At 65.1% G+C, this 57,671-nt stretch carries 49 protein-coding genes, 1 tRNA gene and 1 pseudogene (2 of these 51 cut by a window edge); 36 read left to right on the top strand and 15 right to left on the bottom strand.

Annotated features, from left to right (window positions below):
• Positions 1 to 407, bottom strand: the start of a protein-coding gene (locus MJ601_RS00520; RefSeq protein ID WP_242122631.1) for a ligase-associated DNA damage response exonuclease. It extends 586 nt beyond the left edge of the window; the window shows 407 of its 993 coding nt (coding positions 1-407); its start codon is at positions 405 to 407; its stop codon lies beyond the left edge, outside the window.
• Positions 408 to 555: 148 nt separating this feature from the next.
• Between MJ601_RS00520 and MJ601_RS00515 the strand changes: the two genes are divergently transcribed.
• Together MJ601_RS00515 and MJ601_RS00510 are read left to right on the top strand one after the other, a co-directional pair.
• A complete protein-coding gene (locus MJ601_RS00515) occupies positions 556 to 1,773 on the top strand; it encodes a BtaA family protein (protein WP_242122630.1) in 1,218 nt (405 codons plus the stop codon).
• Positions 1,773 to 2,420: a class I SAM-dependent methyltransferase gene (locus tag MJ601_RS00510; RefSeq protein ID WP_242122629.1), complete on the top strand. Its 648-nt coding sequence runs from the start codon at positions 1,773 to 1,775 to the stop codon at positions 2,418 to 2,420. Before MJ601_RS00515 ends, MJ601_RS00510 begins: the two co-directional genes overlap by 1 nt.
• Positions 2,421 to 2,481: 61 nt before the next feature.
• On the opposite strand, the gene hemA is transcribed toward MJ601_RS00510, so the two are convergent.
• Positions 2,482 to 3,702 carry a 5-aminolevulinate synthase gene (gene hemA / locus MJ601_RS00505; protein ID WP_348635541.1) on the bottom strand — a complete coding sequence of 407 codons (1,221 nt, stop codon included), beginning with the start codon at positions 3,700 to 3,702 and terminating at the stop codon, positions 2,482 to 2,484.
• 153 nt (positions 3,703 to 3,855) lie between these two features.
• Entirely contained in the window at positions 3,856 to 4,659 is an 804-nt protein-coding gene (gene murI, locus MJ601_RS00500; protein ID WP_242122627.1) for a glutamate racemase, read from the bottom strand.
• Between the two features lie 256 nt (positions 4,660 to 4,915).
• Between murI and plsY the strand changes: the two genes are divergently transcribed.
• From plsY to MJ601_RS00475, 5 genes are all read left to right on the top strand, one after another.
• Positions 4,916 to 5,530: a glycerol-3-phosphate 1-O-acyltransferase PlsY gene (gene plsY, locus MJ601_RS00495; RefSeq protein WP_242122912.1), complete on the top strand. Its 615-nt coding sequence runs from the start codon at positions 4,916 to 4,918 to the stop codon at positions 5,528 to 5,530.
• Positions 5,527 to 6,609 (top strand): DNA-processing protein DprA, encoded by a 1,083-nt coding sequence (dprA, locus tag MJ601_RS00490; RefSeq protein WP_242122626.1) that lies wholly within the window; start codon positions 5,527 to 5,529, stop codon positions 6,607 to 6,609. Before plsY ends, dprA begins: the two co-directional genes overlap by 4 nt.
• Positions 6,606 to 7,259, top strand: coding sequence for a glycerophosphoryl diester phosphodiesterase membrane domain-containing protein (locus tag MJ601_RS00485; RefSeq protein ID WP_242122625.1), 654 nt, complete (start codon positions 6,606 to 6,608; stop codon positions 7,257 to 7,259). The genes dprA and MJ601_RS00485 overlap by 4 nt, the downstream gene beginning before the upstream one ends.
• 64 nt (positions 7,260 to 7,323) lie before the next feature.
• Complete coding sequence (gene topA, locus MJ601_RS00480; RefSeq protein ID WP_242122624.1) at positions 7,324 to 9,909, top strand: type I DNA topoisomerase; 2,586 nt, start codon at positions 7,324 to 7,326, stop codon at positions 9,907 to 9,909.
• A gap of 65 nt (positions 9,910 to 9,974) precedes the next feature.
• Complete coding sequence (locus tag MJ601_RS00475; protein WP_245405592.1) at positions 9,975 to 10,139, top strand: Flp family type IVb pilin; 165 nt, start codon at positions 9,975 to 9,977, stop codon at positions 10,137 to 10,139.
• A gap of 62 nt (positions 10,140 to 10,201) precedes the next feature.
• Here the strand turns inward: MJ601_RS00475 and era are convergent, their stop codons facing one another.
• From era to lepB, 3 genes are all read right to left on the bottom strand, one after another.
• The gene (era, locus tag MJ601_RS00470; RefSeq protein ID WP_242122623.1) at positions 10,202 to 11,110 is read right to left on the bottom strand and encodes a GTPase Era; all 909 of its coding nucleotides are present in this window, start codon (positions 11,108 to 11,110) and stop codon (positions 10,202 to 10,204) included.
• Positions 11,111 to 11,184: 74 nt separating this feature from the next.
• Entirely contained in the window at positions 11,185 to 11,868 is a 684-nt protein-coding gene (gene rnc / locus MJ601_RS00465; protein WP_242122622.1) for a ribonuclease III, read from the bottom strand.
• Positions 11,865 to 12,689, bottom strand: a complete 825-nt coding sequence (gene lepB, locus MJ601_RS00460; RefSeq protein WP_242122621.1) for a signal peptidase I — start codon at positions 12,687 to 12,689, stop codon at positions 11,865 to 11,867. The genes rnc and lepB overlap by 4 nt, the downstream gene beginning before the upstream one ends.
• A gap of 225 nt (positions 12,690 to 12,914) precedes the next feature.
• On the opposite strand from lepB, the gene pgi reads away from it, so the two are divergent.
• Positions 12,915 to 14,420: a glucose-6-phosphate isomerase gene (gene pgi / locus MJ601_RS00455; protein WP_242122620.1), complete on the top strand. Its 1,506-nt coding sequence runs from the start codon at positions 12,915 to 12,917 to the stop codon at positions 14,418 to 14,420.
• Between the two features lie 67 nt (positions 14,421 to 14,487).
• The gene (gor, locus tag MJ601_RS00450; protein WP_242122619.1) at positions 14,488 to 15,834 is read left to right on the top strand and encodes a glutathione-disulfide reductase; all 1,347 of its coding nucleotides are present in this window, start codon (positions 14,488 to 14,490) and stop codon (positions 15,832 to 15,834) included.
• 3 nt (positions 15,835 to 15,837) lie between these two features.
• Here the strand turns inward: gor and MJ601_RS00445 are convergent, their stop codons facing one another.
• Both MJ601_RS00445 and MJ601_RS00440 read right to left on the bottom strand, forming a co-directional pair.
• Complete coding sequence (locus MJ601_RS00445; RefSeq protein WP_242122618.1) at positions 15,838 to 16,557, bottom strand: 2OG-Fe dioxygenase family protein; 720 nt, start codon at positions 16,555 to 16,557, stop codon at positions 15,838 to 15,840.
• A 68-nt stretch (positions 16,558 to 16,625) separates the two neighbouring features.
• On the bottom strand, positions 16,626 to 18,041 hold the full coding sequence (locus MJ601_RS00440) for a helix-turn-helix domain-containing protein (protein ID WP_242122617.1): 1,416 nt from the start codon (positions 18,039 to 18,041) through the stop codon (positions 16,626 to 16,628).
• Positions 18,042 to 18,162: 121 nt separating this feature from the next.
• Here MJ601_RS00440 and MJ601_RS00435 point away from each other — a divergent pair, with 121 nt between their 5' ends.
• From MJ601_RS00435 to alr, 8 genes and pseudogenes are all read left to right on the top strand, one after another.
• A complete protein-coding gene (locus MJ601_RS00435; RefSeq protein ID WP_242122616.1) occupies positions 18,163 to 19,695 on the top strand; it encodes an acyl-CoA carboxylase subunit beta in 1,533 nt (510 codons plus the stop codon).
• 110 nt (positions 19,696 to 19,805) lie between these two features.
• Entirely contained in the window at positions 19,806 to 20,249 is a 444-nt protein-coding gene (mce, locus tag MJ601_RS00430; protein WP_242122615.1) for a methylmalonyl-CoA epimerase, read from the top strand.
• A gap of 106 nt (positions 20,250 to 20,355) precedes the next feature.
• Positions 20,356 to 22,509: a methylmalonyl-CoA mutase gene (gene scpA, locus MJ601_RS00425; RefSeq protein WP_242122614.1), complete on the top strand. Its 2,154-nt coding sequence runs from the start codon at positions 20,356 to 20,358 to the stop codon at positions 22,507 to 22,509.
• Positions 22,506 to 23,507: a biotin synthase BioB gene (gene bioB, locus MJ601_RS00420; RefSeq protein ID WP_242122613.1), complete on the top strand. Its 1,002-nt coding sequence runs from the start codon at positions 22,506 to 22,508 to the stop codon at positions 23,505 to 23,507. Before scpA ends, bioB begins: the two co-directional genes overlap by 4 nt.
• Positions 23,508 to 23,670: 163 nt before the next feature.
• Positions 23,671 to 25,671 carry an acetyl-CoA carboxylase biotin carboxylase subunit gene (locus tag MJ601_RS00415; RefSeq protein ID WP_242122612.1) on the top strand — a complete coding sequence of 667 codons (2,001 nt, stop codon included), beginning with the start codon at positions 23,671 to 23,673 and terminating at the stop codon, positions 25,669 to 25,671.
• 72 nt (positions 25,672 to 25,743) lie between these two features.
• Positions 25,744 to 26,115 (top strand): tRNA-binding protein, encoded by a 372-nt coding sequence (locus MJ601_RS00410; RefSeq protein WP_242122611.1) that lies wholly within the window; start codon positions 25,744 to 25,746, stop codon positions 26,113 to 26,115.
• A 151-nt stretch (positions 26,116 to 26,266) separates the two neighbouring features.
• Positions 26,267 to 27,844: pseudogene (locus tag MJ601_RS00405) on the top strand (MFS transporter); the annotation flags it as partial.
• Between the two features lie 54 nt (positions 27,845 to 27,898).
• Entirely contained in the window at positions 27,899 to 28,945 is a 1,047-nt protein-coding gene (gene alr, locus MJ601_RS00400) for an alanine racemase (protein WP_242122910.1), read from the top strand.
• Positions 28,946 to 29,008: 63 nt separating this feature from the next.
• Here the strand turns inward: alr and MJ601_RS00395 are convergent, their stop codons facing one another.
• Positions 29,009 to 30,181 (bottom strand): acetyl-CoA C-acetyltransferase, encoded by a 1,173-nt coding sequence (locus MJ601_RS00395; protein ID WP_242122610.1) that lies wholly within the window; start codon positions 30,179 to 30,181, stop codon positions 29,009 to 29,011.
• Between the two features lie 51 nt (positions 30,182 to 30,232).
• Positions 30,233 to 31,321, bottom strand: coding sequence for an alpha/beta hydrolase (locus tag MJ601_RS00390; RefSeq protein WP_242122609.1), 1,089 nt, complete (start codon positions 31,319 to 31,321; stop codon positions 30,233 to 30,235).
• Between MJ601_RS00390 and phaR the strand changes: the two genes are divergently transcribed.
• Positions 31,320 to 31,904 carry a polyhydroxyalkanoate synthesis repressor PhaR gene (gene phaR / locus MJ601_RS00385; protein ID WP_242122608.1) on the top strand — a complete coding sequence of 195 codons (585 nt, stop codon included), beginning with the start codon at positions 31,320 to 31,322 and terminating at the stop codon, positions 31,902 to 31,904. The genes MJ601_RS00390 and phaR overlap by 2 nt on opposite strands.
• Before the next feature lie 72 nt (positions 31,905 to 31,976).
• Positions 31,977 to 33,503 carry an aminoacyl--tRNA ligase-related protein gene (locus MJ601_RS00380; protein WP_242122607.1) on the top strand — a complete coding sequence of 509 codons (1,527 nt, stop codon included), beginning with the start codon at positions 31,977 to 31,979 and terminating at the stop codon, positions 33,501 to 33,503.
• Between the two features lie 94 nt (positions 33,504 to 33,597).
• Here MJ601_RS00380 and hslU read toward each other — a convergent pair whose 3' ends face one another.
• A complete protein-coding gene (gene hslU, locus MJ601_RS00375; protein WP_242122606.1) occupies positions 33,598 to 34,899 on the bottom strand; it encodes an ATP-dependent protease ATPase subunit HslU in 1,302 nt (433 codons plus the stop codon).
• Between the two features lie 28 nt (positions 34,900 to 34,927).
• Positions 34,928 to 35,494: an ATP-dependent protease subunit HslV gene (hslV, locus tag MJ601_RS00370; protein WP_281061183.1), complete on the bottom strand. Its 567-nt coding sequence runs from the start codon at positions 35,492 to 35,494 to the stop codon at positions 34,928 to 34,930.
• A gap of 172 nt (positions 35,495 to 35,666) precedes the next feature.
• On the opposite strand from hslV, the gene MJ601_RS00365 reads away from it, so the two are divergent.
• Entirely contained in the window at positions 35,667 to 35,870 is a 204-nt protein-coding gene (locus tag MJ601_RS00365) for a hypothetical protein (protein WP_242122908.1), read from the top strand.
• 13 nt (positions 35,871 to 35,883) lie between these two features.
• On the opposite strand, the gene MJ601_RS00360 is transcribed toward MJ601_RS00365, so the two are convergent.
• The gene (locus MJ601_RS00360) at positions 35,884 to 36,012 is read right to left on the bottom strand and encodes an entericidin A/B family lipoprotein (RefSeq protein WP_242122605.1); all 129 of its coding nucleotides are present in this window, start codon (positions 36,010 to 36,012) and stop codon (positions 35,884 to 35,886) included.
• 134 nt (positions 36,013 to 36,146) lie between these two features.
• Between MJ601_RS00360 and MJ601_RS00355 the strand changes: the two genes are divergently transcribed.
• From MJ601_RS00355 to MJ601_RS00330, 6 genes are all read left to right on the top strand, one after another.
• Positions 36,147 to 36,221: transfer RNA gene (locus tag MJ601_RS00355), tRNA-Val, on the top strand.
• A gap of 126 nt (positions 36,222 to 36,347) precedes the next feature.
• Complete coding sequence (locus MJ601_RS00350) at positions 36,348 to 38,570, top strand: S9 family peptidase (protein ID WP_242122604.1); 2,223 nt, start codon at positions 36,348 to 36,350, stop codon at positions 38,568 to 38,570.
• A gap of 153 nt (positions 38,571 to 38,723) precedes the next feature.
• Positions 38,724 to 39,749 (top strand): aspartate-semialdehyde dehydrogenase, encoded by a 1,026-nt coding sequence (locus MJ601_RS00345; RefSeq protein WP_242122603.1) that lies wholly within the window; start codon positions 38,724 to 38,726, stop codon positions 39,747 to 39,749.
• Positions 39,750 to 39,751: 2 nt separating this feature from the next.
• Positions 39,752 to 40,177, top strand: coding sequence for a GFA family protein (locus MJ601_RS00340; RefSeq protein ID WP_281061182.1), 426 nt, complete (start codon positions 39,752 to 39,754; stop codon positions 40,175 to 40,177).
• 44 nt (positions 40,178 to 40,221) lie between these two features.
• Positions 40,222 to 40,815 carry a DUF2238 domain-containing protein gene (locus MJ601_RS00335; protein ID WP_242122907.1) on the top strand — a complete coding sequence of 198 codons (594 nt, stop codon included), beginning with the start codon at positions 40,222 to 40,224 and terminating at the stop codon, positions 40,813 to 40,815.
• Between the two features lie 40 nt (positions 40,816 to 40,855).
• Positions 40,856 to 41,617 (top strand): alpha/beta fold hydrolase, encoded by a 762-nt coding sequence (locus MJ601_RS00330; protein ID WP_242122601.1) that lies wholly within the window; start codon positions 40,856 to 40,858, stop codon positions 41,615 to 41,617.
• A 9-nt stretch (positions 41,618 to 41,626) separates the two neighbouring features.
• Here MJ601_RS00330 and MJ601_RS00325 read toward each other — a convergent pair whose 3' ends face one another.
• Together MJ601_RS00325 and MJ601_RS00320 are read right to left on the bottom strand one after the other, a co-directional pair.
• On the bottom strand, positions 41,627 to 43,081 hold the full coding sequence (locus MJ601_RS00325) for an AMP nucleosidase (RefSeq protein ID WP_242122600.1): 1,455 nt from the start codon (positions 43,079 to 43,081) through the stop codon (positions 41,627 to 41,629).
• A 75-nt stretch (positions 43,082 to 43,156) separates the two neighbouring features.
• Positions 43,157 to 43,639 (bottom strand): peroxiredoxin, encoded by a 483-nt coding sequence (locus MJ601_RS00320; protein WP_242122599.1) that lies wholly within the window; start codon positions 43,637 to 43,639, stop codon positions 43,157 to 43,159.
• Between the two features lie 144 nt (positions 43,640 to 43,783).
• On the opposite strand from MJ601_RS00320, the gene MJ601_RS00315 reads away from it, so the two are divergent.
• The 10 genes from MJ601_RS00315 to trxA form a co-directional block, all read left to right on the top strand.
• Positions 43,784 to 44,344, top strand: coding sequence for a YqgE/AlgH family protein (locus MJ601_RS00315; RefSeq protein ID WP_242122598.1), 561 nt, complete (start codon positions 43,784 to 43,786; stop codon positions 44,342 to 44,344).
• A 142-nt stretch (positions 44,345 to 44,486) separates the two neighbouring features.
• Positions 44,487 to 45,029: a hypothetical protein gene (locus MJ601_RS00310; protein WP_242122597.1), complete on the top strand. Its 543-nt coding sequence runs from the start codon at positions 44,487 to 44,489 to the stop codon at positions 45,027 to 45,029.
• 124 nt (positions 45,030 to 45,153) lie between these two features.
• The gene (ahcY, locus tag MJ601_RS00305; RefSeq protein WP_242122596.1) at positions 45,154 to 46,563 is read left to right on the top strand and encodes an adenosylhomocysteinase; all 1,410 of its coding nucleotides are present in this window, start codon (positions 45,154 to 45,156) and stop codon (positions 46,561 to 46,563) included.
• Between the two features lie 176 nt (positions 46,564 to 46,739).
• A complete protein-coding gene (locus tag MJ601_RS00300) occupies positions 46,740 to 49,088 on the top strand; it encodes a sensor histidine kinase (RefSeq protein WP_242122595.1) in 2,349 nt (782 codons plus the stop codon).
• Positions 49,081 to 49,539 carry a tRNA (adenosine(37)-N6)-threonylcarbamoyltransferase complex ATPase subunit type 1 TsaE gene (gene tsaE / locus MJ601_RS00295; protein WP_242122594.1) on the top strand — a complete coding sequence of 153 codons (459 nt, stop codon included), beginning with the start codon at positions 49,081 to 49,083 and terminating at the stop codon, positions 49,537 to 49,539. Before MJ601_RS00300 ends, tsaE begins: the two co-directional genes overlap by 8 nt.
• Positions 49,536 to 50,522 (top strand): aminoglycoside phosphotransferase family protein, encoded by a 987-nt coding sequence (locus MJ601_RS00290; RefSeq protein WP_242122906.1) that lies wholly within the window; start codon positions 49,536 to 49,538, stop codon positions 50,520 to 50,522. Before tsaE ends, MJ601_RS00290 begins: the two co-directional genes overlap by 4 nt.
• Positions 50,519 to 51,232, top strand: a complete 714-nt coding sequence (locus tag MJ601_RS00285; RefSeq protein ID WP_242122593.1) for a nucleotidyltransferase family protein — start codon at positions 50,519 to 50,521, stop codon at positions 51,230 to 51,232. Before MJ601_RS00290 ends, MJ601_RS00285 begins: the two co-directional genes overlap by 4 nt.
• Positions 51,225 to 54,200 (top strand): double-strand break repair protein AddB, encoded by a 2,976-nt coding sequence (gene addB / locus MJ601_RS00280; RefSeq protein ID WP_242122592.1) that lies wholly within the window; start codon positions 51,225 to 51,227, stop codon positions 54,198 to 54,200. The genes MJ601_RS00285 and addB overlap by 8 nt, the downstream gene beginning before the upstream one ends.
• The gene (addA, locus tag MJ601_RS00275) at positions 54,181 to 57,624 is read left to right on the top strand and encodes a double-strand break repair helicase AddA (protein ID WP_242122591.1); all 3,444 of its coding nucleotides are present in this window, start codon (positions 54,181 to 54,183) and stop codon (positions 57,622 to 57,624) included. The genes addB and addA overlap by 20 nt, the downstream gene beginning before the upstream one ends.
• A gap of 28 nt (positions 57,625 to 57,652) precedes the next feature.
• Positions 57,653 to 57,671 carry the start of a thioredoxin TrxA gene (trxA, locus tag MJ601_RS00270; protein WP_242122590.1) on the top strand. It continues 302 nt past the right edge of the window, so only the first 19 of its 321 coding nucleotides appear in the window; it begins with the start codon at positions 57,653 to 57,655; its stop codon lies off the right edge, out of view.

The following is a 57,671-nucleotide window of genomic DNA, read 5'->3' as shown; positions in this document are numbered from 1 at the left end:
AAGGTCGCTTCGGTGACGAAGATGTCGCAGGGGACGGGTTCGAAGGGCTTGCAGGTCGGGTCGGGGCGGCGCTTGTAATCGCCGGTGACGACGACGCGCTCGCCGGCGTGGGACAGGACGATCTGGGCGGAACCCAGGACATGGCCGGCGGGCACGTAGCGGATCGTGACGCCGCCCATGCGGATGTCCTCGCCATAGGGGACGGCCGTGCCCGACGCGGTGCCGTAGCGCAGGGCCATGATGGCGAGCGTTTCCTGCGTCGCCCAGACATGGCCGTGGCCGCCCCGCGCATGGTCGGCATGGCCGTGGGTGACGAGCGCGCGCTGCCGGGGGACGGAAGGGTCGATCCACGCATCGGCAGGGCGGACATAGATGCCGGTCGGGTGGGGTTCGATCCAGTGGGGCATGGCTCTCTCGGGAAAAGGTGGATCGGGCGGGTTGGTTCCATAGCATGGTGGAGGGCGCCTTCACATTGCCGTAACCGGAGAGTCACGCGGACGACACGCCTTTGCCCTAAGCGCGGCCGGACGACCCGGCAGCGAGGAGGCGCGGCACATGGCATCTACGGCTCATCAGAATGTTACCCGCGCGGTGCATCGGCATCGCCATCTTTCCCGGCAGGGATTGCTGGAGCGGGCCTTTACCTTCGCCTTCCGGGGGCTGGTCTATGCCCAGATCTGGGAGGATCCGGAAGTGGACATGGAGGCGCTGGCGATCACGCCCGATTGCCATGTCGTGACCATCGCCTCGGGCGGATGCAATGTGTTGAGCTATCTGACCGCCGATCCCGCCAGGATCACGGCGGTGGACCTGAATACGGCGCATATCGCGCTCAACCGGCTGAAGTTGGCGGCGGCGCGGGCGCTGCCGGATCATGAGGCGTTCCATCGCTTCTTCGCGAAGGCGGATTGCAGGGAGAATGTGGCGGCCTACCGGACCCATGTGGCGCCCGCGCTGGACGATGCGACGCGGCGCTACTGGGAGGGGCGCGACTTTATCGGACGGCGGCGCATCGGGGCCTTTGCGCGCGGGATATACAAGCATGGACTGCTGGGGCGCTTCATCGGGGCGGCGCATCTGCTGGCGCGGCTGCATGGCGCCAACCCCCGGCGGATGCTGGACGCGAGGAGCCAGGCGGAGCAGCGGGCGATCTTCGAGGCGGAACTGGCGCCGGTGTTCGACAGCGCCTTCATGAAATGGCTGACGAGCCAGCCGGCATCGCTGTTCGGGCTGGGCATTCCCCCGGCGCAATATGAGGCGCTGGCGGGGGACGAGCGGATGGACAGCGTGCTGAAGGCGCGGCTGGAGAAGCTGGCCTGCGGCTTCGACCTCAAGGACAATTATTTCGCGGTGCAGGCCTTCGGGCGCGGTTATGCGGGGGGCGAGGGCCCCTTGCCGCCCTATCTGCAGGCGGCGAACCATCCGGCGGTGGTCGAGCGGGCCGGGCGCGTGGATGTGCGGCATGTGAATTTCGTCGAGTTTCTGGGCGCGCAGGAGGCGGGATCGGCGGATCGCTTCATACTGCTCGATGCGCAGGACTGGATGGACGATGCGCAGTTGAACGCGCTCTGGGCGCAGATCACGCGGACGGCGCGGCCCGGCGCGCGGGTGCTGTTCCGGACGGCGGGAGAGCCGAGCATCCTGCCCGGGCGGGTCGACGAGGCGGTGCTGGCGCGATGGGACTACCGGGCGGAGGAGTCGCTGGATTATACCGCGCGGGACCGGTCGGCCATTTATGGCGGCGTGCATCTCTATGTGTTGAAGGACGCGTGATGAGCGGGGGCCATGGCGGGTTGATGGACAGCGTCTACCGGCATCAGCGGCATATCTACGACCTGTCGCGGAAATATTATCTGCTGGGGCGGGATGGGCTGATCGCCGATCTGGCGCCGCCGCGGGGGGGCGCCGTGCTGGAGATCGGGTGCGGAACCGGGCGGAACCTGATCGCGGTGGGCAGGGCCTGGCCCGAGGCGCGGCTCTATGGCGTCGACATCAGCGAGGCGATGCTGGAAACGGCGCGCAAGGCGGTGGCGCGGGCGGGCATGGCCGATCGGGTGGTGCTGGCGCAGGGGGATGCCTGCGCCTTCGATGCCGCGGCCTTGTTCGGGCGGGCGGCGTTCGAGCGGGTGTTCATCAGCTATGCGCTGTCGATGATCCCGGACTGGGAGCGGGCGTTGCGGCAGGCGGGGGGATGCGTCGCCGACGGAGGCAGGCTGGAGATCGTCGATTTCGGCCAGCAGGACGCCCTGCCCGCGATCTGGAGGCGGGCGCTGTTCGACTGGCTGGCGCGCTTCCATGTGTCGCCGCGCGCCGATCTCAAGCAGGCGATCGATGGGCTGGCGGCGGAAATGGGCGGCTTTCCGCATAACCGGAGCCTGTATCGGGGATATGCCGTCAGGGGCGGCCTGATCCGGGTCTAGCGACTGTTCCAGCCGTTGGGGCCGTGCTCCTGGCTTTGCGGGAGCACGGGTTTCTCAGGGGTCAGGCGGCTTTCTTCAGTTCCAGTTCCAGCCGGTCCCAGATTTCCACCAGCGCCGAGACCAGATCCCGCATCATCTCTTCGCTATGGGCGGGGCCGGGGGTGAAGCGCAGCCTTTCCGTGCCGCGCGGGACGGTGGGATAGTTGATCGGCTGCACATAGGCGCCATATTCGGCCAGCAAGATATCGCTGATCCGCTTGGCCTTGACCGGATCGCCCACCATCAGCGGGACGATGTGCGTGACCGACGGCATCACCGGCAGTCCCGCTTCGGCCATCAGCCGCTTGAGCGTGGCGGCGGAGGCCTGCTGCCCCTCGCGCTCCTCGCTGGACTGCTTGAGGTGACGGACGCTGGCGAGGACGCCCGCGACCAGCACCGGCGACAGCGAGGTGGTGAAGATGAAGCCGGGCGCATAGCTGCGGATCACGTCGACGATCATCTGGTCGGCCGCGATATAGCCGCCCATGACGCCGAAGGCCTTGCCCAGCGTGCCTTCGATGATGGTCAGGCGATGGGCGACCTCGTCCCGTTCGGAAATGCCGCCGCCATGGGCGCCGTACATGCCGACGGCATGGACCTCGTCCAGATAGGTCAGCGCATTATATTCGTCCGCCAGATCGCAGATCGCGGCGATGGGGGCGATGTCGCCGTCCATCGAATAGACGCTTTCGAAGGCGATCAGCTTGGGTGCATCGGGGTCTTCGGCGGTGAGCAGTTCGCGCAGATGATCGACGTCATTGTGACGGAATACCCGCTTTTCGCAGCCCGAATTGCGGATGCCCGCGATCATCGAGGCGTGGTTCAGCTCGTCCGAGAAGATGATGCATCCGGGCAGAATCTTCGCCAGGGTGGAGAGCGTCGCTTCGTTCGAGACATAGCCCGAGGTGAACAGCAGCGCCCCTTCCTTGCCGTGCAGGTCGGCAAGCTCCGCCTCCAGATCGACATGATAATGGGTGTTGCCGCCGATATTGCGGGTGCCGCCGGAGCCGGCGCCGACATCGTGCAGCGCCTCTTCCATCGCGGCGACGACCTTGGGATGCTGGCCCATGGCGAGATAGTCGTTGGAGCACCAGACGGTGATCGGCTTGGGCCCGTTATGCCCATGGAAGCAGCGGGCGTTGGGAAAGGCGCCCTTGTTGCGCAATATGTCGATGAACACCCGGTAGCGGCCCTCGCTGTGGAGCCGGTCGATCGCCTGCGTGAAGATGTGCTTGTAGTTCACGTAACGCCCTAGTCCCTGATCCCGCATCCCCTCTTTGAGGGGGCATTTACCTGCTGTGGCCGCCTATTACCAGTGATAAACGCTCGCAGCGCTAGGGAGAAATACCTATCATAGTGATAGAAAGAATAGGGATTGGACCAAAGGTCCACCCGGTCACAGCGCCTCCACCCGTTCCAGCCCGTAGCTGGCGAGTGCGGGTCGCAGCGGCTCCACCGCGTCGTCGAGCCGGGTGAAGACGGCGGCGCCGGTGGAGGGAGCCGTGGGCCAGGGCTGGCCCTGGGTCAGATAGGCGATGCGCCGGGCGATCCCCTCGCCGCCATGGACGAAGCTCAGCGGGCGGGGCGAGGCGGCCGCCAGTTCCGCCTCCACCAGCGGAAAATGGGTGCAGGCCAGCACCACTATGTCCATGCGGTCGCCGCCGGGCTGGTCGAACAGGCCCGCCAGCGCGTCGCGGGCGATGGCGGGGTCGAGCGGCTGGCCGCGCAGCTTGGCTTCGGCAAGCTGCACCAGTGCCGCCGAACCGTGGCGCAGCACCGTGCAGTCGGCGCCGAATTCCGCCGTCAGCCGGTCGACATAGGGCTGGCGGACCGTGGCGTCGGTGCCGAGCACGCCGAAGACGCGGCTTTGCGAGAGCAGCGCGGCGGGCTTGATCGCGGGGACGGTGCCGACGACCGGAATGTCGAGCGCGGCGCGAACCGCCGACAGCGCGATGGTCGAGGCGGTGTTGCAGGCGATAACCGCCAGCCGGGGGCGATAGCGTTCCACCAGCCGCCCCAGCAGGGCGGGCACGCGGGCGGCGATCTCGGCTTCGCTCTTCGTGCCATAGGGGAAGCCCGCGCTGTCGGCGGCATAGACGATGGGGGCATGGGGCAGCGCCCTGCGCGCCGGGGCCAGGATGGAAAGCCCGCCGACGCCGGAATCGAAGAACAGCAGGGGGGCGGTGGGTGCGACTGTCATTGTTGCGCACATGTCGCGGGATGGGGCGGGGCTGTCAACATGGGGGTGAGGATTGGGGCGGGCGCGAGCGAAGCGGGTGTCGGCGCATATCATTGGGACATGCCGCTTGCGCGGCATGCCCTCCCCCAACCCCTCCCGCCTGCGGGAGGGAAGAAGCGAGGCGGACCTTCCGGCCAAATCGCTGTCTCGTTCATCTTCGGCGTTGCCCGCCGTACCGGGGACGCTATGGTCGCGCCGCAACCATTTCGGCGAGATCATGACTCCTCCCTGGCTCATTCCTGCATTCGTCCTGCTGTTCGGCTATCTGCTGGGCTCGATCCCCTTCGGCCTGCTGCTGACGCGCTTCACCGGGGCTGGCGACCTGCGCAAGATCGGATCGGGCAATATCGGCGCGACCAACGTGCTGCGCACCGGGCGCAAGGGGCTGGCGGCGGCGACGCTGCTGCTGGACCTGCTGAAGGGGGCGGCGGCGGTGCTGATCGGCGCGGCGCTGGTCGATGGCGGCGGGCCGATGGCGGGGGCGATGGCCTTTATCGGCCATTGCTATCCGGTCTGGCTGCGCTTTGCGGGGGGCAAGGGCGTGGCGACGATGATGGGGGTCGTCACCGCGCTTTACTGGCCCGCGGGCATCGTCTTCGCCATCGTGTGGCTGGCGGCGCTGTTCGGGACGAAATGGTCGTCCGTCGGCGGCATGTCGGCGGCGGTGAGCGCGCCGGTCGCCATGTGGTGCTTCGGGCGGCTGGATCTCTTTCCGGCGACGCTGGCCCTGGCCCTGATCGTGCTGTGGCGGCATCGCGAGAATATCGCGCGGCTGGTGAGGGGCACCGAGCCGAAGGTCGGCGCGTCGAAGAAAGCAGCAGCCGGGGAATGAGCGAGCAGGAGCGGTTCAACCGCCTGCGCCTGATCCGGTCGCCGCGCATCGGGCCGGTGACGTTCCGGCAGCTGATGGCGCGCTTCGGATCGGCGGGAGAGGCGCTGGCGGCCGTGCCCGATCTGGCGGCACGGGGCGGCGGCCGGGCCAGCGTGATCGAGGGCGCGCTGGTGGAGCAGGAGATTGCGCGCAGCCGCGCTGCGGGTGCCCGCTACCTGCTGATGGGGGACAGGGACTATCCCTTCCTGCTGGACCAGATGGAGGGCGCGCCGCCCGCGCTGATCGTGCGGGGGGACGTTGCGCTGGCGGCGCGGGATTGCGTGGCCCTGGTGGGGGCGCGCAACGCGTCGGCGGCGGCCTGTCGCTTTGCCCGCACCCTGGCGCAGGATCTGGGGCAGCGGGGCGTGGTGGTCGTGTCCGGGCTGGCGCGCGGCATCGATACGGCGGCGCATCAGGGATCGGTCGGCAGCGGGACGATCGCGGTCATCGCCTGCGGCATCGACATCGCCTTTCCGCCGGAAAATGAGGATCTGCAGGAGCAGGTCGCCAGCGAGGGCCTGCTGGTGACGGAGCATCCGCCCGGCGTGCAGCCGCTGGCGCGGCAGTTTCCGGCGCGCAACCGGATCATCGCCGGGCTGTCGCGCGGCACGGTGGTGGTGGAGGCGGCGCCCAGATCCGGGTCGCTGATCACGGCGCGGCTGGCCGGCGAGGCGGGTCGGGAGGTGATGGCGGTGCCGGGGTCGCCGCTCGACCCGCGCGCGCAGGGTTGCAACCAGCTCATCCGGGAGGGGGCAACGCTGATCCAGAATGCCGCCGATGTGATCGAGGCGATCGGGTCCATCGACGCGCGCATGGTGCGGCAGGGCGGGCTGGATTTTGCGGGCGAGCCGGTTTCTTCCGATGTGTCGGGGCGGGAGCGGGAGGCGGTGGTCGCGTTGCTGGGCGCTGCGCCGGTGCCGGTGGATGAAGTCATCCGGCTTTCGGGGCTGGGACCGGCGGTGGTGCATACGGTCCTGCTGGAGCTGGAGCTGGCGGCGCGGCTGGAGCGGCATGCAGGGGGAAGGGTCAGCTTGTCATGAACGGGACAATAGCTTCACGGACCAGGAAAATAGTCAGGGAAAGCGCAGAGCTGACAAAAATCCTCGCTTTGCCATTTGCCATTCTGGTGATTGGCTTAAGTGTCGTTGGAGGGGCATTGCAGATATTCTCTTCAGAGTCGGCTGCCCAAATATTCAGCAACATAGGTATTTTTCTTGCTGGCGGTATAATAAACTATAGATCCCTTCAAATCTGCCGACCGCACCAATATTTCACGCCGCGCCTGAAAGGGCTTTTTGGCCTTAGTCTGCTGTCGGGTGCTGGAATAATGCTTGGCGGTTTACTATTTATTTTACCGGGAATTTTTCTGTATCTCCGATGGTTTATCGCTTGGCCAATCCTGGTGGGCGAACAATCTTCCATCTTTGAAGCAATGAAAATGAGTTGGCACAGGACAAGGCGATGGGAATGGGCAATCTGTGTGCCCGTCGCCATTCTGGCGCTTCTGTTCTTGATCGCGATTGTCGGCTTGGTGTTTTCCGGAGTGAGCATCGAGAAACCCGACGGCCTCCTCGATGCGTTCATAGCGAACGCCGTTCTGAACGGCATCGTGTTGTTGACCAACATTATCGCGGTGGCGGCCTATGCCTGCATCAACCGCGATATGGACAGCGTGCTGACAAGCGCTTGACGTCCGCCGAAAACACCTTCCAGACTCGCGCGTGTACGTGAGGGTAATCTAAACCGGGGCTTGAATGCAGCTTGTCATCGTAGAATCGCCGGCCAAGGCGAAGACCATCGAGAAATATCTGGGCGGCGATTTCCATGTGCTGGCCAGCTATGGCCATATTCGCGACCTGCCCGCCAAGGACGGGTCCGTCGATCCCGACAACGGCTTTGCCATGAGCTGGGAAAATTATGGCGACAAGGGCAAGCAGCTGAAAGCCATTGCCGACGAGGCCAAGAAGGCCAGCCGCCTGATCCTGGCGACCGACCCCGACCGCGAGGGGGAAGCGATCAGCTGGCATGTGCAGGAGGTGCTGCGGGCGAAGAAGGCGCTGCCGCAGAAGGTGGACCGCGTGACCTTCAACGCGATCACCAAGCAGGCGGTGACCGAGGCGATGGCCCAGCCGCGCGCGCTGGACGAGGATCTGATCGACGCCTATCGGGCGCGGCGCGCGCTCGACTATCTGGTGGGCTTCACCCTGTCTCCAGTACTGTGGCGCAAGCTGCCGGGCGCCAAGTCGGCGGGGCGCGTGCAGTCGGTGGCGCTGCGGCTGGTCGTCGACCGGGAGCGCGAGATCGAAAGCTTCGTGCCGCAGGAATATTGGTCGGTCGCGGCCGAGATGGAGCAGGGCGGGCAGGGCTTTACCGCGCGGCTGGTGCGCTGGCGCGGGGAGAAGATCGAGCGGCTGACCATCGGCAGGGAAGGCGACGCCATGGCCGCGAAGGCGGACGTGGAGGCCGGGCGCTTCACCGTCGAAAAGGTCGAGACCAAGCCGGTTTCGCGCAATCCTCCGCCGCCCTTCACGACCTCCACGCTGCAGCAGGAGGCGGCGCGCAAGCTGGGTTTTTCGGCCAGCCATACGATGCGGATCGCGCAGCAGCTCTATGAGGATGGCGCGATCACCTATATGCGTACCGACGGCGTGCAGATGGACGGCAGCGCCGTTTCCGCGGCGCGCAAGGCGATCGCGGAGCGCTATGATGGCGGCTATCTGCCGGAAAAGCCGCGCCAGTATCAGACCAAGGCGAAGAATGCGCAGGAGGCGCACGAGGCCATCCGTCCGACCGAATTTTCGCGGGACAAGGTGGGTTCGGGCGATCATGCGCGGCTCTATGACCTGATCTTCAAGCGCGCGCTGGCGAGCCAGATGGCTTCGGCGCGGCTGGAGCGGACGGTCATCGATCTGGTCGACGGGACTGGGCAGCACGGGCTGCGCGCGACCGGGCAGGTGGTGATCTTCCCGGGCTTCCTGGCGCTTTATGAAGAGGGCCGGGATGACGTTAATCCGAACGACCCCGGCAAACATGCCGGGTCTGGGGAAGACGACGACAGCAAGCTGCTGCCGCGCTTGGGCGCGGGGGATGCTCCGGCGAAGAAGAAGGTGACGGCGGAGCAGCATTTCACCCAGCCGCCGCCGCGCTATTCCGAGGCTTCGCTGGTCAAGAAGCTGGAGGAACTGGGGATCGGGCGGCCTTCCACCTATGCCTCGACGCTTCAGGTGCTGAAGGACCGCGACTATGTGCGGATCGAGAAGAACCGCTTCTTCGCCGAGGAGAGCGGGCGGCTGGTGACGGCCTTCCTGGAGCGTTTCTTCGAACGGTACGTGTCCTACGACTTCACGGCGGGGCTGGAGGAGGAACTGGACGATATTTCCGGCGGCCGTGCGCAGTGGCAGGCGGTGCTGGAAGCCTTCTGGCGCGACTTCAAGCCCAAGACCGCCGAGGTGATGGAGCAGAAGCCGTCGGATATCACGGCCGAGCTGGACAAGTTCCTGGAGCCGATGCTCTTCCCTCCACGGGCGGACGGCAGCAATCCGCGCGCCTGCCCGATGTGCGGCGATGGGCAATTGTCGCTGCGGGGCGGGCGGTTCGGGGCGTTCATCGCCTGCTCCAACTATCCGGAGTGCAAATATACGCGCAAGTTCGGGCAGCCGGGCGGCAAGGACGGGGCCGAGGATACGGGGCCGGAGGTGCTGGGGCAGCATCCCGAAACCGGGCAGGATATCGTGAAGAAATCCGGCCGCTTCGGACCCTATATCGAGATGGGCGAGGGCAAGGAGGCGAAGCGCGGCTCCATTCCCAGGGACCTGCCCGATGGCGAGCTGACGCTCGATTGGGCGGTGAAGCTGCTCAGCCTGCCGCGCGAGGTCGGGCTGCATCCGGAGACGGGGAAGCCGATCGTCGCCAATATCGGGCGGTTCGGTCCCTATCTGCTGCATGACGGCAAATATGGGCGCCTGTCCTCCACCGCCGAGATTTTCGAGGTGGGCATGAACAGCGCCGTGGCCAAGCTGGCCGATGCGGCGAACCGGGGCGGGCGCGGGTCTTCCTCGCGCGAGCCGCTCAAGGTGCTGGGCAAGCATCCGCGGACGGAGGCCGAGATCAGGCTGATGGCCGGGCGCTATGGCCCTTATGTCACCGATGGGACGACCAATGCGACGCTGCCCAAGACGATCGAGCAGGATGCGCTGACGCTGGAGGAAGCGGCGCAACTGATCGACGCGCGGGCTGCGGCCGCTCCGGCGAAGAAGGGGAAGAAGGCGCCCGCGAAAAAGGCGGCGGCGAAGAAGCCCGCCAGGAAAGTTCCAGCTAGGAAAAAGGCTGCGGCAGAATAGGGAAGGCTAGTAAACCTCCTGTTTAGATATTCTGCTTATATCGAGAGTTATAGGCAGGAGATAATATGATCGAGTTTCTTAGACGCCCATGGAATGACAGCAAGGGCGCCACGGCCATCGAATACGGGCTGATCGCGGCTTTGATCGCCGTAGCTGCGATCGCATCCATGACCAGCGTGGGTGGCAAGCTGGGCAACACCTTCAACAATGTGAAGGGTAACCTGAAATAATCATGGCTACCCTTCACTCTATTGGATAGCGGCGTAAGCGTTACGGCGCTTCACGCAGTGCGCTACTCCACCCAATCGAGCCCTATGTCGCGGTAGATGAAGCGGTCATCCTCCCAATCTTCCTTCACCTTGACGTGAAGGTAGAGATGGACCTTGACGCCAAGCAGGCTGGCCAGTTCGGCGCGGGCCTTCGAGCCGATTTCCTTGAGCCGCTGGCCGCCCTTGCCCAGCACGATGGCGCGCTGGCTGGCGCGGCCCACGAGTATCTGCTGGTGGATTTCGACCGAGCCGTCCTCGCGCTCGCTATATTTTTCCGTGTCCACCGCGGCCGCATAGGGCAGTTCGGCATGGAGCTGGTGGTAAAGCTGCTCGCGGGTGATTTCGGCCGCCAGCATGCGGTCGGTGGCGTCGGACACCTGGTCTTCGGGGAAGTGCCAAGGGCCTAGGGGCATGGCTCTTGCGAAGGCGCTCTTGAGTTCGGGGAGGCCGTCGCCGGTGGCGGCGCTGACGAAGAAGGTTTCCTCGATGTCGAGCTGTTCATAGAGGCGCTGGGTGTGGACCAGCAGCTTTTCCTTGATGGCGATGTCGACCTTGTTGAGGACCAGCCACTTCCTTTCCGGACGAGCGGCGAGCGCGCTGATGATCGGTTCCATCTTGAGGCCGAGGCCCGCCTTGCCATCGACGATCAGCGCGATCAGGTCCGCGCCCTGCGCCCCGCCCCAGGCGGCCTGCACCATCGCGCGGTCGAGGCGGCGCTTCGGCGCGAAGATGCCGGGGGTGTCGACCAGCACCATCTGCGCATCGCCTTCGATCGCGACGCCCATGACGCGGGTGCGGGTGGTCTGCGCCTTGGGGCTGGTGATTGCCACCTTCTGGCCGACCAGCGCGTTCACCAGCGTCGATTTGCCGGCATTGGGGGCGCCCACGACGGCGATGACGCCGCAGCGCTGAGTGTCGAGATCAATCGTCAAACAAAACTCCGTTCACCCATGTGCCTTTGGCCTGGGCTTTCCTTCCTAATGCAAAATGGGAATGGGGGACAGGTTCAGCCGCCCAGCTTTTCCAACAAGGCCCTGGCGGCCGCCGTTTCCGCTTCCTGCTTCGATCCACCCGTCGCGCTTGCCTCGCCTGCCCCCTTGATGCTGACCGTCACGGTGAAGCGCAGCGCATGGTGGGGGCCGGAGCGGTCGGTGAGCGCATATTCGGGGGGCTTGCGCTTGTTGGCGGCGGCCCATTCCTGAAGTTCGGACTTGGGATGTTTGGGCGCGCTGGCCTGGGTATCGACGCGATTGCCCCAGAGACGGCGGACAAGGGCGCGGGCTTCGTCGAGGCCGCCTTCCAGATAGAGCGCGCCGATAAGCGCCTCCATGACGTCGCCCAGCACATTGTCGCTGTCGGCGGCGCCGTCGTCGCGGGCCTGCTTGCCGAGGATCAGATGCGCGGGAACGCCAGCGGCGCGGGCGACTTCGGCACAGGTTTCGCCCGATACCAGCGCGTTGAAGCGGCGGGACAGCTTGCCTTCCGGTTCGGCGGGAAAGCGGTCGAAAAGCCATTCGCCGATCAGCAGGCCGAGGATGCGGTCGCCCAGAAACTCCAGCCGTTCATAATTGACCGCATTGGCGCTGCCGTGGGTCAGCGCCTGGGCGAAAGTGGCGCCATCCCTGGGCGCACGGCCGATCAGGGATGTCAGCCAGCCTTCGGTATCCGGCCCAGGCGCTTTCAAATTCAAAAGCCTTCCCCGATACGGCTCCAGCGCGCGGCGGTGAACCAGGTCCAGGGGAGCAGCCAGTTGGCGCTGCCGTCGGTGGAGAAGACCGAGATCATCGCCTTGCCGACCAGATTTTCCTCCGGCACCAGGCCGATGCCGCCGCCGTCGACCGCCGGGAAGCGGCTGTCGGCGCTGCGGTCGCGATTGTCGCCCATCATGAAGAGATGGCCTTCGGGCACGACCACCGTGTCGCGGTCGTCCGCCGCGCCATCGGGCACGAGGTCGAGGACATTATAGCTTTTCCCGCCGGGCAGCGTTTCGCGATATTGGGGGTAGCGGCACTGGCGGCCGCCGCCGGGCGCGGCTTCCTCGAACTTCGGGCGGTAGCAGGGGGAGGGGCTGCCTTCCTTGGCGGCTGCATCCTCCATGTTCGGCGTGACCGGGATGACGAGGTCAGCGACCTTCTGCTTGGGGATCGCCTGGCCGTTCAGATAGACGGTGCCGTGGCGCACCGAGATCATGTCGCCGGGCAGGCCGATGACGCGCTTGATATAATCATTCTTCTGGTTCGGCGGCGCCTTGAACACCACCACGTCGCCGCGCTGCGGCGTCGAGGCGAGGATGCGGCCGGGGATCAGCGGGATGCCGAAGGGCAGCGAATAGCGCGAATAGCCATAGGGCCATTTCGCCACCAGCAGATAGTCGCCGATCAGAAGGCGCGGCTGCATCGATTCCGACGGGATGTTGAAGGGCGAAACGATGAAGCTTCGCAGGATGAAGACGAACACCGCCAGCTTTGCGAGAAACCAGAGGAAATCCCGCGTTTCGGATTTTGCGCTCATGCCTTGATCGTCTTTTCCTTCAATTCGCCCTGAAAACAGGCCGTCGCGGCTTTTGCGGGTTCCTAAAGCCGCCGTCAAGCGCGCTAGGGTCCAACTTGTCATCACTTCATGCTGCCCTTTTTCCGATCCGGCGGTGCATTAGCGGAACGAACTGGCTAAAAGAGGCGAGAATCGACAGGTGCAGCGTCGGTATCGATCAACGGTAAAACAAAAGGATATTCCCCAATGTCCAGCCCTGCACTGGCAGCGCTAGCGGCTTTTCCCCAGGCTGACCTCAAATCCATCTTCACCACCGATCCCGATCGGTTGAGCAAGTTCACCCTGACGCAGGGACCGATCCGTTTCGACTGGTCGAAGACGCACCTGACGGACGAACTGTTCGACGGTTTCCTGAAGCTGGCCGAGGAGAAGGGCTTTGCCGCGCAGCGCGATGCGCTGTTCGCGGGCGAGGCGGTCAACAATACGGAAGGCCGCGCCGCGGAACATCCGGCCGAGCGTGGCGAGGGCAATGCCGACAGCGTGGCGCGGGCCAAGATGTTCCATGGCCGGATGCGCGCGCTGATCGACGCCATCGAGGGCGAGGCGCTGGGGCCGATCCGGCATATCCTGCATATCGGTATCGGCGGATCGGCGCTGGGGCCGGACCTGATCGTCGATGCGCTGGGCGGCGATGGCGCGCGCTATGATGTCGCCATCGTGTCGAATGTGGACGGCACGGCGCTGGAGCGGGCGATTGCGCGCTTCGATCCGGCGGCGACGCTGATCGCGGTCGCGTCCAAGACCTTCACCACCACCGAGACCATGCTGAACGCGGCGAGCGCGATCAACTGGATGGTCGAGGCGGGCGTAGAAGACCCCTATGGCCGGGTGATCGCGCTGACCGCATCGCCCGACAAGGCGATCGAATGGGGCGTCGATGAAACCCGCGTGCTGCCCTTTGCCGAGAGCGTGGGCGGGCGTTATTCGCTCTGGTCGTCGATCGGCTTTCCGGCGGCGCTGGCGCTGGGCTGGGATGCGTTCGAGAGCCTGCTGGAAGGCGCGGCGGCGATGGACCGGCATTTCCGCCTGTCCGATCCCCGGCAGAACGCGCCGCTGATCGCAGCCTTTGTCGACCAATATTATGCGCGGGTGCTGGGGTGCCAGACGCGGGCATTGTTCGCCTATGATGAGCGGCTGCGGCTGTTGCCTTCCTATCTCCAGCAACTGGAGATGGAGAGCAACGGCAAGAGCGTGACGCGGGACGGCGCGCCCGTCGACGGGCCGACGGCGGCGATCACCTGGGGCGGGGTGGGGACGGACGCGCAGCATGCGGTGTTCCAGTTGCTGCATCAGGGCACGATCCTGACGCCGGTGGAGTTCATCGCCTCGATCGAGCCGGGCCATGCGCTCGACCCGGCGCATCACCGGGCGCTGCTGGTCAACTGCTTTGCCCAGGGGGCTGCCCTGCTGCGTGGCAAGGAGAATGCGGCCGATCCGGCGCGGGCCTATCCCGGCAACCGGCCGTCGACCACCATCCTGCTGGACGATGTGACGCCGGAGGCGCTGGGCGCGCTGATCGCTTTCTACGAGCATCGCACCTTTGCCAATGCCGTGCTGATGGGGATCAATCCGTTCGACCAGTTCGGCGTCGAACTGGGCAAGGAAATCGCCAAGTCCATCGAAGCCGAAGGGCCCAAGGGCTTCGATCCTTCGACCATGGCGCTGATCGATCTGGCGCTGGGCGGCGCGTAAGCGCAAATCCCGTTTGTAACTCCGCTGGGCAGCCTCCATATGCGAGCGCAATCCAGCGGAGGCATGCATGAGCGACTATGATTTCGACCTTTTCGTCATCGGTGCGGGATCAGGGGGCGTGCGTGCGTCCCGCGTTGCGGCCTCCCATGGCGCGAAGGTCGCGGTGGCGGAGGAATATCGCGTCGGCGGTACCTGCGTCATTCGCGGCTGCGTGCCCAAGAAGCTGCTCATCTATGGTGCGCATTTTGCCGAGGATCTGAAGGACGCGCGGCGTTTCGGCTGGAATGTCCCGGACTGCGATTTCGAATGGACGACGCTGCGCGACAATGTGCTGGCCGATGTCGATCGGCTGGAGGGCCTTTACAAGAATACGCTCGACAGCCACAAGGTCGAGCTGATCTCCGAGCGGGCGACGATCACCGGGCCGCATGGCGTGAAGCTCGCCAGCGGGCGGGAGATCAGCGCGAAATATATCCTGGTCGCGACGGGCGCATGGCCGGTGATCCCGGAGATCGAAGGCGCCGAGCATGGCGTGACCTCCAACGAGGTCTTCCATCTGGAGGAGTGCCCGAAGCGTATCGTCATTGTCGGGGGCGGCTATATCGCCAATGAATTTGCCGGGATTTTCCATCAGTTCGGCAGCCATGTGACGATCGTCAACCGGTCCAACATGCTGCTGCGCGGCTATGACGAGCAGATCCGCGACCGGTTGCTCCAGATCTCGACGATGAAGGGGATCAATTTCCGCTTCAATGCCGAGATGGAGAAGATCGAGAAGAATGAGGACGGGACGCTGTGCGTCCGCTTCAAGGGCGGCGATCCGATTGCCTGCGACCTGCTGCTGTTCGCGACCGGGCGGCAGCCGCAGGTGCAGGGGCTGGGGCTGGAGAATGCCGGGGTCGAGCTGAACGGGAAGGGCGCGATCAAGGTCGATGAATATAGCCGGACCAATGTCGAGAGCATCTATGCCGTGGGCGACGTCACCGACCGGCTGCAACTGACCCCGGTGGCGATCCGCGAGGGGCATGCCTTTGCCGATACGGTGTTCGGGGACAATCCGCGGACGGTGGATTATCATTGCGTGCCTTCCGCCGTGTTCAGCCATCCGCCGCTGGCCGGGGTGGGGCTGACCGAGGCGCAGGCCAAGAATAAATATGGGACGGTGAAGATCTACACCTCCGACTTCCGGCCGATGAAGAATGTGCTGGCCGGGCGCGACGAGCGGGCGCTTTACAAGATGGTGGTGGATGCGACGACCAACAAGGTGGTCGGGCTGCACATGATCGGGCCGGACGCGCCGGAAATCCTGCAGGCGGCGGCCATCGCGGTGAAGGCGGGGCTGACCAAGCAGGAGTTCGACGACACGGTGGCGCTGCATCCCAGCATGGCCGAGGAGCTGGTGCTGCTGAAATAAAGGTCAGTCGCGCCGGGCGAAGGTCACGACGAGCGCGTCGCGCCATGCGGGCTGCTTGGGGTCGACGGGGTGGATTTCGGTGACGCCGTGCAGGATGCGGCGGTCGTCGATCAGCACGGCGTCGCCCGGCCGCGCCAGGGTGAATTCGCCGAGGCCCTCGCCAACGGGTGATCCGATGCGGGTGATGCCCTCGCGGACATTGCGCCGTTCCACCAGCATGACGAACACCCAGTCGACGCCGTCGCGGTGCATGCCTTCGGGGGTCGGGCGGCCGAGTTCGCCACTGCGCGCCTCGATGCGGAACTGGTGGACTTCGACATGCTGGGGCGCAGCGAGGGCGAAGCTTTTTGCGCAGAAGGCGAAGATCGACTGCATGACGGCATTGTCGATGGTGGCCTGCCCGACCGGTTTGAACCAGCGCTGCACGTCGCCGTTCAGCGGATTATAGTCGCGGCTCTGATAATGGGGCTGATGCGGCTGGCGGGTGAAGCTGCCCGCTTCAAGGGCGAAGGTCGCATGACGGCGGCGGCGATAGCGGCCGCCGTCGGCCATGTAGCGATCGGGGCCGAGATCGTTCCAGCTTTGCGCGAACGCTTGCCAGTCGCGGGGACGGACGGTGAGCAGCGCCATGCTTTCCTGACCGCTCAGGCGGGCATAGCCCTTGGCCGCCAGTTCGCCCCTCAAGGTGGCCATGTCCGGGAGAAGAAGGGTGCTGTCCGTCATTTGTCCTAGCCTAAGCTCCCCCGGAAACGAGCGATAGAGCCAGTTTCCGCAAGCTGGGCTTGGGGCCGTCAACCGATCCAGTAGGGCACGATCTGGCGATTGTCGGGATCGACATGGATCGGGCGGTCGGCGGGCGGAAAGGCGCGCTGGTCGCAGCTCTGGCGCGGGCAGAGGCGGCAGGTGATGCCGATCGGCGTGGCGGCGCCCTCCACCTCCAGTTGCAGGCCGTCGGCATAGACGAAGTTCGCGGCATGGGCGATCTCGCAGCCCAGCACCACCGCGAAACGGCGGGGCGTGCGGCTGTAGCTGCCCGACGGTTTGACAAGGCCCTTCGCCATGGAGACATAGCGCACGCCGTCCGGGGTTTCGCCGAGCTGGACGTTGATCCGGTCAGGGATGGCGACGGCCTCATGCACGTTCCACAGCGGGCAGGCGCCGCCGAAGCGGGCGAATTGCAGGCGGGTGGCGCTGTGCCGCTTGGTGATGTTGCCTGCCATGTCGACGCGGCAGAAGAAGAAGGGAATGCCGCGTAGGCCCGGCCGCTGGAGCGTCGAAAGGCGGTGGCAGGCCTGTTCGAAGCTGACGCCGAAGCGGCGCGCGAGACGGTCGATGTCGTGGCGCACCTCGCGCGCGGCTTCCCGGAATGGGGCGTAGGGCATCAGCAGCGCGCCTGCCGCATAATTGCCAAGGCCGATGGCGAGCAACCGGTCGGCGCCTAGCACGGGAAGGCCCGCCTTGCTCACCACATCGGCGATCACGGCCTGCCCTTCCAGCATCATGAGCTGGTGGGCGAGCATGAATTTGCGGCTTTCGGTCGGAAGCGCTGCGTTGACGAACAGCCGCTTTTCGCTGCTGGTATAGGATCGGAGCGCGGAATCCGGGGTTTCGGCGATCAGCGTCTCGATGCCGTGGCGGCGGGCGAGCGCCTCCACCAGCATGCCTTCGTCCAGCGTCTGCCCCGCGGTGAAGCTGGCGGCCATGTCTTCGGCCAGGCAATCGAGGCTGTGGACATAGTTGCCCGCCTCATGGAACCAGTCGCGGGCGGCCTCCCAGGGTAGGCGGGCCTGGACGGCATGATCGTTGGCGATCGCCTCCTCGATCATGTTGATGCGTTCATTGGCCCGCATATGGGCGTTATAGAGATCGACGTAACGGGCGGCGAATTCGGGAAATTGCAGGTGGAGCTTCTCTATCCGCTCCGGCTCCATCGGCGCGCCCTGAAGCTCCGGATGGCCGAGCGCGAAGGTGAAGGCGCCCAGCAGCTGCTCGTCCTCCCGGCTGTCGAAACTGGCCCAGTCGGTGGGGAAGGCGCTGGCGAGCGCGGCCTTCACCTTGGCGGTGAGGGGGCGGTCGTCATTTTCCATCTGGCTGAGATAGGATACGGAGATGCCGAGCGCCTGCGCCATGGTCGCCTGGTCCATGCGATGGTCCAGGCGAAGCTGGCGCAGGCGGGGGCCTGCAAAGATTCGATTGCCGCGAGCCATGGTTCGTCCATAATTTGCAAAATCGCGATTTGCAAATTGGCAAAATTGCATTTGCGAAAATGCGAAAAGATTGGGAAGGGGCGGACAGAGACGTCCGCGACAAGCCGGAGAGAAGCGTAATATGTCGAAGCTCGCCATCATCGAACAGTTGGAAGCCAAGCGCGAAGCCGCGCGTCTGGGCGGCGGCCAGCGCCGCATCGATGCCCAGCATGCCAAGGGCAAGCTGACCGCGCGGGAGCGGCTGGACGTGCTGCTGGACGAGGACAGCTTCGAAGAAATGGACATGTATGTCGAGCATAACTGCATCGACTTCGGCATGGATGAGCAGCATATTCCGGGCGACGGCGTGGTCACCGGATCGGGCACCATCAACGGCCGCCTGGTCTACGTCTTTTCACAGGACTTTACCGTTTACGGCGGGGCGGTGTCCGAACGGCACGCGATGAAGATCTGCAAGATCATGGACATCGCCATGAAGGTCGGAGCGCCGGTGATCGGCCTCAATGACTCGGGCGGCGCGCGCATCCAGGAAGGCGTTGCCTCGCTGGCGGGCTATGCCGAAATCTTCCAGCGCAATGTTCTGGCTTCGGGCGTGGTGCCGCAGATCAGCGTCATCATGGGGCCTTGTGCGGGCGGCGCGGTCTATTCGCCGGCCATGACCGACTTCATCTTCATGGTGAAGGATTCAAGCTTCATGTTCGTGACCGGCCCGGACGTGGTGAAGACCGTCACCAACGAGGTCGTGACGCAGGAGGAACTGGGCGGCGCGGTCACCCACACCACCAAGTCGGGCGTGGCCGACGTGGCGTTCGAAAATGATATCGAGGCGCTGCTGGCGGTGCGCGATTTCGTGGACTTCCTGCCCGCGTCCAACAAGGAACCGGTGCCGGAGCGTCCGAGCGCCGACGCATGGGACCGGATCGAGGAGAGCCTGGACACGCTGATCCCGGCCAATGCGAACCAGCCCTATGACATGCATGAGCTGATCCGCAAGGTCATCGACGAGGGTGATTTCTTCGAGGTCCAGCCCGCCCATGCCGCCAACATCATCTGCGGTTTCGGCCGGATCGAGGGCAAGACGGTGGGCATCATCGCCAACCAGCCGATGGTGCTGGCCGGGGTGCTGGACATCAATTCGTCCAAGAAGGCCGGGCGTTTTGTCCGCTTCTGCGACGCGTTCGAGATTCCGATCGTGACCTTCGTCGACGTGCCGGGCTTCCTGCCGGGCACCGCTCAGGAACATTCGGGCATCATCAAGCATGGCGCCAAGCTGCTGTTCGCCTATGCCGAGGCGACCGTGCCGAAGATCACCGTCATCACCCGCAAGGCCTATGGCGGCGCCTATGACGTCATGTCCTCCAAGCATCTGCGCGGCGACCTCAACTATGCCTGGCCGACCGCCGAGATCGCGGTGATGGGTGCCAAGGGCGCGGTGGAGATCATCTTCCGCGGCAGGACGCCCGAGGAGATCGCCGAAAAGACCAAGGAATATGAAGACCGCTTCGCCAACCCCTTCGTGGCGGCGAGCAAGGGCTTCATCGACGAGGTGATCCAGCCGCATTCGACCCGCAAGCGGATCGCCCTCGGCCTGCGCAAGCTGCGCAACAAGAGCCTGGAAAATCCGTGGAAGAAGCACGACAATATTCCGCTGTGACGGCCCGATGGGCCGTCATCCCAGCGCAGGCTGGGATCTCGTGCGGCCGGATCGGGCTTTGGGGGATGAGACCCCAGCTTTCGCTGGGGTGACGAAGGTGGTGAAGTGAAATGAAACTCGGCCGTCTCAATCATATCGGCGTGGCGACGCCTTCGCTGGAAGCCAGCATCGCTTATTATCGCGACATCATGGGCGCGACGATCACGCATGAGCCCTTCGACATGCCGGCGCAGGGGGTGAAGGTCTGCTTCGTCGATACGCCGGGCGAGAACGGCACGGCGGGCACGCAGATCGAACTGATCGAGCCGCTGGGCGAAAACAGCCCCATCCACGGCTTCATCGCCAAGAACCCGGCGGGCGGGCAGCATCATATGTGCTATGAAGTGCCCGATATTCTGGAAGCCAAGGCCTGGTTCGAAGGGCTGGGGAAGAAGGTGCTGGGGGAGCCGCGCATCGGGGCGCACGGCACGCTGATCTTCTTCGTCCATCCCAAGGATATGAACGGGGTGCTGACCGAAATCATGGAAACGCCGAAGGACCGGGCGGGGCACTGAATTCGTCATGCCGGACTTGATCCGGCATCCTGCTCATTTCGCGAGTGGGACAAGGCAGCGGGACCCCGGCTCAAGGCCGGGGTGACGAAGGTAGGATGGAAGAAAAATGACCGACAAGCCAACGCTGGATCAGTGGGCCGCCGCCGCCGCCAAGGAGGTGAAGGGCAAGGATCTGAACTGGGAAACCCCGGAAGGGATCACGGTGAAGCCGCTTTATACGGCGGACGATGTGACGGTCGATCCGGGCCTGCCTGGTTTCGCGCCGTTCACGCGCGGCGTGCGGGCGTCCATGTATGCCGGGCGCCCCTGGACCATCCGTCAATATGCGGGCTTCTCGACCGCCGAGGAATCCAACGCCTTCTATCGCCGCAATCTGGCGGCCGGGCAGAAGGGCCTCAGCGTCGCCTTCGACCTCGCCACCCATCGCGGCTATGACAGCGACCATCCCCGCGTCGTCGGCGACGTCGGCAAGGCGGGCGTGGCGATCGACACGATCGAGGACATGAAGATCCTGTTCGACGGCATTCCGCTCGACCAGATGTCGGTGTCCATGACCATGAACGGGGCGGTGATCCCGATCCTGGCCTTCTTCATCGTCGCGGGCGAGGAGCAGGGCGTCGAGCGCAGGCTGCTCGACGGGACCATCCAGAACGACATTCTGAAGGAGTTCATGGTCCGCAACACCTATATCTACCCGCCCGAACCCTCGATGCGGATCATCTCGGACATTTTCGGCTATACCAGCCGCGAGATGCCCAAGTTCAACAGCATCTCCATTTCCGGCTACCATATGCAGGAAGCGGGCGCGACGCAGGTGCAGGAACTGGCCTTCACCATCGCGGACGGCATCGAATATGTGAAATATGGCGTGGCTTCGGGCCTAGACATCGACAAGTTCGCCGGGCGCCTCAGCTTCTTCTTCGCCATCGGCATGAACTTCTTCATGGAGATCGCCAAGCTGCGCGCCGCGCGCGTGCTGTGGCATCGCGCCATGACGAAGCTGGGCGCGAAGGACGAGCGATCCAAGATGCTGCGCACCCATTGCCAGACGTCGGGCGTGTCGCTGACCGAGCAGGACCCCTATAACAACGTCATGCGCACCACCATCGAGGCGATGGCGGCCATGCTGGGCGGCACGCAGTCGCTGCACACCAACGCGCTGGACGAGGCGATCGCGCTGCCGACCGACTTCTCGGCCCGCATCGCGCGCAACACGCAGATCGTCATCCAGGAAGAGACCGGCATGTGCAATGTCGTCGATCCGCTGGGGGGCAGCTATTATGTCGAGGCGCTGACCCAGCAACTGGTCGATGCCGCGCAGGAGATCATCGACCGCGTCGAGGCCGAAGGCGGCATGGCGAAGGCGGTCGGCGCGGGCTGGCCCAAGGCGATGATCGAGGAAGCCGCCGCTGCCCGCCAGGCGCGCGTCGACCGGGGCGAGGACGTCATCGTCGGCGTCAACAAATATCGCCTGGCGAACGAGGATCTGCTCGAAACGCTGGAAGTCGACAACACCAAGGTTCGCGAGGCGCAGATCGCCCGCATCACCAGGGTGAAGGCGGAGCGCGACGAAGCGAAGTGCCAGGCGGCGCTGGAAGCGCTGCGCGCCGCCGCCGCAGGTCAGCAGTCGATCGAAAACAACCTCCTCGCCCATGCGGTCGAAGCGGCGCGCGCGCGCGCCACGCTGGGCGAGATCAGCGCCGCCATGGAGGATAGTTTCGACCGCTATGGCACGGTGCCGACGCCGGTGAAGGGCGTCTATTCCAAGCCTTATGCCCAGGACAGCCGCTGGAAACAGGTTCTTGACGGGGTGCAGGCCGTCGAGCGGCGCCTCGGTCGCAAGCCCAAACTGCTCGTCGCGAAGATGGGGCAGGATGGCCACGACCGGGGCGCCAACGTGATCGCGTCCGCTTTCGGGGACATGGGTTTCGACGTGGTGTCGGGGCCGCTGTTCCAGACGCCGGAGGAAACGGTGGTGCTGGCGCTCGACAGCGGAGTCGATGTCGTCGGTGCTTCCAGCCTTGCGGCCGGACACAAGACGCTCATTCCCGAACTCATCAGGCAGCTCCGGGAAAAGGGCCGCAACGACATCAAGGTGATCGCGGGCGGGGTCATTCCGCCGCAGGATTACGACTTCCTTCGTGACGCGGGCGTGCAGGGCATTTATGGACCGGGCTCCAACGTCGTGGAATGCGCCGCCGATGTGCTGCGTCTCCTCGGCCACAACATGCCCCCGGCGGGGCTGGAGGAAGCCGCTTGACCACCGTTACCCCTCGCACCGACTGGACGCGCGACGAGATCGCCGCGCTGTTCGACCTGCCCTTCAACGACCTGATGTTCGAGGCGCAGTCGATCCATCGTGCGAACTTCCCGCGCAATGAAGTGCAGCTTTCGACGCTGCTGTCGATCAAGACCGGCGGCTGCCCGGAGGATTGCGGCTATTGCAGCCAGTCGACCGAGGCGGAAAGCGGCCTCAAAGCCACCAAGCTGATGGACGTGCAGGCCGTGCTGCAGGCGGCGGCGCAGGCCAAGGACCATGGTTCGGGCCGTTTCTGCATGGGCGCGGCGTGGCGCAATCCCAAGGATCGCGACATGCCCAAGCTCATCGAAATGGTGAAGGGCGTGCGCCAGATGGGCATGGAAACCTGCATGACGCTGGGGATGCTGTCGGCCGACCAGGCGAAGCAACTGGCCGACGCGGGCCTCGATTATTACAATCATAATATCGATACTTCGCCGGAAAATTACGCCAACGTCATCACCACCCGGACCTTCGAGGACCGGATCGAGACGCTGGAGAATGTCCGCGACGCGGGCATCAACGTGTGTTGCGGCGGGATCGTCGGCATGGGCGAGACGCGGTCGGATCGCATCGGTTTCCTCCATGCGCTGGGCACCATGCCGCATCCCGAAAGCGTGCCGATCAACGCGCTCGTGCCGGTGGCCGGGACGGTGCTGGGCGATATGCTGAAGGACACGCCGCTTGGCCGTATCGACGAGGTGGAGTTCGTGCGCACCGTCGCCGTGGCGCGGATCGTGATGCCGCAGTCGATGGTGCGCCTGTCGGCGGGCCGCGAGAGCATGAGCGAGGCCTGTCAGGCGCTTTGCTTCATGGCGGGCGCGAACAGCATCTTCACCGGCGACAAGCTGCTGACCGCAGCCAATGCCGGGGACGACAAGGATAGTGCGCTGCTTTCCAAGCTCGGGCTGGCGCCGATGATGGCGCAGCCGCACGGGCATCTGGAGGCGGCGGAGTAACGATAGGTTCACCACTCGTCACCCCGGACGTGATCCGGGATCCCGCTTTTTTCGGAAAAGCAAGCTGGATGCCGGACCAAGCCTGGCATGACGCAAGAGGTAAACTTGGAAATAGCTCGACCCGAACGGGCCGAGAGAAATAGGACTGGGGCAAGGATAGATAATGGCAATCACCAAGATCCTGATCGCGAACCGTGGCGAAATTGCATGCCGCGTCATCCGCACCGCGCGGAAGATGGGCATCAAGACCGTGGCGGTCTATTCGGATGCGGACGCGCGCTCGCCCCACGTCCTGATGGCGGATGAGGCCGTGCATCTCGGCCCGCCGCCCGCCGCCCAATCCTATCTGCTGGCCGACAAGATCATCGAGGCGTGCAAGGCAACCGGCGCGGACGCGGTTCACCCCGGCTACGGCTTCCTTTCGGAGCGCGAGAGCTTCCGCAAGGCGCTGGACGAGGCGGGCATCATCTTCGTCGGCCCCCCGGCCAATGCGATCGCCGCCATGGGCGACAAGATCGAATCGAAGAAGCTCGCCAAGGAAGCGGGCGTCAATGTCGTACCGGGCTATGTCGGCGTGATCGAGGACACAGAACATGCCGTCCGCATCTCCAACGAGATCGGCTATCCGGTGATGATGAAGGCTTCGGCTGGCGGCGGCGGCAAGGGCATGCGCCTCGCCTATTCCGAACTGGACGTTCGTGAAGGCTTTGAAGCGACCAAGCGCGAGGGCCTGAACAGCTTCGGCGACGACCGCGTGTTCATCGAGAAGTTCATCGAAAGCCCGCGCCATATCGAGATCCAGATATTGGGCGACCAGCACGGCAATATCGTGTACCTCAACGAGCGCGAATGTTCGATCCAGCGCCGCCACCAGAAGGTGGTCGAGGAAGCGCCCTCGCCCTTCGTCAGCCCTGAAATGCGCAAGAAGATGGGCGAACAGTGCGTCGCCCTGGCCCGCGCGGTCGGCTATTTCAGCGCGGGCACGGTCGAGCTGATCGTGTCGGGCGCGGACAAGACCGGCGACGGCTTCTACTTCCTGGAAATGAACACCCGCTTGCAGGTGGAGCATCCGGTCACCGAAGAGATTACCGGCCTCGACCTCGTCGAGCAGATGATCCGCGTCGCCAATGGCGAGGAACTGAGCTTCCGTCAGGAGGATGTGAAGATCAACGGCTGGGCGATCGAGAACCGCGTCTATGCCGAAGACCCCTATCGCGGCTTCCTGCCCTCGACGGGCCGCCTGATCCGCTACAATCCGCCCGAAGCCGGGACCGACGCAAGCGGCGCCAAGGTGCGCGTCGATGACGGCGTGGTCGAAGGCGGCGAGGTCAGCATGTTCTACGACCCGATGATCGCCAAGCTCATCACCTGGGCGCCGACCCGCCTGGAGGCGATCGACAAGCAGATCGCTGCGCTCGATCTGTTCGAGATCGAGGGGCCGGGCCACAATATCGATTTCGTCTCGGCGCTGATGCAGCATGAGCGGTTCCGTTCGGGCAACATCACCACCGGCTTCATCGCCGAGGAATATCCGGAGGGGTTCACGGGCGCTCCGGCTTCCGAAACGCTGCTGAAGAAGCTGTCGGCCGTTGGCGCCTTTGCCGCCATGGCGCAGGCCGATCGCGCCCGCCGGATCGACGGCCAGTTGGGCAAGAAGCTGAAGGCACCGACCGGCTGGCAGGTGAAGATCGGGGACGCCGTCCACGACGTCGTCATCAACGGCGATGACGTCACCGTCGATGGGGAACCGCTCGACATGGCGCTGGAATATACGCCCGGAGACCGGCTGGTCGAGGCGGAGTTCGGGGAGGAGCAGCTGGCGGTCAAGATCGCGCCTGTCCGCTCCGGCTTCGTGCTGACGGCGCATGGCGCGAGCCACAAGCTGCGCATCCTGCCCGCCCATGCGGCGGTCCATGCCGGGCATATGATCGAAAAGATCCCGCCGGATCTGTCGCGCTTCCTGATCTGCCCGATGCCCGGCCTGTTGGTCGCGCTGCATGTGCAGGAAGGCGACAAGGTCGAGGCAGGCCAGCCGCTGGCGGTGATCGAGGCGATGAAGATGGAGAATATCCTGCGCGCGCAGAAGGCGGGCGTGGTGAAGAGCGTGTCCGCCGCGCAGGGCGAAAGCCTGGCGGTGGATGCGATCATCCTCGAAATGGAGTGACCGGTTCGGGAGAATCCGGGCAAGAGCACGGGAGCGTTTTCGTTCGAGATGAAAACGCTCTAACAGGGGATCATGCATCTCGATCATGATCCCGCTTCTCCCGCTGGTGAGACCATCGGCTTTGACGCCTTTCTGAAAGTCGATATCCGTATCGGCACGATCCTGTCCGCCGAACCCTATCCGGAGGCGCGCAAGCCCGCATATAAGCTGCTGATCGATTTCGGGCCGGGCATAGGGCGCAAGAAATCGAGCGCGCAGATCACCGAAAATTACGAACTGCACGATCTGCCGGGGCGACAGGTCGCCGCGGTGGTCAATTTCCCGCCCCGCCAGATCGGCAAATTCCTGTCCGAAGTCCTGACGCTGGGTTTTGCGGATGAGGGCGGAGCGGTGATCCTGTTTGCGCCGGACCGGACCGTCCCCAATGGTTCCCGATTGTTTTAGGCGACGGCGGTTTCTGGCTGGTACGGATATGAAAATGCCTCCCCATGTCTCGATGGGGAGGATTGGAGACGTTCGCCTCTGCCGATGACGGCAGCACTTGCCGCTTCCTGCTCCTTCATTAAAGATGCCGGACCGAATGGAGGGGCGCGCAATGGGTGGGGAAGTGGCCGGGTCGGCCCATGTGATGGATGCAAGGCGCGACCGGCTGGTTATTGCCGCCTCCGCGATCGGCACCGTGTTCGAATGGTATGATTTCTACATCTACGGCGTGCTCGCGCCGATCATCGGACGCACATTCTTTCCCACCGACAATCCGACGGTGGAACTGCTTTACTCGCTGGCGGGCTTTGCCGTCGGGTTCGGGTTCAGGCCGCTGGGGGCCGCGCTGTTCGGCTATCTGGGGGACCGCTGGGGACGCAAATATACCTTCCTGGCCACCATCGTCCTGATGGGCGGGGCGACGGCCGGGGTCGGCCTGACTCCTTCGGCGGCCAGTATCGGGGCCGCGGCGCCGGTTATCCTCATCCTGCTGCGGATCGCGCAGGGGCTGGCGCTGGGCGGCGAATATGGCGGCGCGGCCATCTATGTCGCGGAACATGCCCCGGCGGGAAGGCGGGGCTTCTACACCAGCTTCATCCAGGCCGGGGTGATCGGCGGTTTCATCCTCTCGCTGATCGTCGTCGTCGGAACGCAGTGGGCCGTGGGCAAGGCGGCATGGGATGAATGGGGCTGGCGGCTGCCCTTCATATTCTCGCTGCTGTTGCTGGCGATTTCGCTGTGGATGCGGCTCATGCTGCGCGAAAGCCCGATCTTCGCGGCGATGAAGGCGGCGGGCGAACAGTCCCGCAATCCGCTCAAGGAGGCCTTCACCTATCCCGGCAACAGGCGGCGGATGCTGGTGGCGATGATCGGCATCGCGGCGGGCTTTACCGTCATTGCCTATACGGTGATGTTCCAGGCCCTCTATTTTCTGCAGAGCGGCCTGCATATCGCGCCGGGCGTCGCGCAATTGCTGGTGGGCGGCAGCGCCTTTGCCGGTGTCGGGGCCTTCCTTTTCTTCGGCTGGCTGTCCGATCGGGTGGGGCGCAAGAAGCCGATCGTCATCGGCTATGCGCTGGTGCTCGTGCTGCTGATGCCGCTTTATCATTTCATGGGAAGCACGGCCAATCCGGCGCTCACCCAGGCAGCGGATCGGGCGCCGGTGGTGGTGAGCGGCACCGATTGCCGCTTCGATCCCTTTGCCAAGGTTCAGCCGACCGCCTGCGGCAAGCTGCTCGACCATTTTTCCAAGCGCGGCATCTCCTACGAGAAGCGGGAGGCGGCGGCGCCATCGGTCAGCATCGGCGGCCGGGCGGTCACGGACCTCAGCGCCGTCGGGCTGGATGCGGCGCTGAAGGCGGCCGGTTACGATTCGAGCATGGTGACGCCGCACTGGCGGGATGCCATGTTGATCTTCCTGGCTCTGCTCTTGCTCTGGACCTTGTCGGGCGCGACCTATGGGCCGGTGGCGGCGCTGCTTTCCGAATATTTTCCGGCGCGGATACGCTATAGTTCGCTCTCCATCCCCTATCATGTCGGGACGGGCTATTTCGGCGGATTCCTGCCGCTGGTCAGCCAATATATCGTCGCGCGCACGGGCGATCCCTATGCGGGCCTGTGGTACACCATCGCGGTGGTCGCGGCGGCTTTGACGACCTGCCTGATTGCGCTGCCGGAGACGCCGGGGCGAAAATGGACGCCTGATGCCTCGACGGTGGGGCTGCCGGGCGCTATCCGCACAAGGATGAACGATTTTTCCGCTCCGTTGCGTCTGCGCCTGGATGGCGACGCGCTGCTGTCCAACTGGCGTTGGCTCAAGGGGCAGGGGGGCGCGGCGGCCTGCGGCGCGGCGATCAAGGCCAATGGATATGGATTGGGTGCGGCGGAGGTGATGCGGCGGCTGGCCGATGCGGGATGCCGTGACTTTTTCGTGTCCAACTGGGCGGAAGCGATTCTGCTGGAGCCATTGCTGGAGCCGGGCGTGTCGCTGTCCGTCCTGCATGGCGTGCGGGAGGAGGACATCGCCGTGGCGCTGGCGTCGCGGGCGCGGCCGGTGCTGTGCAGCGAGGGGCAGGTGGCGCGCTGGAAGGCGGCCGGCGGCGGTCCTTGCGATGTGATGGTGGATACCGGGATGAACCGGCTGGGACTGGGCTGGCGCGGGGATGTCGCGGCGCAGACGGAGGGGTTGCAACTCCGGACTTTGCTCAGCCATCTCGCGTCGGCAGATGAGGATACGCCGCTCAGTTCAAGTCAGCTGGAGCGCTTCACGGCGCTGAGACAGTCTGTCGCGGCAGAGCGCTACAGTCTCGCCAACAGCGCGGGGATTTGCCTGGGCACGGACTATGCGTTCGACATGACGCGGCCCGGCATCGCGCTCTATGGCGGCATCCCCAGGTTGGAAGCGGCGGCGCATATCCGGCAGGTCGTTTTTCCCGAGGCGCAGATTCTGCAACGGCGTCGCGTGCCGGCGGGCGATGCCATCGGCTATAACGCCACCCATGTCGCGGATACCGACATGGAGATAGCGGTCCTCAATCTGGGCTATGCCGACGGCTATCTGCGCGGCTTTTCGGGGCGGGGCGCGATGTATCGGGAACAGCAGCGCCTGCCGGTGATCGGGCGGGTGTCGATGGACCTGACGGCGGTCGATGTGTCTGGCGCGCCCGATATTGCGGAAGGGGAGTGGCTGACCGTCGATTATGCCCTGCCCGGTGCGGCCGCGATTTCGGGCCTGTCGCAATATGAGCTGCTGACGGGACTGGGGGCGCGGTTCGACCGGATCTGGGCCTGATTGTCGCCGATGCAAAAAGGGCCGCCTGTGGCTGGCGGCCCCCTTCTTCCTTTCACGGAACGCTTAACGCTCGATGCACATGGCAACGCCCATGCCGCCGCCGATGCAGAGCGTGGCAAGACCCTTCTTCGCGTCGCGCTTGGCCATTTCATAGAGCAAAGTGGTCAGCACGCGGGCACCGGACGCGCCGATCGGATGGCCGATGGCGATCGCGCCGCCGTTCACATTGACCTTTTCGGCGTCCCAGCCCAGTTCCTGACCGACCGACAGGGCCTGCGCGGCGAAGGCCTCATTGGCCTCGATCAGGTCGATGTCGGCCAGCGACCAGCCCGCCTTGGCCAACGCCTGGCGCGAGGCGGGCGCCGGGCCGATGCCCATGATCGAGGGATCGACGCCGCACGTGGCAAAACCGGCGATGCGGCCAAGGATCGCCGCGCCGCGCCTGCTGGCTTCCGCCTCCGTCATCAGGACCAGTGCGGCGGCGCCGTCATTGATGCCGCTGGCATTGCCCGCGGTCACGGTTCCGTCCTTCTTGAAGGCCGGGCGCAGGCCCTGCATCGCTTCGATGGTGGCTCCGGCACGGATATATTCGTCGGCGTCGACGATGGTGTCGCCCTTGCGGCCCTTGATCGTGACGGGAGCGATCTCGTCGGCGAAACGGCCGGAGGCGCGCGCGGCCTCCGCCTTGTTCTGGCTGGCGACGGCGAAGGCGTCCTGCGCCTCCCGGCTGATCTGATATTTCTCGGCCAGATTTTCGGCGGTGATGCCCATGTGATAATTGTTGAAGGCGTCGGTCAGACCGTCATGGACCATGGTATCGACCAGCGAAACCGGTCCCATCTTGGCGCCGCCGCGCAGATATTGCGCATGGGGCGCCAGCGACATGCTTTCCTGTCCGCCCGCGACCATGATGCGCGCGTCGCCCGCCCGGATGGCCTGGGCCGCCAGCGCGACGGAGCGCAGGCCCGATCCGCAGAGCTGGTTGAGACCGATGGCGGTGCGCTCGACCGGAATGCCGGCATTGACGGCGGCCTGGCGGGCGGGGTTCTGGCCCTGGCCCGCGGTCAGCACCTGGCCGAGGATGACTTCGTCCACTTCCTCGGGCGCGACACCGGCCTGGGCGAGCGCGGCGATGATCGCGACGCGCCCCAGCTCATGCGCCGGAGTCGAGCCGAATGCGCCCATGAAGCTGCCGACGGCGGTACGCTTGGCAGCGGTGATTACGATGTCTGACAATGCCTTGATCCTCAGTTCCGGGGGTGATTATTTTCGCAGCCGCACATATCATCATCCGCCATGGCTGGAAAGCCATTGGGACAGCGGCTCCCACAGGATCTGCCGCGCGCTGCCCCCCACGATCATGCCGACATGACCCAGCCGCAACGTCACATTCCGCTCCATTTCGGGCGCGGCGCCGGCGGGCACGATGCGGTCCGTCGCGGAACGGATTGAAAATGTGGGGCAAGCCAGTTGCGCCGGGTCGACCGCCTTTCCGTCAATCCGCCATTGGCCCAGTCCACTCGCATTTGCGGCATAGAAATGTTCGAACAGGTCGCGGCCCGCATCATAGGTGAGCGGGGGGCCTCCATTGGCCCAATCCTCGACCGCCAGAAAGGCATGTTCCTCGTCCGAACCCGCGGCCATATCCGCGAAGACGGCATATTTGCGGATGGTCCGGGCCGGGTCCATCGCCCAGAAGCCGGATTGCAGCACTTCCATCGGCACATAGCCCAGCCGCTGGCACAAGGGTTTCGCGCCGCGCCACAGGGCGCCGATCGCGTCGCGATCCGCCGGCGGGAAGCCATCGAAATTCCAGGGGGACGCGATTGCCGCGACAGCCCGGGACGGGTGCAGCGCCGCAGCGCCGATGACCAGATTTCCGCCCAGGCAATAGCCGACGAGAATGGGTGGACGCGGCAGGGCGGCCAGCATCGGCAGCAGCCGCTCGGTCACATGGCGGTCCAGCCCCAGATGGCCCTCGTCGGCCGCCGGACTTCCCCAATCGACCAGATAGGCATCATGTCCTGCTGCACTCATGTGGCGCAGCATGGAACGGCTGGACGAGAGATCGAGCACCTGCGGCGGATTGATCAGCGAGGGCACGAACACGATCGGCGCACGGCCGTTTTCCGTGCCATATCGAAGCAGCTTCGCGCTTCCCGCCGACGCGAAAACGGGCGGTGGCGGCGGCATGGGAGGGCGGCCAGCCTCCTGATATCGGCGCAAACCCTGGAACGCGCGCCGCCGCAGTTCGGGATCATCCTTCGTTTCGCGCCATAAAATATTGAGAAAAAGGGGTAAGGGCCGCGGCCCATGTTGCGACGCGGCATTCCCTTGTGCTAATGCGGAAAATGCAGGTGTGGGAGAGGTATCCATGGCCAAATCTAAGACCGCGAACGAATCCGAACCGGTCGTTATCAAGAAGTACGCTAACAGGCGGCTCTATAACACAGAAACGTCGAGCTACATCACTCTGGATCTTTTGTCGCAGATGACTCGTGAGGGGCGCGAGTTCGTCGTCGTCGATGCGAAGACCGGAGAGGACATCACGCATAATGTCCTGACGCAGATCATCATGGAGGAGGAGCAGCGCGGCAAGAATATGCTGCCCGTCAACTTCCTGCGCCAGCTGATCGCCATGTATGGCGACTCCATGCAGTCCATGGTGCCGCAATATCTGGAAGCGTCGATGGATGCCTTCCGCAAGAATCAGCAGCAGTTCCAGGAAGCCATGAAGGGCGCTTTCGGAGGAGGCCCGCTGGCCGAGATCGCCAAGCGGAACATGCAGATGTTCGAGGCGGCGGCGAGCGCCTTTGGCAGCGGCATGCCGGGGATACCGGGAATGCCGACGCCGTCGCCCGCTCCGTCGGCCGCGTCCGACGAGGCCAAGGACGATGAGATCGCCGAACTCAAGGCGCAGCTTGCGGCGCTGAACGCCAAGATCGACAAGCTGAGCTGAGCCTTCGGGGTCGACAGGGGCGGCGCGCTTGGCTTATGGCGCGCCATCCACTCGAATTTAAGGTCGACCCCCGTGAAGCATGCCCTTTCCGTTACCCGCGAACAGGATTTCGCCGCCTGGTATCAGGCCGTCATTTCCGAAGCCGATATGGCCGAGGAAAGCGGCGTGCGCGGGTGCATGGTCATCCGGCCGTGGGGCTATGGCATATGGGAACGCATGCAGAAGCTGCTGGACGATCGCATCAAGGCGACCGGCCATGAAAATTGCTATTTCCCGCTGTTCATCCCGCTTTCCTATTTCGAGAAGGAGGCCGAGCATGTCGACGGCTTCGCCAAGGAAATGGCGGTCGTCACCCATCACCGCCTGATCCAGAAGGACGGGCGGCTGGTGCCCGATCCCGAAGCGAAGCTGGAGGAGCCGCTGGTGGTCCGCCCGACTTCGGAAACGGTGATCGGCGCGGCTTTCTCCCGCTGGGTGCAGAGCTGGCGCGATCTGCCGGTGCTGATCAACCAGTGGGCCAATGTCGTCCGCTGGGAAATGCGCACCCGCATGTTCCTGCGCACCGCCGAATTCCTCTGGCAGGAGGGGCATACGGCTCATGCCAGCGTCGATGAGGCGATGGAAGAGACGATGAAGATGCTCGAAGTCTATCGCAGCTTTGCGGAGGAATGCGTGGCGCTGCCCGTCATCGCGGGCGAGAAGCCGGAGAATGAGCGCTTCCCCGGTGCCGTCGCCACCTATTCGATCGAGGCGATGATGCAGGATGGCAAGGCGTTGCAGGCGGGCACCTCGCATTTCCTGGGCACGACCTTTTCCCAGGCGCAGAATATCAGGTTCCAGAATGCCGAGGGGCAGCAGGAATTGGCGCAGACCACGAGTTGGGGCGTGTCGACGCGCATGATCGGCGGCCTCATCATGGTGCATGGCGATGATGACGGGCTGCGCGTGCCGCCGCGCGTCGCGCCCTATCAGGTCGTGGTGGTGCCGATGCTGCGCGATACCGAAGAGGATGCGGCGATCCTGGATTATTGCGGCGAGCTGGTGGCGCAGTTGAACAGGCTGGACGTGTTCCGCGAGCCGGTGCGCGCGCTGCTCGATCGCCGTCCGGCCAAGGCGGCGAACAAGCGCTGGGGCTGGGTCAAGAAGGGCGCGCCGATCGTCATCGAGGTCGGCGGGCGCGACGTGGCGGGCGGCAATGTCTCCGTCATCCGCCGTGACCAGCTCTATCGCGAGGATGGCAAGCTCGACAACCGGATCGTGGCGAAAGGCGACTTCCTTGGCACGGCTTGCGGCGTGCTGGAGGAAATCCAGCAGGCGCTGTTCGCGGACGCGCAGGCTCGCCTGCTGGAGAATATCGACAGGTCGATCACCTCGCTCGATGCGCTCAAGGCGTTTTTCGGGGCAAGCAAGAAGCCTGGTTGGGCATTGGTCCAGTGGTCCCGGCCGACGGGCCCGGCGCTCGACAAGGTGGTCGAGTGGCTGAAGGGTGAGAAGCTGACCCTGCGCAATGTGCCGGCCGATGCGGAAGCGGCGGACGGGACATGCCTGTTCACCGGCGAGAAAGCGGTCGAGCGGGTATTGGTGGGGCGCTCCTATTAGGTCCCTTTTTCTGAGGGGAGGGGTATGTTCATACAGTCCCTCCCCCCGGCCCCTCCCGCAAGCGGGAGGGGAGTTATAAGGGGGGCGTCAGCCGTTACAGCACATATTTGCTGAGGTCGGTGTTGCGCGCGACGGCCGAGAGTTGCTTGTCGACATAGGCGGCGTCGACCACCAGCGTTTCGCCCTGGCGGTCCTCCGCCTCGAAGCTCACATCCTCCAGCAGCTTTTCCATCACCGTCTGCAGGCGGCGGGCGCCGATATTCTCGACCTCGCTGTTCACCTCGGCCGCGATCCTGGCCACGGCGCGGATGCCGTCGGGGGTCAGGTCGATGGTGACGCCCTCGGTCGCCAGCAGCGCGCGATATTGCGCCACCAGGCTCGCCTTGGTGTCGGAGAGGATCGACACGAAATCATCCTCGGTCAGGGCCTTGAGCTCGACGCGGATCGGCAGGCGGCCCTGCAGTTCCGGCAGCAGGTCGCTGGGTTTCGCAACATGGAAGGCGCCCGAAGCGATGAAGAGGATATGATCGGTCTTGAGCGGACCATATTTGGTCGAGACCGTCGTGCCCTCGATCAGCGGCAGCAGGTCGCGCTGCACGCCTTCCCGGCTGACGGAGCCGCCGCGCACGTCGCTGACGGCGATCTTGTCGATCTCGTCGAGGAAGACGATGCCATTCTGCTCCGCACTGGCGATCGCCACGCGAGCGACGTCGTCCTGGTCCAGCCGCTTGTCCTGCTCTTCCTCGACCAGCTTGTCCCACGCATCAGCGACGCGCAGCTTGCGGCGCTTTTTCTGCTGCTGACCGAAAGCCTTGGACATCATGTCGGAAAGATTGATCATGCCAACCTGGCCACCCATGCCGGGGATTTCCATCGGCATGGAGGGGCTGTCGGCGACTTCCACCTCGACCTCGACCTCGTTCATCTGGTCGCTCTCGATCCGCTGGCGGAAGGAGAGGCGGGTGGCCTCGCTCGCTTCCTTGCCGGTGAGGGCGTCGAGCAGGCGGGCCATGGCGGCTTCGGATGCGGCTTCGCGCACTGCCTCGCGGCGGCGGTCGCGTTCCAGGCGCACGGCTTCCTCGACCAGATCGCGGACGATCTGCTCCACGTCGCGGCCGACATAGCCGACTTCGGTGAACTTGGTGGCTTCCACCTTGACGAAGGGCGCGTCGGCCAGCTTGGCGAGGCGGCGGCTGATCTCGGTCTTGCCGCAGCCGGTGGGGCCGATCATCAGGATATTCTTGGGCGTCACCTCATCGCGCAGGTCGGCGGAGAGACGCTGGCGGCGCCAGCGGTTGCGCAGCGCCACGGCGACGGCGCGCTTGGCATCGGCCTGGCCGATGATGTGCGCGTCCAGGGCGGAAACAATGGCTTTGGGTGTCAGATTGTCGTTCATGATATTCCGCAAATCTTCGTGAAAAGGCTCAGTTCACGCTTTCCAGCTCTTCGACGACGAGCTGGTCGTTGGTGTAGACGCAGATGTCCGCCGCCACCGCCATCGCCTTGCGGGCGAGGGTTTCGGCATCTTCCTCATATTCCATCAGGGCGCGGGCGGCGGCGAGAGCGAAATTCCCGCCCGAACCGATGGCCGCGACGCCGCCCAGCGGCTCCAGCACATCGCCATTGCCGGTCAGGATCAGCGTCACTTCCTTGTCCGCGACGATCATCATCGCTTCCAGGTTGCGGAGATATTTGTCCGTCCGCCAGTCCTTGGCGAGTTCGACGGCGGCGCGCATGAGCTGGCCGTTGTGGCGCTCCAGCTTGGTCTCCAGCCGTTCGAACAGGGTGAAGGCATCGGCGGTGGCACCGGCAAAACCGCCGATGACCGAACCGTCGTGCAGGCGGCGAACTTTCCGGGCGTTGGGCTTCATGACGGTCTGGCCCATGGAGACCTGGCCGTCGCCGGCCACGATCACCTTTCCATTCTTGCGTACCGACATGATGGTGGTGCCATGCCAGACCGGCATGGCGCTGGAGCGTTGGTCGTTCATGGCCCGCCATATGGGAGCGATGGCGACACCGCGCAAGCGCCCCACGCACAAGCGCCCAATCGTGTCATTTTCTGGACAGATTTATTTCAGTTCGTTCAGGAACCAGCCTGGCTCAATTGACATTGTGCATTGCAACACAGATCATGGCGTCATGTTGCAGAGAGGAAGATCCATGAACCTCGTTGACCCGTTTCTCAGGGCCAAGGCACAGGAAAAGGTCGAGCGCGCGGGAATATCCAACTATTCCTTCGACAATGATGTGCTGGTCATGTGCGGTGTCCGCTACACCATAGCCACCTGCGACTGTGGCGAATCCGACTGCGACGGCGTGCGTCTGGAAAAGGATGCGGCCTTAGGCGGCCGCATCCTTCAATGATCTAAGACCTGCTTTAGTGGATGGCCTTTTCCCCGGCGCTTCCGACGGATTCGATATCGCGTCCCGCACCCTTCACGGTATTGCAGGCAGCGAGGGAGGATAGAAGCAGCCCCGCAATGACGAGAGCAACGGTTTGACGCATGGGATAAGCACTCCTTTTGATAGCGTATCGATTATAACGCAGCAGCGGCCAATAAGTCCATTTTTCGAAAATGGTTCCGCGATGCGCTTGACAGGGCCTGCGGCGGATGCCAATGGCCGCCTCCTCCTTACAGGGGGCGCGTAGCTCAGCGGTAGAGCACACCCTTCACACGGGTGGGGTCACAGGTTCAATCCCTGTCGCGCCCACCATGACTTCAAGTCATGGCTGGAGAAATATAATTTCCCAACATTGATCTTTTCATCCGCATCGCGCTAATTCTTCAGCGCATGATGCCGCGCGTCTTCCGATCAGCGGCATGAGAGCAAGGGAAGATCATGTCGCCATATTGGAAAAGCGGCGCCGCCTTGGGCGCGCTGTTGTTGAGCGTTTCCGCTCAGGCCCAGGAAAAGCTTACATTGGAGCGCGTCTTTGCCAGTCCCGACCTGTCGGGACCACAGCCGCGCGCGCTGAAACTCTCGCCCGACGGCAAGCTGGTGACGTTGCTGAAACCCCGGACGGATGAGAAGGAGCGGCTGGATCTCTGGGCCGTCGACACTTCGACCGGTGCGGAGCGGATGCTGGTCGATTCGAAGAAGACCGGCACCGGGGCGGAACTGTCCGAAGCGGAGAAGATGCAGCGCGAGCGCGACCGGTCGGTGGCGGGCAATACCGGGATCGCCAGCTATGACTGGGCGCCGGACGGCAAATCGATCCTCGTGCCAGTCGATGGCGACCTCTATCTGGCGGCGCTGGACGGCAAGGTTACGCGACTCACCGATACGCCCGACGGCGAACTGAACGGGGTGGTCAGTCCCAGGGGCGGCTATGTCTCCTATGTGCGCGGCGGCAATTTCTTCGTGCAGCCCATGGGCGGCGCGGAAAGGCAACTGACGCAGGGGGCCAGCGATACGGTGAGCTGGGGCGTGGCGGAATTCGTGGCGCAGGAGGAAATGGACCGGCGCACCGGCTATTGGTGGTCGCCCGACGACAGGATGATCGCGGTCGCGCGGGTCGATGAAAGCCCTGTGGGTGTCGTGACCCGCACCGCCATCGGCGGCGAGGGCACCAAGGTCTATGAGCAGCGCTACCCCGCCGCCGGGACGGCCAACGCGCTGGTCGACCTCTATGTCATGAAGCCGGAGGGCGGCGCCCCGGTGAAGGTCGACCTGGGGGCGGAGAAGGACATCTATCTCGCCCGGGTGGACTGGTCGAAGGACGGCAGGACGCTCTATGTGCAGCGGGAGAGCCGGGACCAGAAGACGCTCGACCTGCTCGCCGTCGATCCGGCGACGGGCAAGGCGAAGGTGATCCTGACGGAGAAGGCCGGGAGCTGGATCAACCTCAGCAATAATTTCACGCCCCTGAAGGACGGCAGTTTCCTCTGGTGGTCGGAGAAGACCGGCCATGGCCATCTCTATCATGTGCGGGGCGGCCGGTGGACGGCGCTGACCGGCGGCGACTGGGAAGTGCGCGATGTGGTCGGCGTGGACGAGGGCAGGGGTCTCGTCTATTTCACCGGCAACAGGGAAACGCCGCTGGAGCAGCAGCTTTATGTGGCGCCGCTCGCCAAGGCCGGGCCGCTCCGGCAATTGACTGCGACCGGCTGGTGGAACGACGCGGTGATGGACAGGGCGGCCAGCCGGATCGTCGTGGCGCGCAGCAATACGGACCAGCCCAAGCAGGTCTATCTGGCCGACAGTGCGGGCAAGCAAATGCAATGGCTGTCGGAAAATGCGATCAGGGGCGACCACCCCTACGCGCCTTATCTCGCCAGCCATGTGAAGACGAAGTTCGGCACCATCCGGGCGGTGGACGGATCGACGCTCTATACCCGTATCATGACGCCGCCGCTGGAGGCGGGGAAGCACTATCCCGTCTTCATGCTGCATTATGGTGGGCCGGGCACCGGGCGGCAGGTCACCAACTCATGGGGGTCGCCCATCTATCAATATCTGGTGGACAGGGGCTGGATCGTCTTCATGGTCGACAATCGCGGCACGCCCGATCGCGGCAAGGCGTTCGAGGACCAGATCTACCATGCCATGGGCACGGTAGAGGTCGAGGACCAGCTTGCGGGCGTGAACTGGCTGAAGGCCCAGCCCTATGTCGATCCCCAGCGGATCGCGACCTATGGCTGGTCCTATGGCGGCTATATGTCGCTGAAGCTGCTGGAGAAGGCGCCGGGGGTGTTTTCGGCGGCGGTCGCGGGCGCGCCGGTCACGAAATGGGAATTGTATGACACCCATTATACCGAGCGCTATCTGGGCCAGCCGCAGGAAAAGCCGAGCGCCTATCCGGGTTCCGATGCGGTCGACGGCGCGGTGAAGATCAAGGATCCGCTGCTGTTGATCCACGGCATGTCGGACGACAATGTGGTGTTCGACAATTCGACCGCGTTGATGGCGAAGATGCAGGGCGCGGCCGTGCCGTTCGAGTTGATGGTCTATCCCGGCCAGACCCATCGCGTGGGCGGACCGGGCGTCAGCCTGCACCTCTGGCGCACGATCGAGGATTTCCTGGCGCGCCACGGTACGGCGCCGGAAAAGCCCGCCCAATAGTCCGGCCGGACGTTGCCGCGGCAGGACGTCCGCGGCAACGTCAAGCCTGAAAAGGCGGGCTTTGGCGCAACAAACCGCATAAAGCTGGACAAATGGCGCAACGGCGCTATGGCGCCCACTCCGCAATGCAAGCATGGAGTGGAGTGTTCAGTCATGGGTTACAAGGTCGTCGTCGTTGGTGCCACCGGCAATGTGGGCCGCGAGATGCTGACCATTCTCGCCGAGCGCGAGTTCCCTATTGACGAGATCGCGGCGGTCGCCTCGCCCCGGTCGCAGGGCACCGAAATCGATTTCGGTGACACCGGCAAGACGCTCAAATGCAAGAATATCGAGCATTTCGACTTCACCGGCTGGGATATCGCGCTGTTCGCTGCGGGCTCCGGCCCGACGGCGGAATATGCGCCCAAGGCGGCGGCGGCCGGTTGCGTGGTGATCGACAATTCGTCGCTCTACCGCATGGACCCGGACGTGCCGCTGATCGTGCCGGAAGTGAACCCGGATGCGATCGACGGTTACAAGAAGAAGAACATCATCGCCAACCCGAACTGCTCGACCGCGCAGATGGTTGTGGCGCTGAAGCCGCTTCACGACGCTGCGACGATCAAGCGCGTCGTTGTCGCCACCTACCAGTCGGTGTCGGGCGCGGGCAAGCAGGGCATGGACGAGTTGTTCGAACAGTCGCGCAACATCTTCGTCGGCGATCCGGCGGAACCCAAGAAGTTCACCAAGCAGATCGCCTTCAACGTGATCCCCCATATCGACGTTTTCCTGGACGATGGTTCGACCAAGGAAGAGTGGAAGATGGTCGCGGAAACCAAGAAGATCCTCGATCCCAAGGTGAAGGTCACGGCGACCTGCGTGCGCGTGCCGGTGTTCGTCGGTCATAGCGAGGCGCTGAACATCGAGTTCGAAAGGGAAATCTCCGCCAAGGAAGCGCAGGATATCCTGCGCGAGGCGCCGGGCGTGATGCTCGTCGACAAGCGCGAGGATGGCGGCTACGTCACGCCCGTCGAGTGCGTGGGCGACTATGCCACCTTCGTCAGCCGCGTGCGCGAGGATTCGACCATCGAAAACGGCCTGAACCTCTGGTGCGTCAGCGACAATCTGCGTAAGGGCGCGGCGCTCAATGCCGTGCAGATCGCGGAATTGCTGGGCCGCCGCCACCTCAAGAAGGGCTGAATATGGAGGGCGGCTGTCTCTGCGGAGGCGTGCGTTACACGCTGTCCGGAGAGCTGCCGCCCGCCTATGCCTGCCATTGCCGGGAGTGCAAGAAGCAGACGTCGAGTGCATTTTCGATGTCGGCGGTGGTTGCGTTCGCGCGCATTTCGGTGCGGGGTGAACCCAAATGCCACGAGCGGACAGCCCATAGCGGCGCGTCCAAGCAATGCTATTTCTGCCCCGATTGCGGCACGCGATTGTGGAACAGGTCCAGCGCTTCGCCCGGCAAGGTGACGTTGAAGATCGGCACGCTTGACGACAGCGCCGCCATAGTGCCGCAGGGTCATCTCTGGCTGTCCTACAAGCAGGCGGGAATATTCCTCGATCCGGATGTGCCCGGCTTCGACACGCAGCCCGACGATCTTTCTGCCTGGCGGGAGAGCCTTTGAAGAACGTCCCTTACCATGGATCGTTGCCGCGTCCTCAAAGGGCGATGCTGGCCGTACTGGTCGCGGCCATCGCAGCCGCCAATATCGATCAGCCCTATCCCGAACTCGCCCCGCTCCAGCATGGACCGACGGTGGTGCTCGCCATGGCGACGCCCTGGCTGTTGCGGCGTTGGCCTTTGTCGAACGGGGCAGTCGGGTGCATCCTGGTCTTCCTGCTGCTCCATACGTTGGGCGGGCGCTATATCTATTCCTATGTGCCCTATGACGATTGGGCGCGGGCCGTCAGCGGACATGATATTTCCGGTACTTTCGGTCTGGCGCGCAACGGATATGACCGGTTGGTGCATTTCGCCTTCGGCGCTTTGTTGACGGCGCCCTTCGCCCAGGTCGCGCAGCGTCATGGCGGCTTGCGGATGGCATGGAGCCTGGCCTTCGCCTTTTTCGCGGTCGGTTTCGTCAGCGCAATCTACGAGATTTTCGAATGGCTGCTGACGGTGATCGCCGCCGGGCAGACCGCCGACTGGTATAATGGGCAGCAAGGCGACATCTGGGATGCGCAGAAGGATATGGCATCGGCGCAGGTCGGCAGCCTGCTGGCGCTGATAGGGCTTCGTTTCGCTCGACAAGGGCGGGCATAGGCCATATCCGCGAAACCCCGTCATTTTCAGGAGTAGCCGCGTGTCCGACCTGTCGATCGAGAAAAGGGAGATCAGGGGGTTGGGCGGGCTGCCGATCGCCGTGCATGTTGTCGGGCAGGGTCGCGATCTCGTCCTGATCCACGGCTATTTTTCCAACGCCTTCACCAACTGGATCCGTTACGGTCATGCGGCGAGACTGGTGGAGGCGGGGTTCCGCCTCATCATGCCGGACCTGCGCGGCCATGGCGAAAGCGGCAAGCCGCACGACGCCGCGGCCTATCCGCCCGACGCGCTGACCGAGGACAATCTGGCGCTGGTCGAGCAGCTTGGGCTTACCGACTATGATCTGGGCGGCTATTCGCTCGGCGCGCGGACGACGGTGCGGATGCTGGCGCGGGGCGCGACGCCGCGGCGCGTGATCCTGGCAGGCATGGGGTTGACGGGGCTTGTCCACACTCTGGACAAGGGCGGCTATTACAGCAATGTGCTGACCAACCTCGGCACGTTCGAGCGCGGGACATCCGAATGGATGACCGAAGCCTTCCTGAAGACCACCAAGGGCGATCCGGTGGCGATGCTGCACATTCTCAATACCTTCGTCGATACGCCGGAGGAGGTCATTGCCGGCTTCTCCCAGCCCACCGAAGTGATCTGCGGCGCCGACGACCGGGACAATGGCGTGGCCCAGGAACTGGCGGAACTGCTGCCCAATGGCCGCTATGTCGAGATCCCAGGCAATCACATGAATGCCGTGACCCGCAAGGAACTGGGCCAGGCGATGGTCGATTTCCTGGCCGCCTGACCCGATCGTTCAGCGGAAGGGCGGCTCGTTGAAGGCGCGCAGCTTGCGGCTGTGCAGCTTCGGTCCCTCCTGCCGCAGCAGTTCGCAGGTCATGAGACCGACGCGCAGATGCCCGGCAATGGCTTCCTCATAGAAGCGGTTGGCCTGTCCCGGCAGCTTGAGTTCGCCATGGATCGGCTTGTCGGAGACGCAAAGCAGCGTTCCATAGGGCACCCGGAAACGATAGCCCTGCGCGGCGATGGTTGCCGATTCCATGTCGATGCCGACCGCGCGGGACAGGCTGAACCGCAGGGCGGAACTGGAATAACGCAATTCCCAGTTGCGGTCGTCCGTCGTGACGACCGTGCCGGTACGCAGACGGCGCTTGAAATCCTCCCGGTCGTTGCCGCCCAGCACGGCCTCCGCCGCCCTGGCGAGGGCCACCTGGACTTCGGCGATCGCGGGCACCGGGATTTCGGGCGGCAGCATCTCGTCCAGCACATGATCGTCGCGCAGATAGGCGTGGGCGAGCACATAGTCGCCGATCCGCTGGCTGGGACGCAGGCCGCCGCAATGGCCGATCATCAGCCAGGCCTCTGGCCGTACCACCGCCAGATGATCGCAGATCGTCTTGGCGTTGGAGGGGCCGACGCCGATGTTCACCAGGGTGATGCCGCTCCGGTCCGGCGCGATCAGGTGGTAGGCCGGCATCTGGTGCTTGCGCCAGGCGCTGTCCGCGATCATCTGCGCCGGGTCTGCGGTTTCCGGCGTCACATAGACGCCGCCCGCGCCGGAAAGCGCGGTGAAGCGGCTGCCTTCCCGCTGCAATTCCGCGCAGGCCCAAGCCACGAACTCGTCCACATAGCGGTGATAATTGGTGAAGAGGATGTAGCGCTGCACATGTTCGGCCGGGGTGCCGCTATAATGTTTCAGGCGGGCGAGCGAGAAATCCGTCCGCAGCCCGTCGAACAGGGCGAGGGGCCGCTCCCCTTCCGCATCCGGCATGAACAGGCCGTCGGCGATCTCGTCCCCGATCTCCGCCAGTTCGGTCGCCGGGAAATGGCGCGCCAGTTCGGTCGGGGGCGTGCCGTCCAGGGCGCTCATGTCGAGGCCGTCCAGCACATAGGGGAAGGGAATGGGCTGATCGCTGACCGCCGTATTCACCTCCACCCCATAGTCGCGGACGAGGAGATCGATCTGTTCGGCCAGATAGTCGCCGAACATCGACGGCCGCGTGACCGTGGTCACATATTGCCCCGGCTTGGACAGGCGCGCGAAGGACCGGCCCGGCGGCGGCGCGTCCGTTTCGGCACGATGGGTGATGCGCAGTTCGGGATAGCAATAGCGGCGATCCGTCCGGGCTTCGGGCGGCGGCACGCTGCCGTCGCTGGCATAGGCCCGCATGGCTTCTCGAAGATTATGGATCGATGTCTGATAGATTTCGTCGAGTTCCGCGACGATGCTGTTGCCGATGCTTCTGGTCATCGACTCTTGGTAACGCAGTTGCATGACGGAAGAAAGATGCGCGCCCGATCGCTCCAGCGCGCATCCTTGCGGAAATCAGATCTGCTCGAGCATATATTCGGCCGACGACACGTTGAAATCGCCCGGCGCTTCCACATTCAGTTCCGCGACGACGCCGTCTTTGACGATCATCGAGAAGCGCTGGCCGCGCTCGCCAAGGCCGAAAGCGCTGCCGTCCATGGTGAGGCCCACGGCCTTGGCGAATTCGCCATTGCCGTCCGCGAGCATCGTCACCTTGCCGTCCGCATTGGCGGACTTGCCCCAGGCGCCCATGACGAAGGCGTCGTTGACGGCGGTGCAGGCGATTTCATCGACGCCCTTGCCCTTCAGCGCTTCGGCCTTGTCGACGAAACCGGGCAGGTGACGGGCTGAGCAGGTCGGCGTGAAGGCACCGGGGACGGAAAAAAGCGCAACGGTGCGCCCTGCGAAATAGTCGTCCGAAGCCACCTTTTCCGGGCCGTTGTCGGTCATCTTGACGAAAGTGGTGCTGGGGATGCGGTCGCCCTTGGAAATGGTCATTTTTGGTCTCCTGGCCTTGTGACGTCCGGCACGTCGGACCTGGGGCCCCTTCTGTCAAGGGGATGAAGGTGGAATATGCCGCGCCGCCTTCCCCAAGCGACAGCCCGCCATTGGCAAAGACGGCAAGGGGCGTATAGTCGCAACATGACCAAGCCACGTTCCTATGCCGGCCAGTTCCTGCTTGCCCTGCCGGGTATGGAGGATGCGCGTTTCGATCATTCGGTCATCGCCATGTGCGTGCATGATGAAAATGGCGCGCTGGGGATCGCCGTCAGCGACGAGATCGATGGCGTCAGCCTGCACGACCTGCTGGAGAGTTTCGACATAGAGCCGGGGGATGTCCCCGATGTTCCGGTGCTGCGCGGAGGGCCGGTGGAGCCGCGCCGCGGTTTCGTGCTGCATTCGCTCGACTGGACCGGGCACGACATGGTCGAGGTGGGGGAGGGCTGGGGCCTGTCCGGCTCGCTGGAGATATTGAAGGCCATCGCCGAAGGAAAAGGTCCGAGTCGCTATCTGGTCGCGCTGGGCTATGCCGGATGGGGAGCGGGGCAGTTGGATCAGGAAATGGCGGGAGAAAGCTGGTTTCCTGCGGCGTGCACGGCCGACCTGCTGTTCGAGGTCCCGGCGGCGCGCAAATGGTCCGCCGCCTATGCCGCCGCCGGAGTCGATGCTTCCCATCTGGTAAGCGGTGCCGGGTCCGCCTGACGCAATCCGGCCCGTCCGGCCGTTTGTTTCCGTAGCGTAACTGAATATTTCACGGTAAAATCCCGCTAACCCTTGTCATAGAGGTTCCGGCAACCCGGCAGGCGCACCCTGGTCGTTGGGCAATTGGACGGGGGTTCAAACCATGAGGAAACTGATCGCAGCGGCGCTTGCCGCGACGATGCCGCTTGCGCCGGCCACGGCGGCGACCTGCTGGAAGCAGACGGCGGTGGAAGCGGCGCAGATTCGCGACTTCGAGATGATGCTGATGGTGTCGGCCTTGCGATGCAGGGCGACCGGCAACGATTTCCTGGCCAGCTATAATCGCCTTATCCGGGAAAAGCGGGATGCGTTGACGCAGGTGAATGATGAACTGCGCGAGCATTTCCGGGACGCGGCCGGGCCGGTCGGCGCCCTGAGCGCCTATGACAATTATGTCACCGGGCTTGCGAACGTCTATGGAGCGGGCGCCGACGGCCTGGCCTGCCGCGATCTCCAGTCGATCACTGACGCGGCCAACGCCTTGCCGCCTACCCGTTCTGCCCTGCTGGAACTGTCCGATGCCGCCGGGGTCAGCCCGCATCTGTCGGGCGCGCGTTGCGACATGATGGTGGCGGTCGCTGGAAAAGTACGGAAATCCGGGGATCAGGAGCCTGTATGGGTGGCATCGCGGGGGCCGGCGGATTAACACATAAAGAAAACTTTATATTGAGTTGCCTTCGACGGCGGCGATTGGTAAAGCCCAGCCCATCGCCGCCGTTTCGCTCATTTGCGATCGGCCCAGCACATTCTTGACCAATGGAGACACGCTCGTGGCCACCGCACCCGCCACCCAGGCGCAGGATTATGTGATCCGCGACATCGCCCTTGCCGCTTTCGGCCGCAAGGAAATCGAGATCGCCGAAACCGAAATGCCCGGCCTCATGGCCCTGCGCGCCGAATTCGGCGCTGCCCAGCCGCTGAAGGGCGCGCGCATCACCGGTTCGCTGCACATGACGATCCAGACCGCCGTTCTGATCGAAACGCTGGCCGATCTCGGCGCGGAAATCCGCTGGGCATCGTGCAACATCTTCTCGACGCAGGACCATGCCGCCGCCGCCATCGCCGCGCGGGGCATCCCCGTCTTCGCCGTCAAGGGCGAGACGCTGGAGGAATATTGGGACTATGTCATCCGCATCTTCGACTGGGGTGATACCACCTGCAACATGATCCTGGACGACGGCGGCGATGCCACCATGTTCGCGCTGTGGGGCGCCCGCGTGGAGGCCGGAGAAGAGCTGTTCACGCCCGGCAACGAGGAAGAGGAAATCTTCGTCGCCACGCTGAAGCGCTTCCTGGCCGAGCGTCCGGGCTACCTCACCAGGACGGTTGCCGCCATCAAGGGCGTGTCGGAAGAGACGACCACCGGCGTCCATCGCCTCTATGAACTGGCGAAGAAGGGCAAGCTTCCCTTCCCGGCGATCAACGTCAACGACAGCGTCACCAAGTCGAAGTTCGACAATCTCTACGGCTGCAAGGAATCGCTGGTCGATGCGATCCGTCGCGCCACCGATGTGATGCTGGCTGGCAAGGTCGCCTGCGTCGCGGGCTTCGGTGACGTCGGCAAGGGTTCGGCCGCTTCGCTGCGCAATGGCGGCGCCCGCGTGCTGGTGACCGAAATCGATCCGATCTGCGCCCTGCAGGCCGCGATGGAGGGCTATGAAGTCGTGACGATGGAAGAAGCGGCGACCCGCGCCGACATCTTCGTCACCGCGACCGGCAACGAAGCCGTCATCACCGTCGACCATATGCGCGCAATGAAGAATATGGCGATCGTCTGCAATATCGGCCATTTCGACAGCGAGATCGAGATTGCCGGTCTGGGCAACATGCAGTGGACCGAGATCAAGCCGCAGGTGGACGAGGTTCAGTTCCCCGACGGCAAGAAGATCATCGTCCTCGCCAAGGGCCGCCTGGTGAATCTGGGTTGCGCGACCGGCCATCCGAGCTTTGTCATGTCTTCGTCCTTCACCAACCAGGTGCTGGCGCAGATCGAACTGTGGACCAAGTCGGACCAGTATAAGAATGAAGTCTATGTGCTGCCCAAGCATCTGGACGAGAAGGTGGCCGCGCTTCACCTGGAGAAGCTGGGCGTGAAACTGTCCAAGCTGACGCCGAAGCAGGCCGCCTATATCGGCGTTTCGGCGGAGGGGCCGTTCAAGCCCGATCATTACCGCTACTGAGCGGATGGGAAGGGGAGGCTTCGGGCCTCCCCTTTTTTGGCGCGCAGGCGATGATCCTGCGACATGAGAAATAAATCTTCCATCGGACCGCTTCACGCTGCATCCGACTTGGGTTAGTCCCCTGCAAGACCATGAACGGGGGCAAGCATTTCGCGATGAGGGTGAAGTAGGGCGCAATGACGTCGTTGACCCCATTGGCTGCCGTGATCCTGGGCGTCGTGCTGGCCGGATGGCTGGGTGCCGCCCTCTGGGCGCTGTCCAGCGGCCAGCGCAGGCGCCGCGAAGGCATGCAGGCGCAGGGCAAGCTCGACCGGCTCTCGGTCCTGCTTGCCTCGGCGCCCGCAGCGCCGATCGTCATCCATCCCGACGGACGGATGGAGGCGGCGGACCGGCTGGCCAAATGGCTGGGCAAGGACCGTGCGCCGACCTTCGTGTCCGAACTGACCGCGCCCGACGGTGGGCTGGAAGCGGACGATGCCGCCGCCCTCGCGCGGGAGATCGCCGCCGCCCAGCAGGCAGGCCGCAGTTTCGCATTGGCCGTGCGCGGCGCCGGCTCATCCCGCCTGCTGCTGGTGCGCGGCGCACCCGCCGGGCCGATCCTGGCGGAAAGCGGTGGCGTCGTCCTCTGGATCTTCGACGCGACCGACAGCCAGTCGGAAATCCAGGCGCTCAAGGGCAAGGTGGAGCAGCTTCGTGAGGCGCTCGAGGCGTTGGCCGGGCTGGTCGAGGCCGCGCCCTTCCCGATGTGGCATCGCACGGCGGACATGCGCCTCAGCCTGGTCAATACCGCCTATGTGCGGGCCGTCGATGGCGATAGTGCCCGCGATGTCATCGCCAACGGAACGGAACTGGTCGAAACCATCGGCGGCCTGACCCCGCAGGCGGCCGCCGCCCAGACCCTCACCGACGGAAGCCCGATCGACCGCATGGTGCCGGCCACGATCGACGGGGAGCGCCGCACCATGCGCGTGGTCGATGTTCCGCTGGGCGCAGCGGGCGTGGCCGGTTTCGCGATGGACCAGAATGAGCTGGAACAGGCGCGGGTCGAGCATCGGCGGCTGGAGGCGGCGCAACGCGACCTGCTGGACCGCCTGTCGGCAGGCGTGGCGCGCTTCGGTTCCGACCGCGCGCTGCGCTTCTGGAACCAGCCCTTCATGAGCCTGTTCGGGCTGGATCAGGAACGTCTGGCCGACAATCCGCTGTTCGAACGGGTGCTGGACCAGATGCGGGAGGCGCGGCGCCTTCCCGAAAACCGAGACTTCCCTGCCTGGCGCGCAGAGCGGCGGGACTGGTTCCTCTCGCCCGATCCCAGGGAGGAAAACTGGCTGCTGGCCGACGGCACTCATTTGCGCGTCTATGCCCAACCGCTGCCCGATGGCGGGCTGCTGCTGATCTTCGAGGACCGCACGGAGCAGGTTCAGCTTTCCAGTGCGCGCGACACGCTGCTGCGCGTCCGCACGGCGACCTTCGACAATCTGTTCGAATCGATCGGTGTCTTTTCTTCCGACGGCCGCCTGTCGCTGTGGAACAGCCGGTTCCGTTCTATCTGGGACGTTTCGGAGGATCTGCTCGCCAGGCATCCACGCATCGACGAACTGATGCGCGCCGTCCAGTCCCGCCTTGCCAAGCCGCAGCAGTCGAACCTTGTCCGCGAGCTGGTCCGCGCCGCCACGGTCGAGCGCAAGCAGCGGGTCGGCCATGTCGGCTTCGCGGACGGACGGATTTTCGAGTTCGCCGCCATTCCGCTGCCCGACGGCAATGCGCTGTTCACCATGCTCGACGTGACCGACAGCCGCCGGGTCGAGCAGGTATTGCGCGACCGCAACGACGCGCTGGAACAGGCCGACAAGGTGAAGACCGCGTTCGTCACCAACATGAGCTACGAGTTGCGCACGCCGCTAACCACCATCGCCGGTTTCGCTGAGATGATGAGCGCTGGCTATGCCGGGGAAATGAGCGATTCCGCCAGGGAATATGTCGACGGCATCCTTCAGAGCACCAGTCGCCTGTCGATGCTGATCGACAATGTGCTGGATCTGACGCAGGGGGAGGCGGGCATGTTGCCGGTCGAAAAGGCGCCGGTGGACCTGGCCGCCGAAGCCCGCGATGCCGTGGCCCGGATCAGCGGCGATGCCTCCGCCAAGGGGATCGATCTGGCCGTCACGATCCAGGGTTCGCTGGGCACGGTGCAGGGCGACAAGCGCCGGATCGCGCAGATGCTCGATCATCTGCTGGACAATGCCGTGCGCTATTGCAGCCGCGGGGGGCGGGTGCTGCTGCACGGCGACGGCGAGGGGGACAAGGCCCGGCTGGTCGTGTCGGATAACGGCCCCGGCATCGGCGCGGACCGGCAGGCGACGATCTTCGACGCGACGGCCCGCACCGAGCAGGCCCGCAACGGCGGCAAGGCAGGCATCGGCCTGCCGCTCGCCAAGCAGTTGGCGGAGGCGCATGGCGGCACGCTGCAACTGGTGTCGGAACCGGGGCAGGGTACCATGGTCGTGATCGAGCTGCCCCGTGGCTGAGACGGAAATCATCCTCGCCGGAGAGGCGGCCATGCTCGCTTTCGGGCAGAAGCTGGCGGCGCTGGTCCGGATCGGCGACGTCATCGCACTGGAAGGCGGTCTTGGCGCGGGCAAGACGACGCTGGCGCGGGGTATATTGGAAGGGTTGGGGCTGGAGGAAGAGGCGCCAAGCCCCAGCTTCGCCATCGTCCAGCCCTATGCTGTTCCGGAGGTCCGCCTGCCCGTCGCCCATGTCGATCTCTACCGGCTGGATGGGCCGGAGGAGGCGGAGGAACTGGGGCTGGATGAATATGCGATGGACAGCCTGCTGATCGTCGAATGGCCCGACCGCCTGGGCGAGGGCGCCTGGCCCGATGCCCTGCGTTTCCACATCGACATCGCACCCGACGGCGCTCGGCGCTTGACAGCGCGCGTGCCCGGCGCTTGGACGGAGCGATGGTCACAGATATGATCCCGCCCGCCGCTGCCCCCGCTTTCCTCGCGCAGGCGGGATGGGGCCATGCGGCGATCGTGCCGCTGGCGGGAGACGCCTCCTTCCGCCGCTATTTCCGCGTGATCGATGGTCCCCGCCGCGCGGTTCTGATGGACGCGCCGCCACCCCATGAAGACCCGCGCCCCTTCATCGCCATTGCCGAGCATCTGACCGGGAACGGCTTTGCCGCGCCGCAGATATTGGCCCGCGATCTGGAGGAAGGGCTGGTCCTGATCGAGGATTTCGGCGACCTGCGCGTCAAGGAACATGTCGAGGAGGAGCCTGCCGCGGAGCTGGGTGTGTACCGCCGCGCCGTGGACCTGCTGGCCGCGCTGCATCGCCTGCCCGCCGCCGACGTTCCGTCCTATGATCGCACCGTCTATCAGCGCGAGGCAGGGCTGCTGACCGAATGGTATTGCCCAGCCATCGGCCTTGCCGTCGATGAAGATGCCTATGTTCGCGCCTGGGATGCCGTGCTGCCGGTCGTCGAACGGTCGGCCAGCCCGGTCGTGACCGTGCTGCGCGACTATCATGCGGAAAATATCATGCTGATCGACCGGGAAGGGTCGCATGGCCTGGGCCTGCTGGATTTCCAGGACGCGCTGGCTGGCCACCCCGCCTATGATCTCGTCTCGCTGCTTCAGGATGCGCGCCGTGACGTGCCGCCGCAGGTGGAGGCAGCGATGCTCGCCCATTATCGCGCCATCGCGAACCCGCCGGCCGATTTCGACGCGGCCTATGCCGTGCTGGGCGCCCAGCGCAACGCGAAGATCATCGGCATCTTCACGCGCCTTTGGAAGCGCGACGGCAAGCCGCGTTACCTCTCCATGCTGCCCCGCATGTGGGATCTGCTGGAGCGCGACCTTGCCCATCCGGCGCTTGGCCCGGTGGCGGAATGGTTCGCGGCCAACATCCCTACGGACCAGCGCCATCATGCCCTGCAGGGATTCGTCCCCGCATGATCGACACCGCGATGCTGATGGCCGCCGGATTGGGCAAGCGGATGCGCCCGCTGACCGCGACTCGGCCCAAGCCGCTGGTCAAGGTCGCTGGCAAGCCGCTGATGGACCATGCGCTGGACCGGCTGGCGGCGGGCGGCATCAGGAAAGTCGTCGTCAACGTCCATTATCTGGCCGACACCGTGGAGGCGCATCTCCAGGCGCATTGCAACGGCGTCATGCAGGTCGCGATCTCCGACGAACGCAAGAAGCTGCTGGAGACTGGCGGCGGCCTGATCCACGCGAAAGAGCAACTGGGCGACGCGCCATTCTTCTGCGTGAACAGCGACAATCTGTGGGTGGACGGGCCGCAGGAAACTTTCGGCATGATGCGCCGGATCTGGGACCCGGATCGGATGGACGCGCTGCTGTTGCTGGTGCCGCTGGCCCGCGCGACCTGTCACACGGGGCTTGGCGATTTCCATATGGCCGCCGATGGCCGCCTGACCCGGCGCAAGACCGCCCATGTCGCCCCCTTCGTCTTCACTGGTGTGCAGATCATGTCGCCCGGCCTGCTGGTGGACCCGCCGTCGGAGGTGTTTTCCACCAATATCTTCTGGAATCGCGCCATAGAGGCGGGGCGGCTATACGGGGTCTCGCATCAGGGCCTCTGGTTCGATGTCGGCACGCCGCAGGCCATTCCGGTCGTGGAGTCGATGATCGCCCATGGGTGATCGCACCCGTCCGGCCCTGTTCAACATTCCCGCGCACCGCGCCTTTTCCGATGCGTTGGTAGCCGGCATTCTCGCCCGGCATGGCGGCAATCCGATGCGGCTGGCGCAGGGCATGATATTGCTGCCCAGCAACCGGGCCGTGCGCGCGGTCGGCGACGCCTTCGTCCGCAAATCCGGCGGCGGGCTGCTGCTGCCCCGGCTGGTGACGCTGGGCGATCCCGATCTGGGGGAGCAGGTCGGCGGCGCGCTTGATCCGCTGGAGGAGGGGGAGGCGATTCCGCCCGCCATCCCGCCGATGCGTCGCCAGATGATTCTGGCGCGCATGGTGCAGCAGGCCTCGGCCCATCCGGTTGATGCGGGGCAGGCGCTCAAGCTGGGGCAGGCGCTGGGCGCGGTGCTCGACCAGATGCAGGTGGAGAGGGTGCCCGTCACTGCGCTGGCGGACATCCGCCTGTCGGACGAATTGTCGCAGCATTGGCAGACGTCGCTCAACCTCTTCTCGATCCTGCTGGCCCGCTGGCCGGAGGAACTGGCGCGGCTGGGCTGCATCGATCTCACCGACCGCCGCAACCGGCTGCTCGACCGGGTCGCGGCCCGTTGGGCGAAGGAGCCGCCCGCCGGCTTCGTGATCGCGGCGGGCATCTCCACGACGGCACCGGCCATCGCAGCGCTGCTCCGCCGGATCGCGACGATGCGGAGCGGTTCCGTGGTCTTTGCCGGTCTGGACCAGGAGATGGACGCGGAAAGCTGGGATGCGATCGGGCCGTTCGATCCCGATCCGATCACTGGCCGCGCGCCCGCGGGACATGAGACCCATCCCCAATATGCGCTGAAGCGCCTGCTCGACAGGATGAGCGCGACGCGGGACGATGTGGCGCTCTGGCGCTGGGGCAGCGAGCATGATGCGCGGGCGGTGCGGGGACGGAACATTTCCAACGCGATGCTGCCGCCGCGGCTCACCAGCCGCTGGCGCGACCTCAAGGCCGCCGACCGCTCGCTGGCCGGGGTCGAGGCGCTGGAGGTTGCGACGGCGGGCGAGGAAGCGCAAGCCATCGCCATCGCGCTGCGGGAAGCGGTGGAGACCGAGGCGCGCACTGCCGCCCTCGTGACCCCCGACCGGCAGCTTGCCATCCGCGTGTCCGCCCATCTGCGGCGCTGGGGGATCGAGGCTGACGATTCGGCCGGTCAGCCATTGTCCCGACTGCCGCCGGGCACGCTGCTGATCGCCATGGCCGAAGCGGTGGCCGAGCGCTTTGCGCCCGTCGCTTTGCTGACGCTGTTGAAACACCCGTTGGTGATGCGGGGGGAAGGGCGCGTCGCCTGGCTGGAGGGCGTGCGCGGGCTGGACCTGCTGCTGCGCGGGCCAAGGCCGCAGGCGGGGATCAGCGGCATCGACCTGCTGCTTGGCGAACGGGAGGGCGAGGACCGGCAGCGCGTCCTGCGCGCGCGGACCCGTGACTGGTGGCCCCAGGCCCGCGCCTTGCTGGAGCCGCTGGAACAGGCCTTTCAGGCGGCGCCGGACCTTGCAGCCCAGCTTGCCGCCCTGCGCGAGCAAGCCGGGCGGCTGTCGCAGGATGCCGTCTGGGCCGGGCATCAGGGCCATGCCGCCGCCGACCTCTTTGCCGAGATCGAGCAGGCGGCGAGCGAAGGCCCGCGCCAGGCCGATGTCCGGTCGTTGCCCGCGCTGATCGACCATATGCTGGGTGGCCTGTCGGTCCGCCCGCCGCAGGGCGGCCATCCCCGCGTCAGCATCCTCGGCCTCATCGAAGCGCGGCTGGTGCAGACCGACCTCATGATCCTGGGCGGTCTCAATGAAGGGACATGGCCGGGCTTGCCCGCACCCGATCCCTGGCTCGCGCCGCGCATCAGGCGCGAACTCGGCCTGCCCGGACTGGAAAGCCGCATCGGCCTTGCCGCGCATGATTTCGCGAGCGCGCTGGGTGCGCCGCAGGTTCTGATCACGCGCGCACGGCGAGGATCGGGCGGTCCCGCGGTTGCCTCCCGCTTCTGGTTGCGGCTGAAGGCCATGGCGGGGCCGCAATGGAAAAGCGCCGATCGCTATGCCGCGCTGGCGCAGGCGATCGACCATGCCCCAGAGCATCGGCCAGCCCGGCGCCCCGCGCCGGTGCCGCCGCTTCCGGCTCGCCCGAAGCTGATCCCCGTCACCGATGTCGACCGGCTGAAGGCCGATCCCTATGCCTTTTACGCCAAGCGCATCCTGCGTCTGGCCCGGCTCGATCCGGTGGATGCCGATGCGGGGCCAGCCTGGCGCGGCACGGCGGTGCATGAAATCCTGCAGCAATGGGCGGAAGCGGGCAGGGGAGACCTTGCCGATCTGGAAGCCCGCGCCCGCGCCATGTTCGACCGGCCCGATGTCCATCCGCTGCTGAGGGCGCTGTGGCAGCCGCGCCTGATCGAGGCCATCCGCTGGATCGCGGCGGAAGTGGCGAGCGATCTTGCGGCGGGACGCACGATCCTGGCCGTCGAAACCGAAGGCCGCGCCGAAATCGCGGGCGTGACGCTGACCGGCAAGGCGGACCGCATCGACCGCCTGCCTGATGGCAGGATAGGCATCGTCGACTATAAGACCGGCAAGCCGCCCAGCGCCCGGCAGGTGCGTGCCGGTTTCGCGTTACAACTCGGGTTGCTGGGGCTGATCGCGGAACATGGCGGCTTTCCCGGCACCGATGCAGCACCCGTGGCCAATGCCTTCGAATATTGGTCGCTCGCCAAGAAGGGCGATGCCTTCGGCTATCGCGAAAGCCCGGTCGATCCGCTGGGCAAGCGGGACAAGATCATCACCGCCGATTTCACGTCGCACGTTCTTGCGCAATTCGAGGAGGTCGCCGCCGCATGGCTGACCGGATCGGCGCCCTTCGCCGCGCAGGTGAACCCGGAAGTCGCCAACTATGGCGACTATGACCAGCTCATGCGGCTGGAGGAATGGTATGGCCGGGACGATGGCTAGGAAGGCCAAAGCCCTGCAACCGCTGGCGGGCGCGCAGGCACAGGCGGCTGCGCCCGACGCCCATGTCTGGCTGTCGGCATCCGCCGGCACGGGCAAGACCCATGTGCTGACCGCCCGCGTGTTCCGCCTGCTGCTGCAGGGCGTACGGCCGGGAAATATCCTGTGCCTCACCTTCACCAAGGCTGGCGCGGCGGAGATGGCCGATCGCATCCACGACCGGCTCGCCGCCTGGGTGCAGATGGAGGAGGGCGACCTCTTCCACGATCTGGAAGCGCTGGGCGAGGAGTCCGGCCCCGAAGCGCGCGACCGTGCCCGCCGCCTTTTTGCCGAAGTGCTGGAATCGACCGGCGGCGGGCTTCATATCCAGACGATCCACGGCTTCTGCCAGCAATTGCTGACCGCCTTCCCGCTGGAGGCCGATCTGCCGCCCGGATTCCTGCCGCTCGACCAGCGCGAACAGGCGACGTTGGCCCGCCAGACCTTGGCCGACATGGTGGTGGTCGCGCAGGATGAGGGCGATGACAGGCTGATCGGCGCGCTGCAATCGTTGAGCCTGCGCATGGGGGAGGGTGGCGCGGAGGGCTTCCTGCTCCGCTGCGCCGCCCGGCTTGATGCGCTCAAGGCCCTGCCGGAGGAGATCACGCCCTGGCTGATGCGCGAACTCGGCCTGCCTGAAGGCGACATCAGCGCGCATATCGCCGGGCAATGCGCCGACGATATGTTCGACATGCGGACGCTTGCCTGGATCGCGCAGGCCAATGCCGATTGGGGTACGGGCCGGGCACTGGAGCGCTGCGATCGGATCGCACGCTGGCGAAGCCTCGATCCGGCGGAGCGGGCCGCCTCGCTGGCCGATCTTCATGCCATATGGGCCAAATCCGACGGCGAGCTGATCTCCACGGCCAAGGGGTGGGCGCCGCCGGTCGATGGCTATGCCGACGCCATCGCGCGGATGCACGAACGCTGCGCGGCGCTGCTGGGTCTGCGGGTCCGCGCCGACTATGCGGCGCTGCTCGGGCAGGCGCTGCACGCGGGAAGGGCCTATGCCCTTGCCTATGGCGAGGCCAAGCAACTGGCGGGCGCGGTCGATTTCGATGACCTGATCGCCCACACCGCCGCCCTGCTGTCGCAACCCGGCATTGCGGACTGGATACGCTTCAAGCTCGACCAGCGGATCGACCATATCCTGGTGGACGAGGCGCAGGACACCAATGCCGACCAGTGGCGGATTGTGCGCGCCATCGCGGAAGAATTTTTCGTCGCCGAGTGGGAACCGGGCGAAAAATCGCGGACCATCTTCACCGTCGGCGACTATAAGCAGGCGATCTTCGGCTTTCAGGGCACCAGTCCCCAGAATTTCGCCGCCGCGCAGATCCTGTTCGGGCGGGATATCCGGCAGTCCGGCCGGCCTTTCCATGAATTGTCGCTGGAGCGCAGCTTCCGTTCGACCCCGGCCGTGCTGGAGGTGGTCGATCGCACCATTGCAACGCTCAATGCGGAGCGGTTCGGCCTTGATCCGGGCGAGGTGCGCCATGTCAGCGCCAATCGTTTCCCAGGCGAAGTGCTGCTCTGGAAACCCGCCATTGCAGCGCTGGCCGATGATGTGGAAGGTGAAGAGGATTGGGCGGCAGATCAGGAACGGCAACTCGCCCGGAATATCGCCCGCCAGATCAGGCAGTGGATCGATGACGGGTTGATGCTGGAGAGCCGGGGCCGCCCGGTGACGGCAGGCGACATCATGATCCTCGTCCGCCGCCGCAGCGAGTTGGCGCGGCTGATCGTGGCGCGGCTTTACGAGGAGAAGGTGGCCGTCGCCGGGATCGACCGGTTGCGGCTCAATGCGCCGCTCGCGGTGCGGGACCTGCTGGCGGCGCTGCGCTTTGCGGTACAGCCGGAAGATGACCTGAACCTCGCCGCGTTGCTGGTGTCGCCGCTGATCGGCTGGACGCAGGACGAGTTGATGGAGCGGCTGCTTGGCCGTCGCATCGGGCTTTGGCAGCATCTGACGCAGACGCAGGATGACTCGCTGCTGGAACCGCTGCGCCAATTGCTGGGGCAGGCCGATTTCACCACGCCCTATCGCTATCTGGAGGCAATCCTGTCCGGCCCGATGGACGGCCGGTGCCGGCTGATCGAGCGCCTGGGCGCGGAAGCCGCCGATCCGATCGAGGAGTTGCTGAACGCGGCCCTCGATTTTGAAAGCGACGATCATCCGTCGCTGCAACGCTTCATCGACTGGTTCGACCGGGGAGAGGTGGAAATCGTCCGCGATGCCGCCGCGCAGACCGACTCGCTGCGGCTGCTGACGGTTCATGGCGCCAAGGGCCTGCAGGCGCCCATCGTCATTCTGGCCGATGCCTGCCTCGATCCCGATGCGGGCAACCGGGCGGATTCGCTGCTGTGGAACGGCTTGCCGATCATCGCCCCGCGCAAGGCGGAAAAACAGGGTCCGATCGGCCAGGTCGCCGAAGAGGCCAGCGCGATCGAGCGCGCCGAGCATTGGCGCCTGCTCTACGTCGCGCTGACCCGCGCGGAGGAAAGGCTGGTGGTGACCGGCTCGCTTGGCCCTCGCGCCAAGGGAGAGGTGAAGCCGGAAAGCTGGTATGCGGCGGTCGAAGGCGCGCTGGTATCGCTGGGCGCGGATTGGGAAGCCGATCCGCTATGGGGCGCCCGGCGCCGGTGGACGGGGCATGAGATATTGCCGCCCAAGGCGCCCGATCCGGCCATTGCCGAACAACGATCGCGCCATGACGAACCGGCTTGGCTCCGCCGTCCGGCGCCCGCCGAAGCGCGGCCGCCGCGCCCGCTGGCTCCTTCCGCTGCGGTGGAGGATGACATTCCCTATCCGCCGCCGACCCCGGCCATGCGCGATGCGGCGGAGCGCGGCCGCTGGCTGCACCGGCTGTTCGAACGGCTGGCCGATGTTCCAGCCGACAGGCGCCGGGAGAGGGCCGATCGCTGGCTCGCGCAACAGGGGCTGGCCGATGCCACGCAACGCCATGACGTCATCGGCCAAGCCTTGCGCGTGATTGAAGATCCCCGGTTTTCCGAGCTTTTCGGAAACGATGCGCTGGCCGAGGCACCGATTGCCGCCGTCGTCGGCGATGCCGTGATTGCGGGCACGGTCGACCGGCTGCGGATCGGCGATGACCTCATCCAGCTGGTCGATTTCAAGACCGGCCGGGTCTCGCCGCTGATGGTGGACGAAGTTCCGCTCGCCCATGTCCGACAGATGGCCGCCTATGCCGCTGCGTTGCAGGTCATCTTCCCCAGCCGGCGGATCGAGGCGTCGCTGCTCTACACCGCTGCGCCGCGCCTCATCACCCTGCCGCCCGAACTGCTGGCCCGCCACAAGCCGGGCTTTTCGCACGGACAGGAGAATTTGCCGCTTCCGCCCGTTGAGCCGGATGCGCAGCCGTCCTAGATATCTGCCCAAGCAAGGAGATAAGCATATGGCTACCAAGGCAGTCA

It is taken from the genome of Sphingobium trunci, assembly GCF_022664535.1.
Taxonomy (GTDB): Bacteria; Pseudomonadota; Alphaproteobacteria; order Sphingomonadales; family Sphingomonadaceae; genus Sphingobium.
The sequence above is the reverse complement of the archived record's forward strand: the minus strand, read 5'-3'. Positions and strand labels throughout refer to the sequence as shown.

Excerpts from the sequence above, each read along its gene's own strand:
- alr (WP_242122910.1), top strand. The coding sequence starts at position 27,899 with ATGAACGATTTTTCCGCTCCGTTGCGTCTGCGCCTGGATGGCGACGCG.
- MJ601_RS00390 (WP_242122609.1), bottom strand. The coding sequence starts at position 31,321 with ATGGATACCTCTCCCACACCTGCATTTTCCGCATTAGCACAAGGGAAT.
- pgi (WP_242122620.1), top strand. The coding sequence starts at position 12,915 with ATGTCCAGCCCTGCACTGGCAGCGCTAGCGGCTTTTCCCCAGGCTGAC.
- MJ601_RS00285 (WP_242122593.1), top strand. The coding sequence starts at position 50,519 with ATGATCGACACCGCGATGCTGATGGCCGCCGGATTGGGCAAGCGGATG.
- gor (WP_242122619.1), top strand. The coding sequence starts at position 14,488 with ATGAGCGACTATGATTTCGACCTTTTCGTCATCGGTGCGGGATCAGGG.
- MJ601_RS00475 (WP_245405592.1), top strand. The coding sequence starts at position 9,975 with ATGATCGAGTTTCTTAGACGCCCATGGAATGACAGCAAGGGCGCCACG.
- scpA (WP_242122614.1), top strand. The coding sequence starts at position 20,356 with ATGACCGACAAGCCAACGCTGGATCAGTGGGCCGCCGCCGCCGCCAAG.
- MJ601_RS00485 (WP_242122625.1), top strand. The coding sequence starts at position 6,606 with ATGAACGGGACAATAGCTTCACGGACCAGGAAAATAGTCAGGGAAAGC.
- MJ601_RS00435 (WP_242122616.1), top strand. The coding sequence starts at position 18,163 with ATGTCGAAGCTCGCCATCATCGAACAGTTGGAAGCCAAGCGCGAAGCC.
- MJ601_RS00365 (WP_242122908.1), top strand. The coding sequence starts at position 35,667 with ATGAACCTCGTTGACCCGTTTCTCAGGGCCAAGGCACAGGAAAAGGTC.
- MJ601_RS00410 (WP_242122611.1), top strand. The coding sequence starts at position 25,744 with ATGCATCTCGATCATGATCCCGCTTCTCCCGCTGGTGAGACCATCGGC.
- murI (WP_242122627.1), bottom strand. The coding sequence starts at position 4,659 with ATGACAGTCGCACCCACCGCCCCCCTGCTGTTCTTCGATTCCGGCGTC.
- addB (WP_242122592.1), top strand. The coding sequence starts at position 51,225 with ATGGGTGATCGCACCCGTCCGGCCCTGTTCAACATTCCCGCGCACCGC.
- plsY (WP_242122912.1), top strand. The coding sequence starts at position 4,916 with ATGACTCCTCCCTGGCTCATTCCTGCATTCGTCCTGCTGTTCGGCTAT.
- topA (WP_242122624.1), top strand. The coding sequence starts at position 7,324 with ATGCAGCTTGTCATCGTAGAATCGCCGGCCAAGGCGAAGACCATCGAG.
- MJ601_RS00340 (WP_281061182.1), top strand. The coding sequence starts at position 39,752 with ATGGAGGGCGGCTGTCTCTGCGGAGGCGTGCGTTACACGCTGTCCGGA.
- MJ601_RS00320 (WP_242122599.1), bottom strand. The coding sequence starts at position 43,639 with ATGACCATTTCCAAGGGCGACCGCATCCCCAGCACCACTTTCGTCAAG.
- hslV (WP_281061183.1), bottom strand. The coding sequence starts at position 35,494 with ATGAACGACCAACGCTCCAGCGCCATGCCGGTCTGGCATGGCACCACC.
- mce (WP_242122615.1), top strand. The coding sequence starts at position 19,806 with ATGAAACTCGGCCGTCTCAATCATATCGGCGTGGCGACGCCTTCGCTG.
- MJ601_RS00335 (WP_242122907.1), top strand. The coding sequence starts at position 40,222 with ATGCTGGCCGTACTGGTCGCGGCCATCGCAGCCGCCAATATCGATCAG.
- MJ601_RS00510 (WP_242122629.1), top strand. The coding sequence starts at position 1,773 with ATGAGCGGGGGCCATGGCGGGTTGATGGACAGCGTCTACCGGCATCAG.
- MJ601_RS00310 (WP_242122597.1), top strand. The coding sequence starts at position 44,487 with ATGAGGAAACTGATCGCAGCGGCGCTTGCCGCGACGATGCCGCTTGCG.
- MJ601_RS00315 (WP_242122598.1), top strand. The coding sequence starts at position 43,784 with ATGACCAAGCCACGTTCCTATGCCGGCCAGTTCCTGCTTGCCCTGCCG.
- addA (WP_242122591.1), top strand. The coding sequence starts at position 54,181 with ATGGCCGGGACGATGGCTAGGAAGGCCAAAGCCCTGCAACCGCTGGCG.
- MJ601_RS00360 (WP_242122605.1), bottom strand. The coding sequence starts at position 36,012 with ATGCGTCAAACCGTTGCTCTCGTCATTGCGGGGCTGCTTCTATCCTCC.
- dprA (WP_242122626.1), top strand. The coding sequence starts at position 5,527 with ATGAGCGAGCAGGAGCGGTTCAACCGCCTGCGCCTGATCCGGTCGCCG.
- MJ601_RS00345 (WP_242122603.1), top strand. The coding sequence starts at position 38,724 with ATGGGTTACAAGGTCGTCGTCGTTGGTGCCACCGGCAATGTGGGCCGC.
- MJ601_RS00515 (WP_242122630.1), top strand. The coding sequence starts at position 556 with ATGGCATCTACGGCTCATCAGAATGTTACCCGCGCGGTGCATCGGCAT.
- MJ601_RS00300 (WP_242122595.1), top strand. The coding sequence starts at position 46,740 with ATGACGTCGTTGACCCCATTGGCTGCCGTGATCCTGGGCGTCGTGCTG.
- MJ601_RS00415 (WP_242122612.1), top strand. The coding sequence starts at position 23,671 with ATGGCAATCACCAAGATCCTGATCGCGAACCGTGGCGAAATTGCATGC.
- MJ601_RS00350 (WP_242122604.1), top strand. The coding sequence starts at position 36,348 with ATGTCGCCATATTGGAAAAGCGGCGCCGCCTTGGGCGCGCTGTTGTTG.
- lepB (WP_242122621.1), bottom strand. The coding sequence starts at position 12,689 with ATGAGCGCAAAATCCGAAACGCGGGATTTCCTCTGGTTTCTCGCAAAG.
- hslU (WP_242122606.1), bottom strand. The coding sequence starts at position 34,899 with ATGAACGACAATCTGACACCCAAAGCCATTGTTTCCGCCCTGGACGCG.
- MJ601_RS00290 (WP_242122906.1), top strand. The coding sequence starts at position 49,536 with ATGATCCCGCCCGCCGCTGCCCCCGCTTTCCTCGCGCAGGCGGGATGG.
- MJ601_RS00445 (WP_242122618.1), bottom strand. The coding sequence starts at position 16,557 with ATGACGGACAGCACCCTTCTTCTCCCGGACATGGCCACCTTGAGGGGC.
- MJ601_RS00440 (WP_242122617.1), bottom strand. The coding sequence starts at position 18,041 with ATGGCTCGCGGCAATCGAATCTTTGCAGGCCCCCGCCTGCGCCAGCTT.
- phaR (WP_242122608.1), top strand. The coding sequence starts at position 31,320 with ATGGCCAAATCTAAGACCGCGAACGAATCCGAACCGGTCGTTATCAAG.
- MJ601_RS00325 (WP_242122600.1), bottom strand. The coding sequence starts at position 43,081 with ATGACCAGAAGCATCGGCAACAGCATCGTCGCGGAACTCGACGAAATC.